The 56,864-nt window shown below is 69.8% G+C and carries 49 protein-coding genes, 2 tRNA genes, 1 pseudogene and 3 CRISPR repeat arrays (1 of these 55 running past the window's edge); of the genes and pseudogenes, 18 read left to right on the top strand and 34 right to left on the bottom strand.

Going from position 1 to position 56,864, the window contains the following annotated elements:
- From ACTWPV_RS39035 to ACTWPV_RS39010, 6 genes are all read right to left on the bottom strand, one after another.
- Positions 1–321, bottom strand: the start of a protein-coding gene (locus ACTWPV_RS39035; protein ID WP_347648433.1) for an amino acid ABC transporter ATP-binding protein. The gene continues 495 nt to the left of window position 1, outside the view; the window shows 321 of its 816 coding nt (coding positions 1–321); its start codon is at positions 319–321; the stop codon falls past the left edge of the window.
- The gene (locus tag ACTWPV_RS39030) at positions 318–1,163 is read right to left on the bottom strand and encodes an amino acid ABC transporter permease (protein ID WP_347648434.1); all 846 of its coding nucleotides are present in this window, start codon (positions 1,161–1,163) and stop codon (positions 318–320) included. Before ACTWPV_RS39030 ends, ACTWPV_RS39035 begins: the two co-directional genes overlap by 4 nt.
- Entirely contained in the window at positions 1,160–2,053 is an 894-nt protein-coding gene (locus ACTWPV_RS39025) for a transporter substrate-binding domain-containing protein (RefSeq protein ID WP_443155633.1), read from the bottom strand. Before ACTWPV_RS39025 ends, ACTWPV_RS39030 begins: the two co-directional genes overlap by 4 nt.
- Before the next feature lie 110 nt (positions 2,054–2,163).
- On the bottom strand, positions 2,164–3,087 hold the full coding sequence (locus ACTWPV_RS39020; protein WP_443155632.1) for a PaaX family transcriptional regulator: 924 nt from the start codon (positions 3,085–3,087) through the stop codon (positions 2,164–2,166).
- 86 nt (positions 3,088–3,173) lie between these two features.
- On the bottom strand, positions 3,174–4,220 hold the full coding sequence (locus tag ACTWPV_RS39015) for a PaaX family transcriptional regulator (protein ID WP_443155631.1): 1,047 nt from the start codon (positions 4,218–4,220) through the stop codon (positions 3,174–3,176).
- A gap of 146 nt (positions 4,221–4,366) precedes the next feature.
- Positions 4,367–5,755 (bottom strand): alpha/beta fold hydrolase, encoded by a 1,389-nt coding sequence (locus tag ACTWPV_RS39010; protein ID WP_443155630.1) that lies wholly within the window; start codon positions 5,753–5,755, stop codon positions 4,367–4,369.
- Positions 5,756–5,950: 195 nt separating this feature from the next.
- On the opposite strand from ACTWPV_RS39010, the gene ACTWPV_RS39005 reads away from it, so the two are divergent.
- The 6 genes from ACTWPV_RS39005 to ACTWPV_RS38980 all read left to right on the top strand — a co-directional run bounded on the left by ACTWPV_RS39005 (position 5,951) and on the right by ACTWPV_RS38980 (position 13,022).
- On the top strand, positions 5,951–6,943 hold the full coding sequence (locus tag ACTWPV_RS39005; protein WP_443155629.1) for a phosphate/phosphite/phosphonate ABC transporter substrate-binding protein: 993 nt from the start codon (positions 5,951–5,953) through the stop codon (positions 6,941–6,943).
- The gene (locus ACTWPV_RS39000) at positions 6,936–7,721 is read left to right on the top strand and encodes a phosphonate ABC transporter ATP-binding protein (RefSeq protein WP_443155628.1); all 786 of its coding nucleotides are present in this window, start codon (positions 6,936–6,938) and stop codon (positions 7,719–7,721) included. The genes ACTWPV_RS39005 and ACTWPV_RS39000 overlap by 8 nt, the downstream gene beginning before the upstream one ends.
- Positions 7,721–9,373: a phosphonate ABC transporter, permease protein PhnE gene (phnE, locus tag ACTWPV_RS38995; RefSeq protein WP_443155627.1), complete on the top strand. Its 1,653-nt coding sequence runs from the start codon at positions 7,721–7,723 to the stop codon at positions 9,371–9,373. Before ACTWPV_RS39000 ends, phnE begins: the two co-directional genes overlap by 1 nt.
- A gap of 16 nt (positions 9,374–9,389) precedes the next feature.
- Complete coding sequence (locus tag ACTWPV_RS38990; protein ID WP_443155626.1) at positions 9,390–10,595, top strand: cytochrome P450; 1,206 nt, start codon at positions 9,390–9,392, stop codon at positions 10,593–10,595.
- A 76-nt stretch (positions 10,596–10,671) separates the two neighbouring features.
- Positions 10,672–11,637: an alpha/beta hydrolase family protein gene (locus tag ACTWPV_RS38985; protein WP_443155625.1), complete on the top strand. Its 966-nt coding sequence runs from the start codon at positions 10,672–10,674 to the stop codon at positions 11,635–11,637.
- Complete coding sequence (locus ACTWPV_RS38980; RefSeq protein ID WP_443155624.1) at positions 11,634–13,022, top strand: hypothetical protein; 1,389 nt, start codon at positions 11,634–11,636, stop codon at positions 13,020–13,022. Before ACTWPV_RS38985 ends, ACTWPV_RS38980 begins: the two co-directional genes overlap by 4 nt.
- Before the next feature lie 30 nt (positions 13,023–13,052).
- On the opposite strand, the gene ACTWPV_RS38975 is transcribed toward ACTWPV_RS38980, so the two are convergent.
- Positions 13,053–14,237, bottom strand: coding sequence for a serine/threonine-protein kinase (locus tag ACTWPV_RS38975; protein WP_443155623.1), 1,185 nt, complete (start codon positions 14,235–14,237; stop codon positions 13,053–13,055).
- A 314-nt stretch (positions 14,238–14,551) separates the two neighbouring features.
- Between ACTWPV_RS38975 and ACTWPV_RS38970 the strand changes: the two genes are divergently transcribed.
- The 8 genes and pseudogenes from ACTWPV_RS38970 (at position 14,552) to ACTWPV_RS38935 (ending at position 24,253) form a co-directional block, all read left to right on the top strand.
- Complete coding sequence (locus ACTWPV_RS38970) at positions 14,552–15,499, top strand: 4Fe-4S binding protein (RefSeq protein ID WP_443155622.1); 948 nt, start codon at positions 14,552–14,554, stop codon at positions 15,497–15,499.
- Positions 15,496–16,191 (top strand): NADH-quinone oxidoreductase subunit J family protein, encoded by a 696-nt coding sequence (locus tag ACTWPV_RS38965; protein ID WP_443155621.1) that lies wholly within the window; start codon positions 15,496–15,498, stop codon positions 16,189–16,191. Before ACTWPV_RS38970 ends, ACTWPV_RS38965 begins: the two co-directional genes overlap by 4 nt.
- Positions 16,191–16,499: pseudogene (gene nuoK / locus ACTWPV_RS38960) on the top strand (NADH-quinone oxidoreductase subunit NuoK); the annotation flags it as partial. The gene ACTWPV_RS38965 and the pseudogene nuoK, both read left to right, overlap by 1 nt.
- Before the next feature lie 188 nt (positions 16,500–16,687).
- The gene (locus tag ACTWPV_RS38955; protein ID WP_443155620.1) at positions 16,688–18,598 is read left to right on the top strand and encodes an NADH-quinone oxidoreductase subunit 5 family protein; all 1,911 of its coding nucleotides are present in this window, start codon (positions 16,688–16,690) and stop codon (positions 18,596–18,598) included.
- A complete protein-coding gene (locus ACTWPV_RS38950; protein ID WP_443155738.1) occupies positions 18,598–20,253 on the top strand; it encodes a complex I subunit 4 family protein in 1,656 nt (551 codons plus the stop codon). Before ACTWPV_RS38955 ends, ACTWPV_RS38950 begins: the two co-directional genes overlap by 1 nt.
- Positions 20,250–21,791 (top strand): NADH-quinone oxidoreductase subunit N, encoded by a 1,542-nt coding sequence (locus ACTWPV_RS38945; RefSeq protein ID WP_443155619.1) that lies wholly within the window; start codon positions 20,250–20,252, stop codon positions 21,789–21,791. Before ACTWPV_RS38950 ends, ACTWPV_RS38945 begins: the two co-directional genes overlap by 4 nt.
- Positions 21,792–21,908: 117 nt before the next feature.
- Entirely contained in the window at positions 21,909–22,760 is an 852-nt protein-coding gene (gene htpX, locus ACTWPV_RS38940) for a zinc metalloprotease HtpX (protein ID WP_443155618.1), read from the top strand.
- Positions 22,761–22,762: 2 nt separating this feature from the next.
- Positions 22,763–24,253, top strand: coding sequence for a hypothetical protein (locus tag ACTWPV_RS38935; protein ID WP_347648452.1), 1,491 nt, complete (start codon positions 22,763–22,765; stop codon positions 24,251–24,253).
- Here the strand turns inward: ACTWPV_RS38935 and ACTWPV_RS38930 are convergent.
- Entirely contained in the window at positions 24,228–24,701 is a 474-nt protein-coding gene (locus ACTWPV_RS38930) for an NUDIX hydrolase (protein ID WP_347648453.1), read from the bottom strand. The genes ACTWPV_RS38935 and ACTWPV_RS38930 overlap by 26 nt on opposite strands.
- Before the next feature lie 137 nt (positions 24,702–24,838).
- A complete protein-coding gene (locus ACTWPV_RS38925; RefSeq protein ID WP_347648454.1) occupies positions 24,839–25,339 on the bottom strand; it encodes a YajQ family cyclic di-GMP-binding protein in 501 nt (166 codons plus the stop codon).
- 485 nt (positions 25,340–25,824) lie between these two features.
- Between ACTWPV_RS38925 and ACTWPV_RS38920 the strand changes: the two genes are divergently transcribed.
- Positions 25,825–25,906 (top strand) — tRNA-Tyr (locus ACTWPV_RS38920).
- A 363-nt stretch (positions 25,907–26,269) separates the two neighbouring features.
- Positions 26,270–27,517: a CRISPR direct-repeat array (repeat unit 29 nt; unit sequence CGGGTCACCCCCACGGGCGTGGGGAGGAG).
- A 93-nt stretch (positions 27,518–27,610) separates the two neighbouring features.
- Here ACTWPV_RS38920 and ACTWPV_RS38915 read toward each other — a convergent pair.
- The 10 genes from ACTWPV_RS38915 to ACTWPV_RS38870 form a co-directional block, all read right to left on the bottom strand.
- A complete protein-coding gene (locus ACTWPV_RS38915) occupies positions 27,611–28,984 on the bottom strand; it encodes a tyrosine-type recombinase/integrase (protein WP_443155617.1) in 1,374 nt (457 codons plus the stop codon).
- Complete coding sequence (locus tag ACTWPV_RS38910; protein ID WP_443155616.1) at positions 28,984–29,181, bottom strand: helix-turn-helix transcriptional regulator; 198 nt, start codon at positions 29,179–29,181, stop codon at positions 28,984–28,986. Before ACTWPV_RS38910 ends, ACTWPV_RS38915 begins: the two co-directional genes overlap by 1 nt.
- Before the next feature lie 14 nt (positions 29,182–29,195).
- Positions 29,196–30,746 (bottom strand): YfjI family protein, encoded by a 1,551-nt coding sequence (locus ACTWPV_RS38905; RefSeq protein WP_443155615.1) that lies wholly within the window; start codon positions 30,744–30,746, stop codon positions 29,196–29,198.
- Positions 30,743–31,630, bottom strand: coding sequence for a bifunctional DNA primase/polymerase (locus ACTWPV_RS38900; protein WP_443155614.1), 888 nt, complete (start codon positions 31,628–31,630; stop codon positions 30,743–30,745). The genes ACTWPV_RS38905 and ACTWPV_RS38900 overlap by 4 nt, the downstream gene beginning before the upstream one ends.
- A 375-nt stretch (positions 31,631–32,005) precedes the next feature.
- Positions 32,006–34,195 (bottom strand): cell division protein FtsK, encoded by a 2,190-nt coding sequence (locus ACTWPV_RS38895; RefSeq protein ID WP_443155613.1) that lies wholly within the window; start codon positions 34,193–34,195, stop codon positions 32,006–32,008.
- Positions 34,192–34,581, bottom strand: a complete 390-nt coding sequence (locus tag ACTWPV_RS38890; RefSeq protein WP_443155612.1) for a hypothetical protein — start codon at positions 34,579–34,581, stop codon at positions 34,192–34,194. The genes ACTWPV_RS38895 and ACTWPV_RS38890 overlap by 4 nt, the downstream gene beginning before the upstream one ends.
- Positions 34,581–35,591 carry a DUF2637 domain-containing protein gene (locus ACTWPV_RS38885; protein ID WP_443155611.1) on the bottom strand — a complete coding sequence of 337 codons (1,011 nt, stop codon included), beginning with the start codon at positions 35,589–35,591 and terminating at the stop codon, positions 34,581–34,583. Before ACTWPV_RS38885 ends, ACTWPV_RS38890 begins: the two co-directional genes overlap by 1 nt.
- Positions 35,588–35,950, bottom strand: coding sequence for an RRQRL motif-containing zinc-binding protein (locus ACTWPV_RS38880; protein ID WP_443155610.1), 363 nt, complete (start codon positions 35,948–35,950; stop codon positions 35,588–35,590). The genes ACTWPV_RS38885 and ACTWPV_RS38880 overlap by 4 nt, the downstream gene beginning before the upstream one ends.
- Before the next feature lies 1 nt (position 35,951).
- A complete protein-coding gene (locus tag ACTWPV_RS38875; protein ID WP_443155609.1) occupies positions 35,952–36,281 on the bottom strand; it encodes a WhiB family transcriptional regulator in 330 nt (109 codons plus the stop codon).
- A gap of 22 nt (positions 36,282–36,303) precedes the next feature.
- Positions 36,304–36,471, bottom strand: a complete 168-nt coding sequence (locus ACTWPV_RS38870; protein WP_193318786.1) for a hypothetical protein — start codon at positions 36,469–36,471, stop codon at positions 36,304–36,306.
- Positions 36,472–36,920: 449 nt separating this feature from the next.
- Here ACTWPV_RS38870 and ACTWPV_RS38865 point away from each other — a divergent pair, with 449 nt between their 5' ends.
- On the top strand, positions 36,921–38,168 hold the full coding sequence (locus ACTWPV_RS38865; RefSeq protein ID WP_443155608.1) for a hypothetical protein: 1,248 nt from the start codon (positions 36,921–36,923) through the stop codon (positions 38,166–38,168).
- Here the strand turns inward: ACTWPV_RS38865 and ACTWPV_RS38860 are convergent.
- The 4 genes from ACTWPV_RS38860 to ACTWPV_RS38845 form a co-directional block, all read right to left on the bottom strand.
- The gene (locus ACTWPV_RS38860; protein WP_443155607.1) at positions 38,165–39,073 is read right to left on the bottom strand and encodes a phosphotransferase; all 909 of its coding nucleotides are present in this window, start codon (positions 39,071–39,073) and stop codon (positions 38,165–38,167) included. The genes ACTWPV_RS38865 and ACTWPV_RS38860 overlap by 4 nt on opposite strands.
- Positions 39,070–39,762, bottom strand: a complete 693-nt coding sequence (locus ACTWPV_RS38855) for a GntR family transcriptional regulator (RefSeq protein WP_443155606.1) — start codon at positions 39,760–39,762, stop codon at positions 39,070–39,072. Before ACTWPV_RS38855 ends, ACTWPV_RS38860 begins: the two co-directional genes overlap by 4 nt.
- Positions 39,763–40,080: 318 nt before the next feature.
- Complete coding sequence (locus ACTWPV_RS38850) at positions 40,081–40,401, bottom strand: hypothetical protein (RefSeq protein WP_443155605.1); 321 nt, start codon at positions 40,399–40,401, stop codon at positions 40,081–40,083.
- Positions 40,385–40,657: a hypothetical protein gene (locus ACTWPV_RS38845; protein WP_443155604.1), complete on the bottom strand. Its 273-nt coding sequence runs from the start codon at positions 40,655–40,657 to the stop codon at positions 40,385–40,387. Before ACTWPV_RS38845 ends, ACTWPV_RS38850 begins: the two co-directional genes overlap by 17 nt.
- Before the next feature lie 137 nt (positions 40,658–40,794).
- Between ACTWPV_RS38845 and ACTWPV_RS38840 the strand changes: the two genes are divergently transcribed.
- Positions 40,795–41,250, top strand: a complete 456-nt coding sequence (locus tag ACTWPV_RS38840) for a GntR family transcriptional regulator (RefSeq protein WP_443155603.1) — start codon at positions 40,795–40,797, stop codon at positions 41,248–41,250.
- 740 nt (positions 41,251–41,990) lie between these two features.
- A CRISPR array of direct repeats spans positions 41,991–44,215; the repeat unit is 29 nt; unit sequence CGGTGCACCCCCACGTGCGTGGGGAGGAC.
- 18 nt (positions 44,216–44,233) lie between these two features.
- Here the strand turns inward: ACTWPV_RS38840 and cas2e are convergent.
- From cas2e to cas3, 8 genes are all read right to left on the bottom strand, one after another.
- Positions 44,234–44,566: a type I-E CRISPR-associated endoribonuclease Cas2e gene (gene cas2e, locus ACTWPV_RS38835; protein ID WP_443155602.1), complete on the bottom strand. Its 333-nt coding sequence runs from the start codon at positions 44,564–44,566 to the stop codon at positions 44,234–44,236.
- A 3-nt stretch (positions 44,567–44,569) separates the two neighbouring features.
- Positions 44,570–45,550 (bottom strand): type I-E CRISPR-associated endonuclease Cas1e, encoded by a 981-nt coding sequence (gene cas1e / locus ACTWPV_RS38830; RefSeq protein ID WP_443155601.1) that lies wholly within the window; start codon positions 45,548–45,550, stop codon positions 44,570–44,572.
- Positions 45,547–46,170, bottom strand: coding sequence for a type I-E CRISPR-associated protein Cas6/Cse3/CasE (gene cas6e / locus ACTWPV_RS38825; RefSeq protein ID WP_443155600.1), 624 nt, complete (start codon positions 46,168–46,170; stop codon positions 45,547–45,549). Before cas6e ends, cas1e begins: the two co-directional genes overlap by 4 nt.
- Positions 46,167–46,913, bottom strand: coding sequence for a type I-E CRISPR-associated protein Cas5/CasD (gene cas5e / locus ACTWPV_RS38820; protein WP_443155599.1), 747 nt, complete (start codon positions 46,911–46,913; stop codon positions 46,167–46,169). The genes cas6e and cas5e overlap by 4 nt, the downstream gene beginning before the upstream one ends.
- A complete protein-coding gene (gene cas7e, locus ACTWPV_RS38815; protein ID WP_443155598.1) occupies positions 46,910–48,031 on the bottom strand; it encodes a type I-E CRISPR-associated protein Cas7/Cse4/CasC in 1,122 nt (373 codons plus the stop codon). The genes cas5e and cas7e overlap by 4 nt, the downstream gene beginning before the upstream one ends.
- A complete protein-coding gene (gene casB / locus ACTWPV_RS38810; protein ID WP_443155597.1) occupies positions 48,028–48,684 on the bottom strand; it encodes a type I-E CRISPR-associated protein Cse2/CasB in 657 nt (218 codons plus the stop codon). The genes cas7e and casB overlap by 4 nt, the downstream gene beginning before the upstream one ends.
- 4 nt (positions 48,685–48,688) lie before the next feature.
- Positions 48,689–50,269, bottom strand: coding sequence for a type I-E CRISPR-associated protein Cse1/CasA (gene casA / locus ACTWPV_RS38805; protein WP_443155596.1), 1,581 nt, complete (start codon positions 50,267–50,269; stop codon positions 48,689–48,691).
- A 100-nt stretch (positions 50,270–50,369) separates the two neighbouring features.
- Positions 50,370–53,168 (bottom strand): CRISPR-associated helicase Cas3', encoded by a 2,799-nt coding sequence (gene cas3, locus ACTWPV_RS38800; protein ID WP_443155595.1) that lies wholly within the window; start codon positions 53,166–53,168, stop codon positions 50,370–50,372.
- A 233-nt stretch (positions 53,169–53,401) separates the two neighbouring features.
- Positions 53,402–54,466: a CRISPR direct-repeat array (repeat unit 29 nt; unit sequence GTCCTCCCCACGCACGTGGGGGTGAGCCG).
- A gap of 97 nt (positions 54,467–54,563) precedes the next feature.
- Between cas3 and ACTWPV_RS38795 the strand changes: the two genes are divergently transcribed.
- Positions 54,564–54,640 (top strand) — tRNA-Tyr (locus tag ACTWPV_RS38795).
- Between the two features lie 239 nt (positions 54,641–54,879).
- Here ACTWPV_RS38795 and ACTWPV_RS38790 read toward each other — a convergent pair.
- The 3 genes from ACTWPV_RS38790 to ACTWPV_RS38780 form a co-directional block, all read right to left on the bottom strand.
- On the bottom strand, positions 54,880–56,259 hold the full coding sequence (locus ACTWPV_RS38790; protein ID WP_443155594.1) for a tyrosine-type recombinase/integrase: 1,380 nt from the start codon (positions 56,257–56,259) through the stop codon (positions 54,880–54,882).
- Positions 56,189–56,446 (bottom strand): helix-turn-helix transcriptional regulator, encoded by a 258-nt coding sequence (locus ACTWPV_RS38785; protein WP_443155593.1) that lies wholly within the window; start codon positions 56,444–56,446, stop codon positions 56,189–56,191. Before ACTWPV_RS38785 ends, ACTWPV_RS38790 begins: the two co-directional genes overlap by 71 nt.
- Positions 56,443–56,864 (bottom strand): replication initiator (locus tag ACTWPV_RS38780; protein WP_443155592.1); only part of this gene is annotated, 422 nt, incomplete at its 5' end. The genes ACTWPV_RS38785 and ACTWPV_RS38780, both read right to left, overlap by 4 nt.

Below are 56,864 nucleotides of genomic sequence, written 5' to 3'. Positions count from 1 at the left end.
CACGCTCCAGTGCGCGAACAGGTTGAACTGCTGGAAGACCATGCCCATGCGGCCGCGCTGGGCGGCCACGCGGCGGTCCGGCAGGGGACGCAGGTGGCCCCTGTGCATCTCGTGGCCGAGCAGTTCCCCGTCGAGGTACATGGCCCCGCCGTCGATGTTCTCCAGCTGGTGGACGCAGCGGACCAGGGTGGACTTGCCCGACCCGGACGGGCCGATGACGGTGACGACCTCGCCCTCGTGCACGTCCAGGTTCACCCCGTCGAGCGCCAGGTGGTCGCCGAACCGCTTGCGCACGTCATGGACGCGCAGGACCGGTGTCACCGCTGCCCCCTTCCGAAGTGCTGCTCCAGGCGCCGCTGGCCGAGCGACAGCACGGTGACCACCGCCAGGTACCAGGCGCAGGCGACGATCAGCAGCGGCACGATCTCGTAGGTCCTGTTGTAGATCACCTGCACCGAGTACAGCAGGTCGGCCATCGCGATCACGCTGACCAGGGAGGTGCCCTTGAGCAGGCTGATGAACTGGCTGCCGGTGGGCGGGACGATCACCCGCATCGCCTGCGGAAGCACGACCTTGACGAAGCTCTGCCTGGACGTGAAGCCCATCGCGCGGGCCGCGTCACGCTGCCCGCCGTCCACGGCCAGGATGCCGGCCCTGACGATCTCGGCCATGTACGCGGCCTCGTGCAGGGTGAGCCCGATGACGGCGGCGGTCAGCGAGCTGATCACGGAGTTGGTCGGCCACGAGACGAAGGTCGGGCCGAACGGCACGCCCAGCGAGATCCGCGGCAGGAGGTAACCGAGGTTGAACCAGAAGATCAGCTGGACCAGGGGTGGTATGCCGCGGAAGACCGCGACGTAGACGCCGCAGGCCCAGGCCACCGGCCTGAAGCCGCTCAGCCTGCCCGACGCGAGAAGCACCCCGAGCACGCTGCCCAGCGCCATCCCGATGACGGTGAGCAGCAGCGACATGCCGAGACCGCGCAGGATGTTCGGGTCGAACAGGTAGGTGCCGACCACCGGCCATTCGAACCGCGGGTTGGTGACGAGGAACCAGGCGAACTGCGCGACGAGCACGAGGAGCACGGCTCCGACCACCCAGCGCAGGGGGCGGATGCGGGGACGGGCCGAGGCGACGTCCACGACCTGCGGCGCCGAGCTCACTGCGCCGCCGCTGTGTTCATCCGGGGCTCTTCCACCGCCACCTTCTGGAGCCCGTACCTGTCCATGATCTTCTTGTACTCGCCGTTCTCGAAGATCTCCTTGAACGCGTCGAGCATGACCGGGCCGAGACCGCTGGACTTGGGCACGAGCATCGCCAGCTGGTCGACGCCGGCGCCCTGCTCGTCGGTCTGCGTGACGTACGTGAAGGCGTCCTTCTGCTTCACCATCACGTCGAGGGCCGCGCTCTCGGTCATGCCCGCCGCGTCGGCGCGGCCGGACGTGGCGGCGAGGATGGTGCCGTTCGTGTCGGCGAAGCCGATGAAGTCGATCTGCGGCTTGCCCTGCTTGGCGCACCATTCGGTCAGGCGCTTGGCCTGGTCCTCCACGATGCTGCCGGCGGTGCCGGCGACCCGCTTGCCGCACAGGTCACCCGAGCTCTTGATGGCCGAGGACCCCGCCTTGGGGATCAGATAGGAGGTCCGGGTGACCATCCAGACGATCGCGTCGAACTGCTTCTCGCGCTCGGCGGTGTCCTTGACCGGCCCGTTGAAGGCGTCGTACCTGGAGGCGAGCATGCCGGAGAGCGCCGCGGGCAGGCCGCTGACGATCGAGATCTCGGTGCGGACCCCCAGCGCCTTGCCGAGGGCGTCCTGCAGATCCTTGTCGATGCCCGTGACGGTCTTGCCGTCGTTGGCGACGATCCGGTAGGGCGGGTGGGAGTCTCCGGCAAATCGGATGACGCCCGTCTCCTTGATGGCATCGGGTAGGGCGTCGTACAGCGCCGTCGCGCCGGCCGGCCGCTGCGTCTCACCGCCGCCTCCGCCGCATGCTGCGGCGGAGGCGAGAGTCAATACCGCCGCACTCGCGAGAACGGTCCTGGGCAGTCTCATGGTGGTCCTCCCGCGACCGGACTAAGGCTGCAGTTAATTGTGCGGTCGTTGGGGTAAGTGTCACACCTAAGGGTGCACGCCTGTCAAGAGCCGGTTGTGCGGGGGAGCGATCAGGTGGGCGCGAGGATGGAACCGGTCCGGTGGTGGGCGACCAGTTCGGCCAGTCCGGGCTCGAACTCCGCGACGATCTGCTTGACGCGGAACTCGGCGAGCGGCCCGAGGGTGTCGTAGATCTCCACGAAGAGGTCCCTGGCCGCGGCGCGCGGCCAGTCGGCGGGCAGCAGCTCCGCCGGCAGGTCGGGATCGTGGTTGGGGAACGTCCGCCAGGTGTCCATGATCCCCGAACGCGCCACCAGCGCCTCGGACGCGCCGACCGCGCCCTTGCGGACGCGTTCCAGGAGGGGCGCGTACCGGGCCACGAACTCCTCGTAGGTGCGCCGGAGCTGATCGAAGTCCCACGCCTCCTGCGGGGCGCGCATGCCCGTCAGGTCCAGGGCCTCGGCGCGGAAGACCGTCGCCATCGGGATCTCCAGCTCGGTGAGCACCGCCGCCGCGCTGTCGGTGTTCGCCCGCGGCGAGACCCACAGCCCGTCGTAGAGCGGGGCGAAGCCGAGCCAGCGCAACCTCGCGCGCAGCGCGTGGCGCAGGTCGCGCTGTTCCTCGGAGATGGAGAAGGCCGCCATCACCCATCTGCCGTCCCAGGCGCCCTGCTCCAGGCCGAAGGACATGATCCGCTGCCTGCCCTCCAGCATCACTGCGGCGGCCCGGTCGGTCAGCCGGTAGTAGGTGCGCCGCCCGGACTTGGACGACTCCAGCAGATCCCGTCTGGTCAGGCGGCTGAGCGCGGCCCTGGCCGCCACGGCGGAGACCCCGAACTCCTCGGCCAGCCGCACCAGGGCCGCGGACGGCAGTTGCTCGGGCCGGCTGATCCAGTAGTCACCGAGCAGCGTCGTGATCAGGTGCTGCGGGGGTGCGCCGACCTGGAAGCGCGGAAAGTCGACGTTCCCTGCCTCGGGCAGCTCACTATCATTCACAGCGAGAGTATATTGGCAACGCTTGGACGTGCGCTCGTTATGGGAATGTCATGCTTCCATGGTGGGGTGGCTCTCGATGCGGGTCGTCAGCGGGCCTCGCCGCCCTCCTCCCGCCACGCGCCGGCCAGGTCGCCACCGGCGAGGAGGTCCAGGCGGTCGCGGTCGGTCGTCGCGTCGAAGCTCGTGTGACGGTGGGCCACCGGCGACTCCAGGCCGGACACCTGCGTGAAGGTGTGGTGCGCTGCCAGCCCGGCCAGCTCGGGGTCGAATCCGGCGAGGATCTCGCGGAAGCGCTGCTCCGCCGGCTCTCCGAGCGAGTCGTAGATCTGCACGCACAGCCGCCTGGCCTCGTCGCGCGGCCAGCCGGCGGGAAGCAGCTCGGCGGGAAGGTCGGGGTCGAGCGTGGGGAACACCCGCCAGTCGGTCATGATCGCGGTCCGTAGCCGCAGCGCTTCCGCAGGGCACGGGACGGACATCGCCAGCCGCTCGGCGACCGGCCGGTGGGTGCGGATGAAGCGCAGGTAACGTTCGCGCAGCGCGGTGACGTCGAAGGCGCGGGCCGGCACCGGGTCCAGGTCGTCGTCGGCGACCTTGCGGGCCCGGAACACCACCGCCCCGCGCACGCCCAGCCTTCGCGCGAGCTCGACGACGTCGTCCGTCATGTCGTGCGGGGACACCCACACCGCGTCGAAGATCATGCCGAAATGCAGGAGACGCAGCCCGTCGCGCAGCGCGCGGCGGGTGTCCCGCTGGTCCTCGGGCACCGAGAACGTGACGACCGTCCACTTCCCGTCCCAGCGCGGGGTGGCGGCGCCGAAGGTCAGCAGCCGGCGCATGTGCGCCACGATCACGTCGTTGGCCCGAGGCGGCAGGCCGTACGCGGTGGTGCGACCGTTGCGGGAGCTGGTCAGCAGCCCTCGCGAGGTGAGCCGCCGCAGGGCGGCGCGGGCGCTGGCCGCGGTGATGCCGAACTCCTCCAGCAGCCGCACCAGCGCCGCCGACGGGATGTGCTCCTGCCGCCAGAACCAGTAGTCGCCCAGCAGCGTGGTCAGCAACCGCTGTGGCTCGGCCCCTTGCCGAGCCCTTGGCAGGGAGCCGGGCTCCGGCGACGCGGCCACCTGGCGTCGGTCCATCGTCAGACTCCTCAGCCGGTGAGGGGCCCAGCAGGCCACGCCCGATCACGGACGGGCTGACCGGGCTCGACCTGGGTGAATTTTACGGCGTCCGGGCATCCCGGCGTGGTCGGTCCGGGAGGCGACGATCGCGTGAGACGCCTCCTTCAGCGTGGCACGTGAGGGCGCAGGAAACGGCCGGGGGAGTAGCGGACGAACTCCGCGCCGCCCAGGGCCGGGTCCTCGGCGGCCAGGCGTGCGGCGAGCCGGTTGAGCTGATGAGCGTTGACGCCCGTCCAGCGGCCGGTGACGACCCGGCTCCGCAGGGTCCGCACCGCGGCGACGAACTCGGCTCCGGTGTAGCGGCAGTGGCCTGGCCGGTCGACGAACGCCTGGCGCAACATCTCCCCGTTCCCGGCGCGCCGCACCACGTCGGAGTAGGCGCGGGCCTGGGTGACGGTGGGGTAGTTGTCGCCGCGCTCGTGCACCGTCAGGACAGGGACGCCCAGCGCGCCGCGTGGGGTGAAGTTGTCCTCCATGTAGGTGACGGCGCCGGGGTCGGCGGAGACACGCGGCGCCGCGCCCAGGGCCGCGAGGTCGGCGTCGAGGTCCAGCCCCGCGCTGCCGTAGAGGGCCCGCACCTGTTCCATGCGCCCCGACTGCCGTAGTGCCCGGCGGTAGTCCACGCCCGTGTTCCAGGAGAAGTTCCCGCCCGCCCGCTGTTCCAGCGGATGGCGGGGAGAGAAGACGGTCGCCATGAACGCCGCGTACTGCTGGGCCTGCTGTGCGGCCCAGTCGCGCGCCGCCGGTTCCGGGGTGCCGGGGACCGACCAGGTGGAGACCTGGGCGAAGGACGCGGCCAGGGCGATGCGGGCCCGGCCGGCCGGAGTCTGCTGGGCGGCGTCCAGGATGGCGCGGGCGGCCGCGGTGCTCCGCGCCTCCTCCTCCGCCGAGGCCAGCCGGACGAGCTTGACCGCGTCGTCGCCGGGGGCGAGCAACGTCTTGAACGCGAAGGCCGCGTCGAACGACTGGTTGAGCATCGCCACCGGCCCGGCGACCGAGGCGCAGTAAGGCAGCGCGCCGTCGATCAGGTCGGGCCGGCGTTCGGCCAGGCCGGCCGCGATGGCGCCACCCATCGAAGCCCCCCAGGCCAGGGTGACCGTGGGTGTCCCTGCCACCTCGGCGAACGTGGCGAGCGTGGCGGCGGAATCCCGCAGGGTCTCCGCGACGGCCCAGCCGTCCCCGTAGGGCCGGGTGCCGGCCAGGGCGTAGCCGTGGGCCAGCAGCCGGCGCCGCGCGGCGGTGTCACCGCCGAGGTCGGCCGGCAGGTGCTGCGGGCCGGCTCCCTGGCCGTAGCCGGGGCTGAACGCCAGCACGGTGCCGTTCCAGCCGCGCGGGACCTCGATCGCGTAGGTGGCGCCGCTCGGGTGGACGCCCGTGACGCTGATGGGACTGGCCCGGCCGGTCGTCGCCGAGGCGTGGGGCAGGCCGGCGGCCGGTGGGAGGGCGAAGGCCGTGGCCGTGAGCACCGTCACGGCAAGGGTCGCCCGATTCATCACTGAACGGGGATTGATGTCCGCCTCCATGGGTGGGAAGCTGCTGCGACGAAACTAGGCAACAGTTAGATGGACGGTCGTCAAGATTTAGCCGCTCATAATGTTCGACAGTAATCCTACGGTCGTCACAGAACCGTTGACAATGCTCGTGGACCTGCTTACTTTGGCCCGACCACCTGCATGTGAGGAGCCTCGATGTTCCGAAAGTCAGCTCTGGGCGTCATCGCGGCGGGTGCCGCGATCGCACTCCTGCCCGCCTGTGGTGCCGGTCCAGGAAGCACCCGCAGCGCATCCGCAGACGGTGGCCGGCCCGGCGAACTGGTCTTCGCCGCCATCCCGTCGGAGCAGAGCGACAACCTCGAAGCGTCGTTCGCCCCGATCGTCTCCGCGCTGCGGAAGGACCTCGGCGTACCGGTGCGGTTCCAGGCCGTCACCAGCAACGCCGCTGTCGTCGAGGCCCAGGTCGCCAAGCGGGTGGACGTCGCCGTCTACGGAGCCTTCAGCTACTACCTGGCCCGCAGCCGCGCCGACGTCGAGCCCGTCGCCGTCCCGCTGGCCGTCCCGGACGGCGACCCCGGCGCGCACGCCTACGGGGTGACCCGCGGTGACGACAAGAGCATCGCCTCGCTCAAGGACGTCGCCGGCAAGGACGTCTGCTTCACCGACCCGGGCTCCACGACCGGCTATCTCCAGCCCCTCGCCTCGCTGCGGGAGGCCGGCGTCGATGTGGACAACGACGTCAAGACCGTGTTCACCCACGGGCACGACACGGCGGTCGCCTCGCTGCTGGCCGGCGACTGCGACATCGCCTTCGTCGGCGACGTCTTCATCGACCAGTTGCTGCCCGCCCGCGGCCAGCTCAAGCCGGGGCAGGTCACCAAGGTGTGGACCTCGCCGCTCATCCCCGGGCCGCCGATCGTGGTCGGCACGTGGCTTCCGCAGGACGTCCGCGACAAGATCTCCAAGACGGTGACCGGCCTGACCGCCACCGGCGCGGCTTCCGCCGGGCTGTGCAAGGGCAACGAGATCAAGGGGCCGAAGAACTGGGGCCGGCACGCCGACGCCACGGCCTGCACCCTCGGCACCTCCACCGCCTGGACGTTCGTCAAGGCCACCGACGCCACCTACCAGCCGATCGCGCGCATCTGCGAGATCACCAAGGCCGAGGTCTGCACGTCCGGTGGCTGAGGAACCCGCCGCGATCGGCGACCCCGTGCTACGGCTGTCGGAGGTCGGCAAGGGCTTCCACGGCGTCACCGTGCTCGACGACGTCTCGCTGGACGTCCCGCGGAGCCAGTTCGTCGCCCTGGTCGGCCCCTCAGGAGCCGGCAAGTCCACGCTGCTGCGGCTGGTCAACGGCATGCACCTGCCGGACAGCGGCACCGTGCGCACCCTGGGCGAGGACCCGGCCGCCTGCTCCCGCAACCGGCTGCGCGCCCTGCGCGCCAGGGTCGGCTTCGTCTTCCAGCAGTTCGGCCTCGTCGGGCGGCTGTCCGCGCTGGAGAACGTGTTGATGGGCGCGCTCGCCACGCTGAAACTGCCCAGGTACGGGGTGATGAGCTACCCCCGCGCGCTGCGGGTCAGCGCCGTGGAACATCTGGACCGGGTCGGGCTGGCCGACCTGCGGTTCCAGCGCTGTGACACGCTCTCCGGCGGGCAGCAGCAGCGGGTCGCGGTGGCCCGGACCCTGCTGCAGAGCCCCGAGCTGATCCTCGCCGACGAGCCGGTCGCCTCGCTGGACCCGGCGGCGAGCGTGCTGGTGCTGGAGATCCTCAAACGGATCAGCGCCGAGGACGGCATCTCCGTCGTGTGCAGCCTGCACCAGGTCGAGTACGCGCTCTCCACCGCCGACCGGGTCGTGGCGCTGCGCGGCGGCCGGCTGGTGCTGGACGAGCCCGCCGCCGGCCTCACCGCCGAGCGGCTGCGGGAGATCTACGGCCCTGCGGCTTCCTGGGGGCCAGGCTGATGACCAGCACCACCCCCGCCACGCACGCCCCCGCCGCGCCGGACCCGGGCCCGCTGCGGCCGCCGTGGAGCGCCCGCGCCCTGGTCGCGGCAGGGCTGCTCGTCGCGGCCGTGGCCGTGACCTGGCTGACGTTCTGGTGGATCGGCCTGTCCCCGGCCACGCTGGCCGCCGGTCTCGACGACACCGCGCGGCTGCTGCGCCGGATGTGGCCGCCCGCCCTGTCCGGCGCCGGCGACGTCGCCTGGATGATCATGGAGACGCTGCTCATCGCCGTGGCGGGCACCGGCCTGGCGGTGCTGGCCTCGGTGCCGCTGGCCTTCACCGCCGCGCGCACCCACCGCGGGCCCCGCTGGCTGCGCCCGGTCGCGCGGGTGACCGTCGTGCTGACCCGGGCCGTGCCGACGCTGGCCTTCGCGATCCTGTTCGTACGGATCTTCGGCCTGGGTCCGCTGGCCGGCGCGCTCGCCGTGGCCGTGCACTCGGTGGGCATGATCGCCAAGCTGCTGGCCGACGCCGTCGAGGAGGCCGACCCCGTCCCCGCCGAGGCCGCCCGCGCGTGCGGGGCCGGCGAGGCGCAGGTGGCCGTCTCCACCGTCCTGCCCCGCGTCTTCCCCGCGCTGACCGCCATCGTGCTGTACCGCCTGGACATCAACATCCGGACGTCGGCCGTGCTCGGCGTCGTCGGGGCCGGCGGCATCGGCGTGGCGTTGCAGACCGCGCTGGGCAGCCTCAATTACCACCGGGCGGCGGGCATCATCTGCGTGATCGTCGCCCTGGTGCTGCTGCTGGAGCTGCTGTCGGTGGCGGTCCGCCGCCGCGCCAGAGTCGGCCGGTCCGCCGCGGGCTCGACGGGCCCCGCCGCGCTGCCTGCCGGGCGTGCCCCGCACGACGTCGGCTGGGTCCGAGGCCGGGTGCTGCGGGTGGCCGGCACGGTCGCCACCGGGGCGGTCTTCCTCGTGTCACTGTGGTCCCTGCAACCCGACCTGGGCCGGCTGTCCGGCGCCTGGACGAACCTGCGCGGCGTCCTCACCGGCATGTGGCCGCCCGCGTTCTCCGGCGACCTGGTCATGGCGGTGCTGGAAAGCCTGCTCATGGCACTGGGCGCCGCCGCGGTGGGCGCCGCGTGCGGGCTGGTGCTGGCCCTGCTCACCGCCGTCAACACCACCCCTTGGCGGCCGCTGTCCGTGGTGGTCCGGGTGCTGCTGGTGGTGGTCCGGGGCATCCCCGACCTGGTGTACGCGCTGCTGTTCGTGGCCGCGCTGGGGCTCGGCCCGTTCGCCGGCTTCCTGGCCCTGTGGATCTCCTGCACCGCGTTGGCGGCCAAGTTCTTCGCCGACTCGCTGGAACAGCTCGACCCGCTGCCGCACGAGGCGCTGACCTCGGTCGGCGCCCGCCGGTGGCAGGCCTTCGCCGCCGGGACCTGGCCACAGTTCGTGCCGTCCTTCACCGGCAACGGCCTGTTCGTGGCCGACCTGGCGCTGCGCGAGTCGATCGTGCTCGGCATCGCCGGCGCGGGCGGCGTCGGCTACCTCATGCAGGAGTCGATCGCCACGCTGAGGTACGACACCACCGCCGCGATCGTCATCGCGATCGCCGTCGTCGTGTACGCCATCGAGACGCTCGCCCGGATCGCGCGCAGGCACCTGCTGTGAACGAAGGGAATTCACCATGACGACCACCGGCGACGGCCTCGGACGCGCCTCCGACTGGGACCCCACCGCACCGGAGACCTTCGACAGCTCCCACGAGACCTACGCCGAGCTGCGGCGGCGCTGCCCGGTGCCGTGGAGCGACGCCTTCGGCGGCTTCTGGGCCGCCACCCGCTACGCGGAGGTGGTGCGGGTGGCCAGGGACAGCCAGACGTTCAGCACCGCGGTGCAGAACGTCGTCCCGCACGTGCCGCGCGCCCAGCGCCGGCCGCCGCTGCACTTCGATCCGCCCGAGCACGAGATCTACCGCGCCCCCATGGACCGGGTGCTGCGCCGCAGCGTGGTACGGCGTCTCGAACCGGCCTTCGCGCAGGCGGCACGCGAACTGCTGGAGCCGCTGCTGGCCCGCGGCGGCGGCGACTACTCCCAGGAGTTCGCGCTGCCGTATGCGGCGCAGTGCTTCGCGATCTTCCTCGGCCTGCCGGTCGACCAGGTGCTGGAGATCCGCCGGATCGGCGTCGAGTACAGCTTCGCCATCCAGGAGATGGACCGGGCCCGAGTCATGGCGGCCAGTGACGAGTTGTACGCCATCGCCCGGGCCATCGTCGACAACCGCCGGGCCGACCCCCGCGCCCCGGACGAGGACCTGGTGAGCAGCCTGCTGCGGGCGTCCGGCGACCCGGAGCGGCCGATCCCGGACGACCTGGTGGTGGCCACCGTACGGCAGACCGTCGTGGCCGGCATCGGGGCGCCGCACGCCGTGCTGGGCAGCGCGGCCGTCCACCTGTCCCGCGACCCTGACCTCCAGGACCGGCTGCGCGCCGACCCCGGGCTGCTGCCGGCGACGATCGAGGAACTCCTGAGGCTGTACGCCCCCTACCGGGTCTTCGCCCGCACCGCCACACGGGACGTCGAACTCGGCGGCCGCACGGTGCGCGCCGGCGAGGCCATCGCGATGATCTTTCCCTCGGCGAACCGGGACGAGGCGGTGTTCGACGACGCCGACCGGCTCGACCTCGAGCGGCGGCGCAACCGGCACCTCGCGTTCGGCCGGGGCGCGCACCGCTGCCCCGGCGCGGCGATGGCCCGGCTGGAGATGACGGCCGCGCTGGGCGAGCTGCTCGCCGGCACCACCCGCGTCGAACCGGACGGCGAGGTGGAGATGTTCAACTGGCTGGAGTTCGGGCCGAGATCGGCGCCGCTCCGCCTGGTCCCCCGCGGCTGAGCCCGTCTCCCGGGCCGCCGTCCGGCCGGCCATCCACACCCCTGCTCCCGTCCATCAACCGTGGAGGAAACGCGTCATGTCAGCCCGCTTCATCACCGCGCGGACCTTGCTGGCGGTGACCGTGGGGGCAGCCGTCCTCACCGTCCCCGGCTCCGCCGCAGCATCGTCCGCAGTGGAGTCGTTCGCAGTGGCGTCGTCCGCCGCAGCGTCGTTCGCTCAGAATCCGCCACCGCAGGAGCCCTCCGCGGCCGGCGGCCCGACGCCGGCCGTGCTGCCCACGGTCCGGGAGGCCGCCGACGGGTTGCCCGGGCACACCGTCTACCGCCCGGCCGAGCTCAAGGCGCTGCGGAAGGGCAGCCTGCCCGTGATCGTGCACGGCAACGGCGCCTGCGCGACGAGCAACCTCGAAGGGATCACGTTCCTCACCGGCCTGGCCTCCCAGGGATACATCGTCGTGGCCAACGGCGGGGTGGACGAGTTCCCCGTCCCCAGCACCCCGGACAGGACGACGGCGCACCCTGAGGCGCTCCTCGCGGCCGCCCGTTGGGCCACCGAGTCGAAGCGGGCCCGCAAGCAGTTCGACGGACGGGTGGACACGACGCGGGTCGGCGTGCTCGGCCACAGCTGCGGCGGCATCGAAGCTCTCGCCGCAGGGACCGACCCCGTGATCGACGCGGTCGCCGGATTCAACACCGGATACCTCGCGGAGCCGAGCTTCGGCGGCTACGGGCGCGACCGGCTCGCCGACCTGCACACCCCCACGCTCCTGGTCAACGGCGGTCCGGACGACGTCGCCCAGCAGAACAGCGTCGAGAACTACGCCCTGCTCGACGTCCCCGCCGTCCTGGCCAGTGACGCGGCGGCCGGCCACGTCGGCCTGATCGCGGGGCTCCAGGCGACCATGGGCTGGCAGGTGGCCGCGGACTGGTTCGACTACGTCCTACGCGGGGATCGGGCCGCCGGGGCGCGCTTCGCCGGCCCCGGCTGCGGGCTCTGCACCGAGGACGGCTGGACGATCGAGTCGAAGGGACTGCCGCTGTGATCAGCCGAACGATCGTGTGCCTGGCCGCCGCCGCGGTGACGGCCGCCGGCTGGAGCGGAACCGCCGGCGCAGCCCTCGCCAGGCCCTCCGGTGGCACACCGTGCCTGCCGGACTCTCCCGCCCGCCCCAGCTGCGTCAGCGGCACCCTCGATGACGGCACGCCCTACGAGTTCGTCGTTCCGGCCCGCTGGAACGGCACCGTGGTGGTCGCCCTCGACTTCGCCGGTTCGGGCCCGAACGAGCCCCTGACCGCGCGGTTGCTGGCCGACGGCGTGGCCCGCGGCGGGACGAGCCGGGCGATCACCGGCTGGGACATCCGGTCCGCCATCGACAACCAGGCCGAAGCGCTGGCCCGCTTCGAGCAGGCCTACGGCCGGGCCCGCAAGGCGATCGCCTCCGGGACCTCGATGGGAGGTTTCGTCGCCGCAGGCGTCGCGCAGGTCCACGCCCACGCCTTCGACGCGGCCGTCCCGATGTGCGGCGGACTGGGCGGGTCCGTCGCCCAGTGGAACCAGAAGCTCGACACGCTCTTCGTGCTGGAGCGCCTGATCGCGCCGGGGTTGCCGGTCATCGACATCCCGGAGGACGTCGAGTCGGCCAGGAAGGCGTGGATCGACGCCCTCGCCGCGGCGCAGCAGACTCCCGAGGGCCGGGCCAGGATCGCACTCGCCGCCGCGATCGGCCAGCTGCCCGCCTGGGGCCGCAACCCCGACGGGTCCGCGCCGCCGCCTCCGGACGGCAGGGACGCCGGCGCGCTGGAGGAGGGCGCCTACCTGGCGCTCGCCGGTGGCCCTCTGCCCTACGTCGGGCAGGCCATGAGCAGCCGGCGCCAGATCATGGCGGTGGTCGGCGGAAACCCGTCCTGGAACACCGGCGTGGACTACGCGAGGCAGCTGCGCTTGGCCGATCCGGCACTCCGGCGTGCCGTCGGGGAACTGTACGAGGCGGCAGGCCTGGAACTCGCGGCCGACTTGAAGGACCTGGCCGCCGCGCCTCGCGTCGCGGCGGACCCGGACGCCGTCGAGCGGTTCTCCCGCGGCATCGTCCTGGACGGCGAGCTGCGGATTCCCGTGCTGACCCTGTCGGGCACCGGTGACCAGATCTCCACCGTCGCCCAGCAGCAGTCGTACGGGGAGAAGGTGCGCCGGGCCGGCGCGAGCTCCCTGCTGCGCCAGACGTACACGCAGACCGTCGGCCACTGCGACTTCTCGCCGGCGGAGCAGCAGGCAGCGCTGGCGACGGTACTCGACCGGCTGCGGAGCGGTCACTGGCCCGCGACGTCGGCCCGGGCGATGAATGCCCGCGCGGCGGCGCTGAGGGCCGACCCCGCCCCTCGGTACGCCTCGTTCAGCCCACCCCGGTTCAACCGGCCCTACCCGCGCTGAGCCGCACGGCCCGCCTGGGTGGATCGGGCGTCAGTGAACGATGGCGAGCATCACGTCGGAGGCCGAGGGGCGTTCGTCCGGGCGCTTGTTGAGGCAGGCGCCCACGATGCCTCGTAAAGCGGGCGGCAGCGGCGACAGATCAGGGTGGATCGTAAGCACCCGGTTGAACACGGCAGGCACCGTGTCCTCCCCGAACGCGGGCCGGCCCGTGGCCGCGAAGATGATCGTCGATGCCCAGCTGAACACGTCGGAGGGCGGGCCCACGGTCTCTCCTGAGAGCTGCTCGGGAGACATGTAAGGGGGAGTGCCGACCATCTTCCCCGTCGTCATGGTCACCTGGTCGAGCGCCTTGGCGATGCCGAAGTCGATCACCCGGGGGCCGTCGTGCCCGATCAGCACGTTGCTCGGCTTGAAGTCGCGATGGACGATGCCCGCCTTGTGGATGGCCGCCAGCGCCCCGGCCGTGGCCAGCGCCAGCCGGGTCAGCCCGTCCTCGTCGCGCGGGCCATGCTTCTTGACCAGCTGCTCGAGCGACGGGCCCTCGACGTATTCGCTGACGATGTAGGGGTGCTGGCCGGAGATGTTCACATCGAGCAGGCGGGCTGTGGAGAACGTCGCCACCCGCCGGGCCGCGTCCACCTCTCGCGCGAACCTCTTCCGCGCCATCTCGTCGACCAGGTCATGCAGCACCTTCACCGCCACCCGCGCCCCGTTGGGCGCGGTCGCCAGGTAGACCGCGCCCTGCCCGCCCCGCCCGAGCTCCCGGAGCACCTGGTAGTGGCCGACCCACTCCGGTTGCCCGGGACGCCGCCGATGCGGCGGGCTGGGGGAGGTGGTGCGCTTGTGCACGTCCATCGGCCGGTGCGGAGGAAGGGGCGTCGCTCTGAGGCGGGCGCGCACCATCTGGGGCACGAGGATGCCCGCATGGATGGCCCCTCCGCCCCAGCTGAGCAGCAGCCCCAGCGTGACCAGAACGGCCAGGAACTCCGGGACGTCCTCGAAGCTGGCGTAGGCGAGGGCCGAGATCGTGAACGAGCCGATGCCGACGAGGTAGACGCACGCGGCGACGAAGTGCCAGACGTTCCGCAACCAGTAAGCCGCGAACCCGATGCTGAACGGGGTCGCCAGGCCGCAGGTGAACAGGGGCAGGCAGGCCCACAAGACGGCGGCCGCCCACCTCCCGCCACTGGGACGGACTGTATGGCTGTGGTGCATGGCGGAGAGACTATCGTTCAAGTACCGGTTCATATCGGGCGAGTGCACAGGTTGTGGATAACCGCCTCTCAGCCTGTGGATAGCTGTGGAAAAACTGGGGACAATGCTCTGGCTCATTCACCTGCGAGGCCAAGTGCGTCATGATGTTGAACATGGGGCGGATACCGGGAGTCGGACTGGCAAAAGGGCTGTCCATCACCCTTCGCCACATGCTGCGTAAATCGGTCACGCAGCAGTATCCCGAGGTCAAGCCTGCTCTACCGCCGCGGAGCCGGGGCGTTATCGCCCTGGTTGAGGAAAACTGCACCTCTTGCATGCTCTGTGCCCGGGAATGCCCAGACTGGTGCATCTACATCGACTCGCACAAGGAGACCATCCCGGCCCCCGAGGGCGGCCGCGCCCGCCAGCGCAACGTCCTCGACCGCTTCGCCATCGACTTCTCCCTGTGCATGTACTGCGGCATCTGCATCGAGGTGTGCCCGTTCGACGCCCTCTTCTGGTCGCCGGAGTTCGAGTACGCCGAGGGCGACATCCGCAACCTCCTCCACGAGAAGGACAAGCTGGCCGCCTGGACCCAGACCGTACCGCCGCCGCCTGCTCACGACCCCGGCGCCGAGCCGCCGAAGGAACTCACGGCCGCCCCGCGCCGCCCGGCCGCCTCCCGCGCCACGCCGTCCGCCAGGCAGCCCACCGCGCCGAAGCCCGCGACCGCACCGGATCCCGACGGCGCGGCGGACCCCGCGCGCGGCACGTCCGAGCCCGCCGGGGAGAGGTCCACGTCCGGCACGCCGGAGCCGACCGCGGACGCGCCTACGACAGGCCCCGCGGCGCCATCACGGCCGCCCGCAGGCGGTCGGGAGCGTCCCCGCCGATCCATGGCCGACGTACGGGCCATCCGCCCCCCTGGCGCCCTTCCGCCCGGAGCTCAGGGCGACGCTCCAGCCGAAGGCCCTGACCCGGCGGACACCGGCGGACCGGCGGCTCCCCCGACCGGCCCCGAGAGCTCCGAGCCCGAATCTGCGGAGGACACCGGACGCTCCGAGGGGCAGGAAGCCCGCCCTCAGGGACCGGCTTCGTCCACAGACCGGCCGTCCCTGGACACGTTGTCCACAGCTTCGAGCCACCCGCAACCCGAGCCCGGCCCGCCGGAGCAGACTTCACCCGCGAGCCCCCGCAAGCGGAGGATGGCCGATCCACGGTCCATCCGTCCGCCAGGGCGGCTCGGTCCTGACGACACAAGGGAGTCCGAGGAGGAGTCGTGACCGAGGCGGTGCCCTCCTACCTGTCACCCACCGGGCAAGAGATCGTCTTCTTGCTGCTGGGCGCGGTAGCGGTCGGATCGGCGCTGCTCGTCGTCACGACGAGGCAACTCGTTCACGCCGCCCTCTGGCTGGTGGTCTGCTTCGGCGCGCTGGCCGGCGGCTATCTCGTCCTGACGGCGGAGTTCGTGGCATGGGTCCAGGTCCTCATCTATGTCGGCGCGGTGGTCGTGCTGATGTTGTTCGGCATCATGCTCACCCGCGCGCCCATCGGCCCCTCCGCGGATCTCGACAGCGGCAACCGGGTGGTCGCCGCCGTGGTGGCGGTGGCGACGGCGGCGGTCCTGGTCACCGTGGTGATCGACGGCTTCCGCACCGCCTACGCTCCGCTGCGCCCGGGCAAGGGTGCCGCCAAAGAGCTGGGCGCCAGCGTGTTCGCCACCTGGGTGCTGCCTTTCGAGGCGCTGTCCGTGCTGCTGCTCGCCGCGTTGATCGGCGCGATCGTGCTGTCACGCACCGACATCCCCGGCGGCTCACCCGCCGAGCCCGCGAGCGCTCCGCCCTCCGCCCGGCCGGGAAACTCCCGCTCCCCGAGCAGCCCCGAGACCGCCCAGCCGCCGGCCCGGTCCGGGAACACTTCGCCGTCCGACCAGACCATGGGCAGCACACCACCCGAGCAGACCGGGGGTCACTAGTGCACATCGTCTACCCGGCGGTCGTCTCCGCGCTCCTGTTCTCCGTGGGCGTCTACGGCGTGCTCGCCCGGCGCAACACGATCCTGGTGCTGATGTCGGTCGAGCTGATGCTCAACGCCGTCAACCTCAACCTGGTCGCGTTCGACGTGTGGCTGGGTGACCGCCTGCACAGCGGTCAGGTGCTCACCCTCTTCGTCATCGTCATCGCCGCCGCGGAGGTGGGCCTGGGCCTGGCCATCATCCTGGCGCTCTACCGCAACCGCCGCACCGTCGACATCGACCATCTGCGCGACCTCGCCGAGCCCGCCGACGACCCCGGGCGCCCGCAGACCGTGCCGAGCATGCCCGCCGGCGACGGGCTGCGGACAGCCCCGCGCACACTCACCGACCCGCCCGGCCCGCCGGCGCCTTCGGAACCACGCGCCGACGACCCCGGCCAGGAGCAGCCGGCCGCCGGTCGCGGGGGCGACAGGCCTGTCAGGCGAGGGGGCCCGCGATGACGACTTTTCCCCTGCTGGCGGTCCTGCTGCCGTTCCTCGCCGCCTTCGCGGGCCTGCTGCTCTCCCGCCTGCCCCACAGCGAAGACCCCGGGGCAGGAGCGGCGGGCGCGCGGGCGAACACCAGGGCGACCTGGATCGCCGTCCTGCCCACGGCCGCCTCCGCCGTCCTGGCCATCGGGCTGGCCTGGGGCCCCGGGTTCGCCTTCCTCAACGGGGAAGGCGCCACCACCTCGCCGCCCACCGGCCAGACCTACGGCACGATCGTCACCGGCGGCGTGCCGATCTCGCTCACCCTGCAGGCCGACAACCTGTCGGGCATCCTCGGCGTCCTGGTGACCCTCGTCGCCCTGGCCGTACAGATCTACTCGGTCGGCTACCTCAAAGACGACCCGCGCTACCCCTCCTACAGCGCGTTCATCAGCCTGTTCACCAGCGCGATGTTGCTGGTCGTCTACGCGGGCGACCTCCTGGTCCTCTACGTGGGCTGGGAGATCATGGGCCTCTGCTCCTACCTGCTCATCGGCCACTGGTGGGAAGACCGCGGCAACTCGCGCGCGGCGGTCAAGGCGTTCCTCGTCACCCGCCTGGGCGACGTCGGCTTCCTCTTCGGCATCTTCGTTCTGGGCCTGGCCGCGGGCAGCTTCCGCGTCGCCGACGTGCTGGCGAAGGTGCCGGAGATGTCGCCGGCCACCCTGGTGACGGCCACGATGTTGCTGCTGGCCGGGGTGGCGGGCAAGAGCGCCCAGGTGCCTTTGCACACCTGGCTGCCCGACGCGATGGCCGGTCCGACGCCGATCAGCGCCCTCATCCACGCCGCGACCATGGTCGCCGCCGGGATCTTCATCGTGGCCCGGCTCTTCCCCGCGTTCCTGGCCGCCCGGCCCACGCTCGACGTGCTGGCCGTCATCGCCGCGCTGGGCATGCTGGGCGCCGCGCTGGCCGCGCTGGCGCAGGACGACCTGAAACGCGTGCTCGCCTACTCCACGGTCAGCCAGCTCGCCTACATGGCCGGCGGGCTCGCCGCGGGCTCCGACACGTCGGCCGTCTTCCACCTCGTGACGCACGGGGCGTTCAAGGCGCTGCTGTTCCTCTGCGCGGGCGTGGTCATCCACCACGTCGGCTCCAACCTGATGGCGCGGATGGGCGGCCTGCGCCGGGAGATGCCGGTCACGTTCGTGGCGACCACGATCGGGTTCGCCGCGCTGATGGGCCTCCCGCCGGCCAGCGGCTTCTTCAGCAAGGACAGCCTCCTCGTGGCGATGGACGGCGCGCTCGCGACCGGGGTGCTCACCGACGCGGCCGCCCTGCTCCTGTACGCCTGCGCGCTCGCGACCGTGGCCGTCACCGGCGCGTACGCCACCAGGGCCTGGCTCCGCACGTTCTTCGGCGAGGCGACACCCGCGGCGCTTCCCGAGCCCGAGCCGGGCACCGCCCACGTCGTCGACGGCCGTGAGGCCCCGCGCTCGATGCTCGTGCCCGTCGCCCTGCTCGCCGTTCCCGCCCTGCTGCTGGGCTTCGCCGTCGAGCCGCACCTCGCGCTCGGCGTGGCGGCGACCAGCGTCGTGCTCGCCCTGCTCGGGGCGGGGGTGGTCTACGCTTTCTGGCGCATCGACCCCGCCGCCGACCCGGCCCGCCTGCTGGGGCCGTTCCGGGTGCCGTGCGAGCGGGCGTTCCACGTCGACGGCCTCTACGCCGCGCTCTTCGTACGCCCGGTCATGGTGCTGGCCAGGCTCGTGGTCAGCACCGACGACCGGGTCGTTGACGGCGCGGTGCGCGGGTCGGGCAGGTCGGCGCGTGGCCTGTCAGGAGTGCTGAGGTTCGCCCAGAACGGCAACGTGCAGCTCTACGTGAGCGGGCTGCTGGCCGGTGTCCTGCTGATCGTGGTCGGGGCGGTGGTGTTCACATGATGGGCTGGCTTCCCGTCGCGCTGCTGGCCGTGCCGCTGCTCGGCGCGCTCCTGCTGCTCCTCGCGCCGCGGGCGCTCCGTCCCCATCTGCGCGCGTACGGGCTGGTCCTGTCCGGCGTCACGCTGGCGCTGGCCGTGCTGCTGGTGGCGGCGTTCGACTACGGTCAGGCGGCGCGCCCGCAGTTCGAGATCGACCAGCCGTGGGTCCCCGGGCTGGGGCTCCGCTTCCACCTCGGCGTCGACGGGATCTCGCTGCCGCTGGTCGCGCTGACGGCCCTGCTGACGTTCCTGTGCTTCGTCTACCTCTGCTGGGGCCGCGCGCGGGCCGGCGAGCAGCTCATGACGGCGCGGCCGAGAGCGCTCCTGTTCACGCTGCTCGTGCTCGAGATCGGCATGATCGGCACGTTCCTCGCCCTCGACCTGCTGCTCTTCTTCGTGTTCTTCGAAGTCGTGCTCATCCCGATGTACTTCCTGATCGGCATCTGGGGCGGCGAGGGGCGCAGGGCGGCGTCGGTCAAGTTCATCCTGTACACCCTGCTCGGCTCGGTCGTGATGCTGCTCGGCCTGCTGCTCGTGTGGGCGCAGACCGGCACGCTCGACATCGAGGCGCTGGCCGCGGCCCACGGCGCCGGCATGGCGAGGTCCGTACAGATCCTGGCGTTCGTGGCGATCGCGGTGGGCCTGGCGGTCAAGACGCCCATGTGGCCGCTGCACACCTGGCTGCCCGACGCCCACACCGAGGCTCCCACCGTGGGCTCCGTGCTGCTCGCCGGGGTGCTGCTCAAGATGGGCACGTACGGCTTCGCCAGGATCGCCATCCCCGTCCTTCCCGAGGGGGCCGCGGCCGTGGCGCCGTGGCTCGGAGCGCTCGCCGTCGTCGGCATCGTCTACGGCGCCCTCGCCTGCCTGGCGCAGCGCGACCTCAAACGCATGATCGCCTACTCCTCGGTCGGCCACATGGGCTTCGTCCTGCTGGGCTTCGCCACGCTGACCCCCGTGGGCATCAACGGCGCCCTCTTCGCCAACGTCGCCCACGGCCTGATCACCGGCCTGCTGTTCTTCCTGGCCGGGGCGGTCAAGGACCGCTACCACACCGCCGACATGCCGTCGCTGGGCGGCGGCCTGCTGGCCACGGTGCCCCGGCTGGGTGCGGTGCTCACGTTCGCGTCGATCGCCTCGCTCGGGCTGCCGGGCCTGGCCGGGTTCTGGGGGGAGATGCTGGCGCTGTTCGGCGCCTTCCAGCCGGCGAACGCCCTGCCGCGCCCGCTGTTCCTCACCTACATGGTGATCGGCGGCCTGGGAGCGGTGCTGACGGCGGCGTACTTCCTGGTCATGCTGTCCCGCGTCACCCACGGCCGTCCCGCCCGTCCGGCGGAGCGGGTCCTCCAGGGCGCGGGCGGTCCGTCAGTGGGTGCGGGCCATCCGGACGCACCGGATGGCGACGCCCATGACGCCCCCGACGAGCGCCCGGTGGCGCCGCTCGACGCCGGCGGCGGGCCGGCCGAGATCGGGGACCGACTGGACGACGTCCGCACCCACGAGCTGCTGGCCTGGACGCCGCTCGTGGTGCTGATCCTGCTCTTCGGGCTCTGGCCGGGCCTGCTGCTGTCGCTCACCACCCCGGCCGTGCAGCTCCTGCTGGGAGGCGCCTCGTGATCCAGCAGATCGACTATCTCGTCATCGCACCCCCGCTGGTGCTCGCGCTGGCGGCCGGACTGGTGCTGCTGCTCGACGCGTTCCTCCCGGCCCGCCCGCGCACGAGGGGCGTGCTGGGGCTCGTCACGCTGGCGGGCGTGCTGGTCTCCCTGGCTTTCGTGCTCGTCCAGGCGGCCGGGGGCGGCACGCCGCGGTCGACGTTCTGCGTCCCGCCGAGCCTCGCGGACCCGGCGACGGCGCAGTGTTCGTTCGTGGCCGACCGGTTCACGCTGGTGTTCGCGGGCATGGTGCTGGTCGCGGCCGTGGTGGTCGTGCTGCTGTCGATGAGCGAGCTGGCCGGCGGCGGCATCCCGGTGGGCGAGTGGTATTTCCTGCTCCTGTGCACGTTCGTCGGCGCGGTCACCCTGCCGGCCTCCCGCGACCTGATCATGCTCGTGGTGGCGCTCGAGCTGGTGTCGCTCCCCGTCTTCGCCCTCACCGCGCTCAAACGCTACGACGGCCGCTCCTCCGAGGCCGCGGTGAAGTTGTTCGTCGTGTCGGTGGTGTCGACCGCCGTCATGCTGTTCGGGGTCTCCCTGCTGTACGGCATCGCGGGCACGGTCTTCCTGTCCCGCCTGGGGGCCGTCTTCAGCGGCCAGGCCCAGGCCCCCGGCGTGGCGCTCGTTCAGGGCGACCTGCCCGCGGTCGGCACGGTCGGCGTCGTCCTCGTCGTGGCGGGATTCGCGTTCAAGATCGCCGCAGTGCCGTTCCACTCCTGGGCGGCGGACGTCTACCAGGGCGCGCCCGTGCCCGTGGCCGCGCTGCTCTCGGTCATCTCCAAGGCGGCCGGGTTCGCGGGCCTGATCCTCGTACTGGCGGCCGCGCTGGCCGGGCAGGCCGCCACGTGGGTCCCGATCATCGCGGTTCTCGCCGCGCTGACCATGACCGCGGGCAACCTGCTGGCCCTGCGCCAGCGCTCGGCCGTACGCCTGCTGGCCTGGTCGTCGGTGGCGCAGTCCGGCTACATCCTGGCCCCGCTCGCCGTGACGGTCACCGCCGACGGCGGCACCGCGATCGGCGCGTCCATGGCCTACCTCGTGATCTACGCCGCGATGAATCTGGGCGCGTTCGCGGTCGTCATGCTCGTCTCGAAGACCACGACCCGCAACGAGCTCGACGACTACCGCGGGCTGGTGTTCCGCCGTCCCGCCGCCGGGCTGGCGCTGGCGTTCTGCCTGATCTGCCTGGCGGGGCTGCCTCCGGGGCTGGCCGGGCTCTTCGCGAAGGTGTTCGTCTTCCGCGAGCTCGTCGAGGGCGGCTCCGGCTGGCTGGCGCTGGTCATGGCGGTCAACACCGTGATCGGCCTCTACTACTACGCCGTCTGGACGGCGCGCCTGTTCGCCTCGGCCCCCCAGCCGGAGCCCACGCCGGAGCCCGCGTCGCGGCGCACGTTCCCGGCGACCCTGCCGGCCATCGGGATCGCCGTGGCGGTCGCCGTGTTGTTCTCGGTCGCGCCGCAGCTGGTTCTCGACGTGACAGCTCTGTCCGCGTTCGGTTGACGCGCGATGACATGCGGGTGAAAGGTCGCGCTCTGCCTTCAGCTGAGCACGCCGGGGAACGAAGAACCGGGTCATCATCGTTGGACTGAGGTGAACCCAGGCACGAAAGGGGGAGCCTTGCACCACAACGGTCTGCGCACCGCCGTTCTGCTCGGCGGATTGTCGGCGTTCATTGTGGCGGTGGGCGCGTGGTTGGGCGGCGGCACCGGTGTGCAGATGGCGCTGGTGCTCGCCCTGGCGACCAACGGCGTCGCCTACTTCTTCTCCGACCGCATCGCCCTGTCGGCCATGCGTGCCCGGCCCGTCGGCGAGGTCGAGCACCCCACCCTTTACCGGATCGTGCGCGAGCTGTCGACGCAGGCCAGGCAGCCGATGCCGCGCCTGTACATCTCGCCGACCGTGCAGCCCAACGCGTTCGCGACGGGACGCAGCCCGCGCAAGGCCGCGGTGTGCGTGACGTACGGGCTGACCCAGCTGCTCGACGAGGCGGAGCTGCGCGGTGTGATCGGGCACGAGCTGTCACACGTGTACAACCGCGACATCCTCGTCTCCTCGGTGGCCGGTGCGCTGGCCACGATGATCACCTGGCTCAGCTATGTGGCCGTGTTCTTCGGCGGGTCGGATGACGACGAGGGGCCGGGTTTCCTCGGCGCGCTGCTGATGATGGTGCTCGGGCCGGTCGCGGCCGGAATGGTGCAGATGGCGATCTCGCGCGCGAGGGAGTTCCAGGCCGACGAGTCGGGCGCCCGGCTCACGGGCGACCCGCTCGCGCTGGCCTCGGCGCTCCGCAAGATCGAGCTGGGCGCCCGCCGCCTCCCGCTTCCGGAGAACAGCCGCCTCACCTCTGCCTCCCACATGATGATCGCCAACCCGTTCAGCGGCTCCGGCTTCGGCCGCCTGTTCTCCACCCACCCGCCCACCTCCGAGCGAGTTGCCCGACTTGAGCGCATGGCCGGATATCGTCGTTGACGATGGGCCGATTTCCACGATTAACCAAAGCGGAGCGCAAGCTCTGGGACGCCTTCCCCACGGGCCGGCTCGTCGAGCTGAGCCCCTTGGAGATCAGCGCCGGCCGCCCGGCTGGGTCGAACGCACCCACCGACGGCCACACCTGGGGCCCCGACCGTACGATCAGGGCCGAGGTGATCACCCGGCTGCTGCTCGGCGCCCGTGACGACGGCGGGGGCGCCGCGCCGGCCCTGCGCCTGCGCGGCGCCAGGATCACCGGCCGGCTGTCGATCGTCGGCGGCACGATCCCGTACGAACTCGTCCTGAGCGGCTGCCACCTGGACGAACCCATCCAGCTCACCGGCTCCGCCACCCGCACCATCCGCCTGACCGACTGCCACTTCCCGGGCCTCAGCGGCGGCGGCATGCGGGTCGCAGGCCACCTCAGCCTCTCGGGCTCCCACAGCACCGGCACCGTCCGCGTGAGCCGGGCCCAGTTCGAGAGCGGCCTGTGGCTGGGCGGCACCAAGGTGGTGTCCGACGACGGGAAGTGGGCGCTCTACGCGAACTCCATCGTCGTCGACTCCGGCATGTACATGCGCAACGCCGACCTCACCGGAGGCGTCAGCCTGGTCGGTTCCCGCCTGAACGGGGGGTTCTTCCTCGACGGCGCCACTCTCCGTAATCCCGGCAAGGACGCCCTGACCGCCGACAACATGGTCGTCGAAGACAGCATGCGCTGCACCGGTGGATTCCAGGCATCCGGCTGCGTACGGTTGCGCGGCGCCCGCGTCAACGGCACGCTCGCGTTCGCCGGCGTCCTCAGCAGCCCCGACACCCGCTACGCACTCCACGCGAGCCACATGGAGGTTCGCGAGCTGTCACTCACGCCGTCGGAGCCCATCGACGGCGTTGTCACCCTCGCCCACACCACGGTCGGCACCCTGCACGACAGCCCCGACACCTGGCCGGACAAGCTCCGCCTCAACGGCCTCACGTACGACCGTCTGCGCGGTTCCGGCGTGGCCCGGCGCATCGAGTGGGTGACGCGCGACCCGGAGGGGTTCCGGCCGCAGCCGTACGAGCAACTGGCCGCCTGGTACCTCAGCGACGGCAACGACGCGCTCGCCCGCCGCGCCCAGCTCGCCAAGCTGCGCGCCAGGCGGCAGACACAGGGGCTGGGCGGCCGGATGTGGGGGCGGCTGCTCGACGCCGCCGTCGGGTACGGCTACCGGCCATGGCTGGCCGGCATGTGGTTCACGCTCCTGCTGGCCGTCGGAACGGTCGTCTTCGCACTCAACCCACCCAGGGCCCTCAAACCCGATGAGAGCCCCGATTTCAACTCGTTCGCCTACAGCTTCGACCTCTTGCTCCCGATCCCGGCGTTCGGGCAACGGGAGATGTTCGACCCGGCGGGCTGGACGCAGTGGCTCGCGTACGGGCTGATCGTCTGCGGGTGGATCCTGGCGACGGCGCTGATCGCGGGCGCTACGCGAGTCCTCCGCCCGCAGTGATCTTCCGCAGGATCTCCGCGAGATTCACGGGGAAGAAGACCTCGCGCGTGCTCTCGAGCTCCGCCACGCTCCACCACCGGTAGGCGGTCGTCGTGTCCTTCTCGATCTGCTCCATGTGCTCGAACGACACCGCCGCTTCGGATCCGACCCTGACCGCGAAGAACGTCTGATCCTGCGTGATGGCGTAGTCGGACCACTCGAACTCGATCACGCTGGATCCGTACGGACCGGTGAACTGGCTCACATCCGCCCGGATCCCGACCTCCTCGAACAACTCCCGCGCCGCCGCCTCCTGCAACGTCTCGCCGCCCTCGGCGGCCCCGCCGATCGTGAACCAGAACGGCTGATCAGGGCGAGCAGGATCAAAACCGTGAAGCAGCAGAACGCGATCCTGATCATCAAGGGGCAGGGCACGTGCCGTGAAGCGGCGCAGGGGGATCTTCGTCACGACAACTGAGCATAGGCGGGCCGGACCCGAGGCACAGGCGGGGTCACGCCGCCCTCGTACGAGAACGCCGCGCCCGGCCATGTGCCCCGTATGCCCCTCAGCCACCTCCGGAGCCGTCGCGGTTCCACGCCCGCGAACTAGCGGTAGTTCACGAACTGCAGGGCGATGTCGAGGTCCTTGCCCTTGAGCAGCGCGATGACGTCCTGGAGGTCATCCTTCTTCTTCGAACTGACCCGAAGCTCCTCGCCCTGAATCTGCGCCTTGACCCCCTTCGGCCCTTCATCGCGGATCATCTTGGAAATCTTCTTGGCGTTCTCCTGGTCGATGCCCTCCTTCAGGCTGACCAGCAGGCGGTATTCCTTGCCCGACAGCTTGGGCTCGCCCGCATCGAGAATCTTCAGCGACAGGCCCCGCTTGACCACCTTGTCCTTGAACACGTCGAGTGCGGCGTTGGCCCGCTCCTCGCTGTTCGCCTTGACCTCGATGTTCTCCTGCCCGGACCAGCTGATGGCCGCCCCGGTGCCCTTGAAGTCGAAACGGTGCCCGAGCTCCTTGACCGTCTGGTTCAGAGCGTTGTCGACCTCCTGTCGGTCGATCTTGCTGACGATGTCGAACGACGAATCAGCCAAAACACCCATCCTCTCAGCTGCGAAAGCACTCTCCGGATCCCGCCGGCACGGCGTACGCGGCGCGGACCCAGCGCACGAGCCTAGCCAGCATCGGCCCACCATGCAGGCCCCCAACCCGTCGCGCCCCCCACCACACCGTTCACCCGCTCCCACCGACGCCCCATCCGGCCCGTTTCCGCGGAGATCCACGCGCCGCCACCCCTGGAACTCGTCACCCATAGAGGTCCGTACGGCGTTCCCACCGCGTCGCGTCACCGATGGAGGTCTGAACGGCGCTCCACGTCGTGTCACGCGCCCTCACGCCCGTGACACCTTCCCGGCCCTCCCGGGGCGTTCCACACGACACGGCCGCGCACGGAGGATGTTGCGTGCGCCGAAGGACCGGCCAGCGCCGGTGTGGCACGCGACCGCGATCCGGCCCGGGACAAACCGGTGTCACGTACACCTCGGAAGTCCGCTATCCTTCTGTCTGTCGCCGCGAGAGCGGAAGACACGGCAGGTTGCCCGAGTGGCCAAAGGGAGCGGTCTGTAAAACCGTCGGCTCAGCCTACGCAAGTTCGAACCTTGCACCTGCCACACCAGCGGGAAGAGGCCCGTCACCAGCGAAAACGCGGTGACGGGCCTCTTTCGTTGTGTCCGGCTGTCCACGGCCGACACCGGCCGACTACGGCTGATCGTTCCCAATGCGTTCCCAAACGATCAACGTCTCGCTGGCTGGATTCGGTCCTCAGCGGCAAGCGTCGAGCGAACTTCCCCATCGGATCACCCCCACGGGCGTGGGGAGGAGGCCTGGCGGTGCCGCGCCCGGTGCCACATGCCCGGGTCACCCCCACCGGCGTGGGGAGGAGTCGTGGGGCAAGGGGCTCGGGCAGAGCTCTGGCGGGTCACCCCCACGGCGTGGGGAGGAGGGCTCGGCGGCGGCCCGCTGCCGCAGATGCGACGGGTCACCCCCACGGGCGTGGGGAGGAGGTGGTTCGGAGCTGCCCCGTGAAGGGGTGCGGCGGGTCACCCCCACGGGCGTGGGGAGGAGCAGCTCCGCACTCTCACGGTCCAGGGCCGTGTTTCGTCACCCCCACGGGCGTGGGGAGGAGCAGCAGGACCGTGCGCCGCCGGGTTGCCCAGCCGGGTCACCCCCACGGGCGTGGGGAGGAGGTGCAGCGCGCCCAACCGGAGCGGCTGGCGCGCGGGTCACCCCCACGGGCGTGGGGAGGAGCGCGACAGCGGGAAGAGGCAGACGTTCAGCGACGGGTCACCCTCACGGGCGTGGGGAGGAGGCGGCCTTGGTCTGGAGGGCGGTGTTCAGCTCCGGATCACCCCCACGGGCGTGGGGAGGAGCTGTTCAGCGTGGGGTCCATCGACGTGCCCGGCGGGTCACCCCCACGGGCGTGGGGAGGAGGCGTCACGCTGCGCGATCAGCACCGCTCCGACCGGGTCACCCCCACGGGCGTGGGGAGGAGCTGCCTGGCACCACCGAGGGCATCCACCCGATCGGGTCACCCCCACGGGCGTGGGGAGGAGGCAACTCCGCGTCCGCTCAGGCCTCCGCGACGGGTCACCCCCACGGGTGTGGGGAGGAGCTACGGTCGAAGCCTGTGCGGATCACGGTGGACGGGTCACCCCCACGGGCGTGGGGAGGAGATGTAGTTGGGCCGGCCGACGAGCCCGAGCGACGGGTCACCCCCACGGGCGTGGGGAGGAGGAACACGTTCTCTCGCAGGTAGGCGCCGAAAGCGGGTCACCCCCACGGGCGTGGGGAGGAGGATCGTGAGGGCCGCGGGAGTCCAGACGAGATCGGGTCACCCCCACGGGCGTGGGGAGGAGGATCGTGAGGGCCGCGGGAGTCCAGACGAGATCGGGTCACCCCCACGGGCGTGGGGAGGAGGCCAACCGGCTGGCGGAACTCGTCGAGGAGGGCGGGTCACCCCCACGGGCGTGGGGAGGAGCACCGCTCGCGCCGGCGTTCTGGGTCATATCGCGGGTCACCCCCACGGGCGTGGGGAGGAGACACTCAGCCACGCGATCAGCCGCACGAGCTGCGGGTCACCCCCACGGGCGTGGGGAGGAGTACTTCCGGATCGGGCCACTCTCTCGGACCGCCGGGTCACCCCCACGGGCGTGGGGAGGAGGGCCGGCGCGAACTGGGCGTATTCCGCTTGTAGGGGTCACCCCCACGGGCGTGGGGAGGAGACTTACTGAGCTGGGAAACTGCCAGCGACCTGCCTGTGCGGATGTCGGTGTTTGTCGTTGTTCGGTGAGGAGCTTGAAGCGAAGGTGCTGGCGTCATCGCGTCGCTTCCCAGATCCGGTCCATGGCGTCCCTTTGCTGACCGTAGATGCACTTGGCATAGACCCGCAACAGGACGTCAACGCTGTGTCCCGCCCACTCGGCCACCTGGGGAGCGGGGACTCCGGCGTTAAGCCATGTGGAGACGCATGCGTGCCGGAGAGAGTAGGGGACGTCCATGAGCGGGGACTTGGCCTCTACGGGCGTGAATGCCTCTGCTCTGGATTCGTGGAAGACCTTGAGGTAGGCGCGGTCGGTCATCTGGCCGCCGCGCGGGCCGACAAAGATGCGTCCATCGGGGCCGGTGCCGAACTGCTTGAAGTGTTCCCGGAGCATCGCGCCAAGTTCCGGATGTATGGGAACGGGCCTGACTTCGCCTTTCGCTCGGTGCTTGAGTTCGCGGCGCTCGCGGACCTTGCCACTGTTGGTCCAGCGGCTGCCGGCGCGCGGTTCGGCGTTGGTGAGCCGCATTTCTCCCCAGTCGCTTTCGGGGAGGCTGACCAGGTGCTCCTCGCGTAGGTCCACGACTTCTTCCGGGCGCAGGGCGGCGAAGTACATGCAGCCGAAGAAAGCCTTCATCCGTCTGCCTCGTTCGCTGTGCGTCTCGACGGCGTTGAGGAAGCGGCGTGCCTGGTGGATGTTGATGACCACCCGCGGGTCGACGGTGGTTAGGGTTCGAGGCTTGGGCCATTTCACCGCCTTGAGCGGGTTGGCGGGAAGGGCCCCGATCTCGACGGCGTACTCCATGGCGTTGTTGAGGACCATGCGCTTCCGGTTCGTGGTGTTGGCGGCGGCTGCCTTGCCGTCCTTGGTCTGGCTGATGCGCGCCAGGAGCCCCCGTGTGAGCACGGCCCCGGAGCCTGGCTCGGTGAGGGCGGTAATTGGCGTGGTGTGCGTATGCAGCCAGCGGACGGCATCAGCCAAGCCGGGAGGAGGCTGCTCAGCGTCTCGGATCCTGCCGCTGTAGGACCAGCGCAGGGCCGCGCGAAGGCTCTCGCGCGGATGTTCGTCGTTGGTCAGTAGTGCTTCGGTCGCGTCGGTGAGTGCCTCAGCAATTCCGCGCCGGTGATTCGGAGCTGCGTAAGGCCACTTCGCATCCACGTACGCCAGGGTGAAGGCGTACCAGGTCATCACCGGCAGGTCCCGTTTCCAGGAGATCGGTTGGCCCGTCCGACACGAGAAGGGCTCGCCGCGCCGGGCGGCTGTCATGAGTTCGGACCGGAAAGCGTCGGCCTGGGCTGCGGTGGAGAACCGTTCCTTCCACGTCTCGCGGCTGACCTTCCATGAGACGCGGTACGAGGTGACGACGCCATCGGCGTTCTTGCGCTTCTCAATGCCGTGGATGCGCACGTCGTAGGTGGTGTCCTGCATCAGGCAGCGTCCTCTCGTGCGGTGAGCCAGCGGTCGAGTTCGGAGCGGCGGATGCGGAGTTCGCGGTTCGCGAGGGTGATGCAGCGTGGGCCCTGCTTCTTGGCGCGCCAGTCGTAGAAGGTGGAACGGGCGATCTTTAGTTCGGCGCAGACCTCGGCGACGGTGAGCTTCTCGTCGGTACGGGTGTTCGTCTTCAAGGGCGGTTCCTCGGTCAGGCGGAGTGCTGGTGCAGGGTCGGGTGGACGGCGTAAGCCGGGGACGGGCGGCGGCCGGGGCCGGTGCGGGGTGGTTCGGGTTCGCGGCGGATCCAGCCGAGTTGTTCGAGCAGGTCGAGGGCGGGTTCCAGCTCGGTGACCTTGCGAAAGCGGTTGCGGGGTAGAGCGGTGAAGGCTTCGCGGACGGTGAAGCGAGCCGTGGCCGTGCGGTGCAGCCAGGCGTGTACGACGCGGGCGGCTTCGAGGTCGGGGTCGGCGCCCATGGCGTCGAAGGTGGCTAGGGCGTGGGCGACGAAGTACTGGCCGATGGTGATGGCGGCGGTGACCGTCTCGGCGATGATCGGGTGGCGCCAGCCGTCTTCGACGCGGCCGGCCAGGTGGATGAGGCCGGCGATGCGCATGACCGCGCCGTCGAACTTGCCGGCCCAGTCGGTGATGTGGCCGAGGTCGCCGGAGTCCTGGCGCAGGCGGCGTTCGGTCGTGCGGCGGTGTTCGGTGAAGAGGCCGGCGGCGTCGGGCGCGAGGACGAGGCGGGCGGGGTCGTGCCAGTCGTGCATGTCGATGGTGAGGCGTTGCAGGTTGGCGTCGTAGCGGCTCGCGATGTGGTCCGGGACGGTGGGTGCGTCGACGTTGCGGTAGCCGACGTTGGATTGCGGCAGGCTGTAGAGGATGCGGCCGAGCAGGCCCTTGCCGCGGAAGCCGGGCATGGTGGCGATGTCGGAGACGATTTCGGGCTGGACCGCGAGGCCCATGGTCAGGACGGCTTGGTCGACGCGTTCGCTGCGGCCTCGGCGGTCGATGATGAGCGGGTCTCCGGCGTGGCCCTTGAGGAACAGGTCCAGGTTGGGCGTGCCGGAGTAGCGGCCGGCGAGGGTGGCGAAGATGCCGCCCTCGGCCGACAGGACGGCCAGGCGTCCGCCCTGTTCCACGAGGATGGTTGAGGCGGTTTCCGGTGTGACGTCGTCGGCCAGGAGCCGGGGCTTGACCGGGATCTTGATGTCCTCGACGGCCAGGGCCGCGCTCTGGGCCTCGGCGATGGCTTCGGCGGCGGCTTCGCCGTGTGCCGAACTGGCGGTACGGGCGGCCTTCTCGGCGAGATCCTCGGCCAGGCGGCGGGCCACTTCGGCTTCCGTGATCTGCGGGCCTATGCGGTTGAGCAGGACGCTCTCGGCGTGCAGGAGCGGTGTGGTCATGGCGCGGAAGACGGCGGACTTGCGGGAGCCGGGTGGCATGGCGACCAAGACGAACAGGTTGACCGGTTCGATCCAGGAGCCGCGCACGTTGACGACGGCGCGTCCGCCGGCGGCGGTGGACAGGGCGGCCAGGGCGACGCAGCCGGCCAGATCGGTCGGGGTCTGCGTCTCCTCGGCGACGGCGCTGATGTGGTCGGCGACCCAGGACGGGAGTGCGTGCACCGGGAAGGGCGGCAGGTCGCCGCGCTGTCCGAGCGGGGCCGGTGTCTCCCAGGGCGTGGGTGGGTGGTGCAGGTCGGTGAGCTGTTGGGTGGCGTTGCAGGTGTTCAGGATGGCCTCTGCGGTGGTGGTCAAGCGGCTGTCCTCCGGGGTCGGCGTAGTCCGCTGTCGAGTCCGGAGCGGATGGTGGTGAAGGCTTCGCGGAAGTCGAGGCCGGTGGCCTCGGCGGCGTTCAGCAGGCACGCCTCGGCGAGGGCGCGCGGGAGCAGGCCTGGCGCGATGAGCTGGCCTAGAGCGAAGGCGGCCAGGTTCAACGTGTCGTTGCGGGTGCCGGGGACGGCGTCCAGGACGCGTTGGATCTCGCCGCGCAGCGCGGCCAAGGCGTAGCCGGCGGCTCGGTCTCCGCCGCAGGCGTTCAGCACCGCGCCCGCCGAACTCACCGACGGCTGGGTGGTGAGGTGGTCGGCCAGCCAGGGCGGAAGCGGGGCCGGCGGCGGTTCGTACAGGACGTCGTACGTGCCGGTGCCGTCCGGCAGCGTGACGGTGCTGCCGGGGGCGACGACGTAGCCGCCGCGGGCTCGGGTGTCGATCTTCCATCCGAGCTTGCCGGCGGTGTTGCGCAGGTCGAGCCCGGCGGGTGCGGTGAAGTACAGGTGGGTGCCGCCGCGCCGGGTGCGGACCATGAACGTCTCCAGCGGCAGCGGCTGCCCGGCCTGCTCGCAGAGCGCGGCCAGGACATCGGAGCCGTCGTTCACGCCGGGCCGGGCCCAGGCGGCGGGCGGGTGCTCGCCGGGCTTGGGCACGTCCAGGTCGAGGACGACCAGGCTGGACGGGCCGCAGGCGATGCCGATGTTGAACGGGCCCCGCGCCCACATGTGGCGGATGAGCGCGGTGTCGGTGGTGGCGTGGGTCTCCCAGGCGGTGAAGCCAGGCAGCGGGCGCTTGTCGTGCGGGGCGAGCGGGAAGACGTGCCAGCCGCGGGCTGCGGCGGCCAGGGCGTAGCGGGTGAGGTCGCGCATGCGGGTCTCCTGAGCGGTCATCAGCGGTCGCGGTACAGGCGGCGGGCGTGGACGTAGAGCTGCCAGCCGAGACGTGGCCGTTTGCCGGTGCCGTCGCAGGCGCGGCAGGTGCGGCTCCTACGGCCGTCGCGGCAGCGGGTGCAGCGGCCCCAGGGCGACGCGAGACACACGACGATGTAACTGAAAGTGACGAACGGTAGGCAGGTGGCTAGAAGGGCGATGGCATGGGCCATGAGGGCCTCCAGGGGCCGTTTCCAGGGTTTGCGCAGGTCGTGCTCTAGGCGCTAGAGCCCAGGTAGAACGGAGATTCGGGCTCTAGGGGAGCCTCTAGACCTAGAGGGGTGCGCCTCTAGGTCTAGAGGCGATCGGCGAGGGCTAGGACGCCTTGCCCTTGTCGCGCTGAGTGATGGCGGTGGTGATGTCGTCGCGGGCGATGCCGATGCGGTTGGCGCCCTTGCCGCCGCTCTCCGGCGTGCCCCAGACCTGCATCGTGCGCACCCCGTACGGCTTGAGCGCGGTGGTGAGCTGGGCCGTCTTCGCGCCGCCCTCCAGCGCCGCCCATGCGCCGTAGGCGTCGGGCCGCAGCTCGGCCAGGCGATCCACGACGGTCTCGTTCCAGACCTTGGCCTCGGACGGCGGGACCACGGCGAGGATGTCGGCCAGCAGGTCGAAGCTCGGCGCGGCCTGCTCGGGCGTCTCGCCGAGCGCGTGGCCGCTGAGCGTTCCGCGCGCCTTGCGCAGCGCGTACGCCCGGTCGGCGATGAGCTGCGTCTCCGGCGTGTTGAGGTAGGCGGCCTTGACCACCTTCGGCATCGGCGTCGCACCGACCAGGTAGCCGGTGCCGGCGTCCTTCTCCGGGACGAACACCGTGGCGCGGATGCCGTTCTTGTACGCCGAGGTGCCGAGGATCATGTCGTTCTCCAACTGGCCGGCCACCCGCAGGCAGAAGCGGATGGAGACGTTCGCGGAGATGCCGGTGGGCAGGCTGTCGCGGTCCGGGCGCTGGGTGGCCAGGATGAGGACGACGCCCAGGGCGCGGCCCAGCTTGATGATGAACTCGGCGTCATCGCCTGCCTTGTCGCCGTACTCGGCGTGGGCGAACAGGTTCTGGCACTCGTCGATGATGCAGACCAGCGGATGCAGGCCCAGCGAGCGCTTGTCGGCGATGGCGCGGGTGACGCGCTTGTCCGGGCACAGGTCCGGCGGCAGCGACTTCAGCGCGGCCGATCGGCGCATGACCTCCTTGCGCAGCAGGGTGAGCGAGTCGGCGGCGTAGGCGATGGCCTCGTCCTCGATGCCGGAGACATAGCGGTGGCAGACCTTGTCGTACGGGTCCAGGTCGCCGGTGCCCTTGAGCTCGTGGAACCACGTCTCCACCGTGGGATCGAGCACGACGCCGGCGGCCAGCTCGCGGATGGACGAGGTCTTGCCCTGCCCTGGCTGGGAGCCGATCAGCACGTTGTGCTGGATCAGCGGCACCGTGACCAGGCGTCCCCGCGGGTCGTTGCCGAACGGAACGCCCTTGAACACGTCGTGCGAACCGGCCCGCTTGAGCGGAGATCGCACGACCGTCTTGGACAGGTCCTTGTCACCCACCCACAGGATCAGCCGTCCCTCGTGTACGGAGGGGTCGCCCTCGGGCCAGATGCAGCCCAGCGGGCGGCGCAGCGCACCGGAGAGCTGCTTGCGCCTGTCCAGCACGTCGGCCACGGTGACGCCGTACGGCAGGTCGATGTCCGCGCGCCAGCCGGGGCCGTCGCGGGTGATCGGGGCGACGAACCGGATGGCGTCCTTCGGGTTCTTGGACAGGGCCTGCGTGATGCCGGCGATGCCGAGCACGCTCAGTGCGCGGATCACGATGTCGCTGGTGAGCTTCTCCACCTCCGACGCCATCACCGCGCGATTGATCAGCGGCCGGTCGGCGGGTTTGCCGAGAACGCCCAGCAGGGCCATGGCCACGGCGAGCATCCCCCATTGGGCGGCGGTGGGCTGGTTGACCGTGACGATGGCCAGGACCAGCAGCGTGACCAGGATCGTTCCGGTGATCCAGGCACGCGCCCGGACACGAATGTCGCGTTGCCTGCTCAACTTGAGGTACCCGTCGTAGTCGGATTTGCGGACGGCGGCCATGCGCGCGGGCTCGCCCTCCAGGTCGAACGTCCACCGCACCAGGCCGCTCACCAGGCGGACCAGGCCGCGCGGGGCGCGGGCGACGATCCGCCCGGCGTAGAGCGGTGTGCGGAGGAGCTGGTAGCCGGCCACATGCGCGTAGTGGAGGCCGGCCCACCTGAGCGTCTCGATGGCCTCGGCGCGGGAGCGTAGCCACAGCGGGATGATCGGCTGGCGAGTGGTCGCCTTGCGCTCCAGGCCGGCCCGCCAGTCCGTACGGGCGGGGCCGGGCTGGTCCACCCTGAGCACCTCGCCCTCAAGGACGGGCGGCTCCGGCTCGGACCGGCGGCCGGACCGCGCGGCGTTGAGGTCGACGATGTCCGCACCCTTGTCGTCCTGCTGCTCGGTCCGGTCCGGTTGGTCGTCGTGGTTGGGGTCGTCCGGTGGCTGCGTCATGATGAAGGAACCTCTGCTGCCAGGTGGGCGGTGGAGTCCTGGGGCGCGGTCGTTGTCTTGGCGGATGAGGCCGCGTCCCAGTCAGTGGTCAGGGTCGAGGTGCGGTCGGACCGCGTCTCGCCCGGTCGGTCGTCGGCGGTCGGAGCGTGCGGTCCGTCCGCCTCGGTGATGTCGAGTTCGGTCCGCCAGCAGGTGGCGAGGAGCGCGTCGCGTCCGGCGGGCAGGGTCAGGGCCAGCAGCTCGGCGAGCAGCATGGCGGTGATGGCCTGGTTGCGGTCGAACAGCCGTCCGGGATAGCCGGTGACCGTCCATCCGCCGGCGCGGAGTTCGGCCACGTTCGGGCAGCCGTCCGAGGTCATCTGGGTGTCGGTGATGGTGAGGCTCATCAGGCGGCTTCTCCTTCCGGTACGGCTGCCGGGCCTTCCGCCTTGAGCCGGGCCAGGAGCGCGCCCGCGCGGTCGGTCGAGATGCTGCGGCCGGTGTTGCGGATGGCGTCGCGGAGGCGGTCACGGGTCAGGGGCTCGCCCTGTGCGGTCAGGTTGGCGGCGATGTGCCGTCCCAAGGGCATGAGGTCTCCCACGTTCGGCGTCGGTGTCGATCGAGCCCGCTGCTTGCGCGTGCGGCGCTTCGGCGGCGCGGGTGGTAGGGCGGCCTTCAGCGGTTCGGCCGGCGACATCTCCACGTGCTTGGGCGAGAGTTCGCCGAGGCGGTACAGGGCCCGCTCCCGCCTGGTGGCCTTCCAGCGCCACAGCCGGCCGTACCGGTCCTGCAGCTCCGTCTTGGCCAGGATGCGTTCGCGTTCCTGCCCGAGCGCCTCGGGATAGCTGCGGATCTCCCAGAGCACCATCCGGCGCCACAGGCACACCGTGGCCAGCGGGGCGAGCAACCAGCGGGAGCGGCGGATGCCGTCCATGTGGTCCGGTCTAGAGAGGTCGGCGTGCCTGCGTACGACGTGCGCGCCCACCTCGACGGCGATCACCCACAGCAGCGGCAGCAGGGCATGGGCGACGACGGCGAACCAGTCGGTCTGCCCGGGTGCGCTGAGGTAGGCGGCCACGTTGAGGTAGACCGTCGCGGCGGTCAGCGCCCACGGGATGAACCGCAGCCAGCCCAGCCGCATGCCGAGCCGGGCCAGGACGATGTCCAGCGCGGAGAACACGGCGATGCCGAGATCGATGCCGAGTGGAACAGTCCAGGCGAACCATCCGAACGACGGTTCCGCTGCAGTGGCGACGCGCTCGAAGCTGTTGACGAACCCCAGCAGTCCGAGCGCTCCTGTGACGACTGCGGTGGCGGTTATCGCGGTGCGCTCGCCTTCGGTCAGCGGGCGCGGGGTGGACGCGGTCATCGCGTGTCCTTCCATGGTCGGTACGCGGTCAGCGGTGGGGCCGGTCATGCTGCCGCCTCCTCCGCGCAGTCCGGGCACACGCCGAAACGGCGGTCGATGGTCTCGGTCAGGCACTCGGGGCACGTCCGGGTCTGTGTCTCCGTCGTCCTGGTGCGCCGGCCAGGTGTGCGCTTCGGCAGGGCGAGGCGCACGTCGTACAGGTAGGCGGTGCGAACTCGGGGCGGGCCGGGAACGCGTGAGCACCACAGAGCCTGTGCCTGCGGTCCCTGGCCGCCTGGCCGGAGCCCCTCGGCGGCGAGCTGGCGCAGCGTGCGCAGGTGCGGCGGGATCTTCTTCCTCGGGTAGGTGGGGATGCCGTACCGGTGGCCGGACGGGTCCCAGAAGCGGGTACGGGTGCGGCGTGCCATGTCAGGCCACCTCCATGTCTTCCAGTGCGCTCGTGCGGGTGGTCAGCTCGGCGGGCGTGTGGCCGGCCCAGATGCCCGACGTCGGGCGGGCCTGCCTCGCGTACAGCTCGCAGAGCTGCCGGGCCGGGCAGGTGAAGCACACGTCGCGCGCCACGGCCTCGCGGGCGGCTCGCTCTTCGGTGCTCTCGATTGTGAGTCGCGGCCCGGTGTGCAGCTCCGGGTCGTAGGTGCATTCGGGAAGCGGTGTCTCGCCGCCGCCTTGCCAGACGGTTTCGAGGTCGGCGAGCGACATGCGCGCCGGGTGGAGCGGGCGGTTCGGGTTGTAGGCCACTGTCGGGTCTCTTTCCTGGTGATCAGTTGCTGACGGTCTGGATGAACCGGGCGAGCGACTCGGAAGCGCTCATGACCAGGTGCGCCGCCGCCTTGACGACGGTGGCCGCGCCCTCCGGGTCCTTCAGGGCGTAGAGGGCGAGGCAGATCGTGATGACGGTCGGGAGCACCTTGCGTGGACGGACGAGCATGGGTGAGCCTCTCGGTTCTGACCTGCAAAGCAGGTACTAACAGACATAGAACATGTACAGCTACGGAGAGTCAAGCCCTAGGGACGGGTCGTGTCGGAGTCCTGCGGTGCTCGGCTCGGCCGCTCTTGCTGACTTAAGACTTCCGCGTCAGGCCCTGCGGCAACACCGTGCTCATGACCGGGACTGAATGCACAGGGGGTGATTTTTGGGGGTGATTCAAGCCTTGACCAGCAGTAATGCGGGCTCGATTTTCTTGTTATAACGCGGGCGCTCGGGGCCGTGTTCGCGTCATGATTGTTGGGCGTGCACGTGCGGAGGTGAAGATGTCCCGAATGCCTAATGTGGGGCTTGCTGACGCGATGCGGCGTGCTGATTGCTCTAATTCGGGACTTGCTTCACGAGTGCGGCAGATTGCTGAAGAAAACGGCATAACGCTGAGCTGTACGCACGTGGACGTCAAGCGCTGGCTCAGCGGGGTGAAACCTCGACCGGCCACCGCACGGTTCATCGCCGAGGCGCTCAGCAGGAAAGCGGGCGTCACGTTCACGCTGGACGACGTCGGGTTCGCCAGCGTCGTGACTCCGGAGACGCTGGAACGCACGCTGGCCCACGGCGGAGGCGTCTCCGACGTGGGAAGCCGGCTGCTTGGCCTGACGCGGCGCGACCTCGCCGACGATCCGGTGGCGATCCAGTCGGTAGTCGTTCCCGACGCCTGGAACGAGTCCCTCATCGCGTGGCTGCTTTCGCGGCCCGAGCCCGTACCGGTGCGGGAGCACGCGCGGCCCTCTGTCGGCCCGTGGGACGTGCAGACCATCCGCGCCACCACCGAGCTTTTCGCCAACATGGGCTTTCAATTCGGGGGCGGACACGCGCGCTCCGCGCTCGTCCAGTATTACAACCGGGAAGTCGTTCCCATGCTCGACGGGAAGTTCGAGGAGTCGGTGGGGCGGGCTTTGTACGCGGCGGCGGCCGAAATCACGGAGCTGGTCGCGTGGACGGCGTACGACCTCGGCCGGCACGGGCTCGCGCAGCGCTATTTCCTGCAAGGACTGCGCCTCGCCCAGGTGTCCGGAGATCGCATGCTGGGCGGCCTGATTCTTGCCGACATGAGCCACCAGGCCAACTACCTGGGCCGCTACGACCAGGCCATCCAACTCGCGCGTGCGGCACAGGAAGGCTGCCGTAACGCGTCCACCGCGACGCCCATGGCCCTGTTCTTCGCCATGGAAGCCCGTGCGCACGCCGGGAACGGCGACGAGGCCGCATGCGCGCGAGCTCTGCTTGAGGCGGAGAAATGGTTCGCCAAGCGCAACGTGGACGATGACCCCTCGTGGGTTGGTTACTTCGACGCCGCCGAGCTGGCCAGCGAAGGCGCGCATTGTTACCGCGACCTCCAGAAGCCGTCCCAGGCGATGGAGTTCGTCGGCCAGGCGGTCGGGCTCTGCGATCCGAAGTACGTGCGGACCCTGGCCTTCGACCGGCTGGTCCAGGCGGCGAGCTACGTGCACATGGGCGAGCCGTCACAGGCCGCGGCCGTCGCGTTGGAGGCCGTCGACCTTGCTGGATCGCTGAAGTCGGAGCGCTATCTCCGGTACATCCGGGACCTGCAAGCGAACCTGAACGCGTACGCGGACGATGGCCGCGTCGCGGAGTTCAACGCCGTCGTCGCCAGGAAGTATTCGCCGGAGAGAGATTAGAAAGCGCGCCAGCGCCGGGGTTCGTCGGGATTGCGCAGAGAGTGCATGCGGTTGCGGAACTCCTGCGCTATTGCCGCGTCCTCGTTGACGTTCTGCATGAGCCAGGTCGTCATCTTCAGCTCGTTGATGTCTCTGAGCACGGGGTAACCCTCCCAGGCCAGGACATCGAATCCGTACCGCTCCGCGAACCGGTCGTAGTCGGCTCTCGTCCCCCATCCGACGGAGTGCTCGATGGCGGTGACGGCGAGGTCTGTTTCCGGCGGGCCGAACGCGAAGCGTTCGAAGTCGATGAGCAGGATGTTCCCGTCGACGGTTCTGATGAGGTTCTCGTTGTGCGCGTCGCCGTGGACAGCGCACGGTGTGAGGGGGAAGGCCAGCGCGTCGTAGGCGCTTTGCAGCTCGTGTCGCCGTGTCAGCAGGAAGTCTCGGTCGTCGTCGGTAAGGACGGATGCCGCCTCGATGCGTTCGGAGACGCGGCTGAGGATGTTCATCGACGGCAGCCCCAGGTCGGCGGGGACGTCCAGGCTGTGGAGTTCGCGCAGGACGCGGGCCAGGTCGTCGAGAGTGGCCGGCGAACCGCTGTCGGGGATGAGGTGCCAGAGCGTTACCGGGCGGCCCTTCACGATGAGCGGTTGTTTGTGCGCCGTCGTTCTCGCCGCCGGCAGCCCGGCGTCGTTGAGCCAGGCTGAAACGGCCACTTCCTTGCGTACGTCGTTCAGCACCTCGACGCTGCGCGCGATCCTTACGACCACGTGCTCGGCGGGAAGCACGAACAGGGCGTTCTCGCCGAGGCGGATGAGGCGGGCGTCCTGATCGGACAGTCCCGCTGTCTCGCAGGTCTCCTGTAAGGTCGCCAGCGCCTCAGCGGAGGTGAAGGGGATCGAGGGCGTCTGAGATACGGTCACGTGTCACCTTTAGCTCGTGCTTTGACGACGCGGCCCCGGCCGGGCCTCTTCTCGATGACTCCTTCAGCTTCCAGGAGCGCGAAGGCGCGGCGGATGGTGACGCGGGCGACGCCGCGCTCCTGGGCGAGCGTGTTCTCTCCGGGCAGGACGGAGCCCACGGCGAGCTTGCCCGTGGCGATGTCCTGCCGGAACTCGGCGGCCACCGCGTCGGCGCGGGTCCGCGCGTGCTCGGGGCCGCCGACGAACCAGCCCTTGCCGTGGACGGCTGCGATGAGCTGTTCGCCGGCCAGGAGTTGCAGCGCCTGGCGGGCCGTGCCCTTCGACACCCCGAACTCCACGGCGATGGCGGCTTCACCGGGCAGTTGCTGGCCGGCGACGAGGTCGCCGCTGTCGATGCGCTTGCGGAGTGTCTCCGCGATCGTCTCGTACTGGGTGGCCGCCGCGCGGGTGGCCGTCGCCGGGTCGCTGCCCATCACGCGCCGGCCCCGGCCGGCCTCGCTGGCCACCAGCCCCGAGCGCTCCAGCTCGGCCACCGCCTGGCGGACTGTTCCTCGCGCGACGCCGTACGTGCGGGCAAGTGCGGCCTCGGAGGGCAGCATGGCGCCGACAGGGGGATCGCCTTGAAGGATGCGGGTGCGGATGTCCTGGGCTATCCGAACGTAGGTAGGGGCATCCGTCGCCTTGCTCATCGCGCTCCCTCGCCGAGGCACAGTGTCTCCAGGGTAGGGCTGGCGCGTGACCGGCGGGGTTTACCGGCCTCACGTCCCCCTATCCCTTTCCCGTCATGAGGGGGCGGACGCGGGGTGACACCAGGTTGTTGCCGGGTGGCGACGAGCTGCGATCTTGTCGGTACGGCCGCGGAATCCGCACAACTTGCTGAAGCACTCCAGGGCAGCCCACGGGATGGCTCGGAAGCGCGATCTCAGGGCCTCGCGCTATGCCGCAGAAATCCGCAGATTGTGATCAGAAATGGGTGGGGCTGCGCGTCGCATGAACGCTGACGTGACTCAGGCGGCTCGCTCGTCGTGGGACCCACGAGCATGGTGTTGTCTCTTGGCGGCGGCGCGAGCAGCTTCTTCGTGCTGGTGCCGGAGCGCATGAAAGGTCAGGTGTGCCGCCCAGACCTCGCGTGCCTGCCGGTACAGGCCCCTGGCCGTCTCCTCGTAGCGGCCCGGTTTGCTGGTGGGGCGCAGGACGAGGAAGTGCCCGCCCTGGGCGGCCCATTCGTAGGCCCCGCAACACGAGGTTTCCGTGATCCGGGCCTTGCCGCGGGACGGACCCTGGTACGGCTCCCATCGCACCTGCGGCGGCTCAGGGGGTTGACTCAAGGGCCGCGCTCCTCTGGGCATACTTCTGCAGGTAGCGATGGACTTTGCGGCGGCTCCGCTGCCACGTGCACTTGTAGGCGAGCTGGATGGGGGAGTCGGCGACCAGCTCCGGCAGGATCCGGTAGGCGATCTCTTCGCTGGTCAGCTTGGGGAGCGGCCTGGCGTGCCATACGCCGTCGGAGTCGCGCCAGACGTAGAACCGCCTGAACGCGCCACGAAGACCAGGGTCAGACAGTGCCTCGCGAGCCGTAGTCATGTGGTTTGCGTCTTTCGTCCTGATTTCGGATAAGCTGTTCCTTGAAAATGCTTGCCAATGGCCGTTTGCCCACGTTAACGCTGGGGGCTCATGGCCACAAGGCTCATGGCAATATGGCCCTGTGACACTTGTCTGCCGTGATCGACTACAGCTCTGGGGTGCCGGTCTACCGGCAGGTCGCGGCTGCGATCCGCGACGACATCACGGCCGGCCGCTACCGGCCCGGAGCGTGGTTGCCCTCGGAGGCTCAGCTCTCACAGATGTACGAGGTGGGCCGCGACACCGTACGCGAGGCTCTGGCCCATCTGCGTGCCGAGGGGCAGATCACTACGGTGCGTAAGCGGGGGTCGATGGTGGCCGTTGAGCCGACCCGCGAGCCGTACCCGGTGCCGGCCGGGGCGCGGGTGATCACACGCATGCCGACGCCGGACGAGCGGCGGGAACTGGCCACGTCCGCTGAGCTGCGGGAGTTCGGTGGGATGCCGGAGGGCGTGCCGGTGTTCGAGGTCGTGCCGGGGCCGCGGAAGCATCGCAAGATTCTGCGCGGGGACCAGGTGGAACTGGTCGCCGAAGACGCGTCGGCGGGGGAGTGACGCTCGGCGGGCGGCGGTTCTGCGGAATACTGCGGCGATCTGCTGACTGGTCGGGCGCATTGTGCGGTAGCCGGCGACGAGCCGGTTGACCTGGAGTAGACGCCTCGAAGCGTCCATTGTGCGGATTCCGCGGAACAGGGCTGCGGTCAGCGCCCGAAGAAGAACGCCTTGCACACGCGTGCCTCGACGCCCTTGGTGTGGGCGCAGGGGCGAGGGTGCTTGGTGTGTGGTCGAACTCGGGTGCGCGGCCTGGCCGGCTCGGCCACGCGGGGCTTGCTGTCCCTTCTGGAGATCGGCACTGTCTGCTTGTCTGGCGAAGGTCGTTTGGAACGCGTGGGCTTGGCCGTGGGTGTTGCCGCAGCCTGCGTAGGCGGAGCGGGCGAGGGTTGTGTCACGGCGATGTGGACGGCGACCGGCGGGGGCACGGGAGGTGCTTGCTGCGTGCTCCGCCCGAGTGCGAAGCCACTCGCGGCGCCCACGGCGAGTGCGAGCCCGACCCAGATCAGGCCGTAGCCGTGCCTCGGGTCGGATGGTGACCTGCGTAGGAACGCGGACGGTGGAAGGTTGCTCATGGTCGCCCTCACGGTCGTCGACGTGGCTGCCCGACGCTAGGTAGGACTTCGGGGCAGGGGCGCTCGTTGCCGCCTTGACCAAGGCATGGAAGAAAGATCCGCAGTCGATGACCCGGTTTGAACGTGCGTGTGGAGGACGACTCTGCGGCGCGCCGCCACCTGCCGCGCCGGATCACCCCCACGTGCGTGGGGAGGACTCGCGCAGGATCCACCGCTCCATCTGGATGCTCGGTGCACCCCCACGTGCGTGGGGAGGACTCGGGCTCGCCAGTCGGAACGGAAAGCAGGGCCGGTGCACCCCCACGTGCGTGGGGAGGACAACGACGCCAGCAGCGACCGCGCCGCCGCCACCGGTGCACCCCCACGTGCGTGGGGAGGACCCTCGCGCGAACCGGCCGGCCAGGATGCGCGTCGGTGCACCCCCACGTGCGTGGGGAGGACGCCTGCGACACCTGCGCCGCCCGCTCGCTCACCGGTGCACCCCCACGTGCGTGGGGAGGACGTCGACTGGGACAGGCCCGACGAATTCGGCATCGGTGCACCCCCACGTGCGTGGGGAGGACAAGCCGGGCGCAGCCCGAATATCGTCGATCCCCGGTGCACCCCCACGTGCGTGGGGAGGACGTGGCCCTGTCCACGTCATGGCTCCCCGCGGCCGGTGCACCCCCACGTGCGTGGGGAGGACGATCGTGCGCAGGCCCGGCGACAGAAGACCTGCGGTGCACCCCCACGTGCGTGGGGAGGACCGCCGCGATACTGGGTCCGCCCACGTCGAGTCCGGTGCACCCCCACGTGCGTGGGGAGGACGAAGACGGGCTCTGCCCATACTGCTCCCACGAGGGTGCACCCCCACGTGCGTGGGGAGGACGGCCTGAAGTCGAACGACAACTACGCCTACATCGGTGCACCCCCACGTGCGTGGGGAGGACCAGTACTGCGGACGCCACCGCTCCACGTGCTGCGGTGCACCCCCACGTGCGTGGGGAGGACTACGTCCCAAGCGTCGTAGAACCACTGTTGGGCGGTGCACCCCCACGTGCGTGGGGAGGACGAAGAGGTCGAGAAGCGGATCGGGCGGCTGAGCTGGTGCACCCCCACGTGCGTGGGGAGGACATGGGCGCGTCACCTACGGCTATGCCCGACTGCGGTGCACCCCCACGTGCGTGGGGAGGACCCGACCAGCACGGTCGGCGCGAACCTGGCTTCCGGTGCACCCCCACGTGCGTGGGGAGGACCGACCCCGACCTGCAATGACCTGGACTGGATCCGGTGCACCCCCACGTGCGTGGGGAGGACGCCAACTCGGCCAATATGACCAAGCGGATCGACGGTGCACCCCCACGTGCGTGGGGAGGACGGTGGTGCGCCGTACAACGGCAGCATGGACATCGGTGCACCCCCACGTGCGTGGGGAGGACTCAACGTAACTCGGCCCCACCAGATAACGAAACGGTGCACCCCCACGTGCGTGGGGAGGACGGCACCTGCTTTCGTTGAGCTCGGTGAGTGATGGTGCACCCCCACGTGCGTGGGGAGGACCGGGCCCCGGGCTGTCTCCTCGACGGTGCCGTCGGTGCACCCCCACGTGCGTGGGGAGGACGCGCCGCTGCGCTGGCGCGAGCCGCGCGTGGTCGGTGCACCCCCACGTGCGTGGGGAGGAGCACAGCACGCTGACCTTCAGCACACCCTTGAACGGTGCACCCCCACGTGCGTGGGGAGGACGGCAATCGCGCGATCGCAGGCAGCGCGAGGAACTGGTGCACCCCCACGTGCGTGGGGAGGACAACTGCCGCTCAACAGCGACGACTCCACGATCCGGTGCACCCCCACGTGCGTGGGGAGGACCTCGAGCGGACCGGCGCCGTGCGCAGCAACCCCGGTGCACCCCCACGTGCGTGGGGAGGACCGGGGTCAGGCGGCGTCAGCCCAGACGATCACAGGTGCACCCCCACGTGCGTGGGGAGGACGCGCCCATCGTGTCGCAGATGTATTGGATGGCCGGTGCACCCCCACGTGCGTGGGGAGGACGCGCGCTGCGGCGGCGGGAGCTCAGCCAGGGACGGTGCACCCCCACGTGCGTGGGGAGGACGGCAACGGCAACAAGGGCCCGTGGAAGGCATTCGGTGCACCCCCACGTGCGTGGGGAGGACAGCGAGCGCGTCAGGCCGCTCGATCGGTCCTGGGTGCACCCCCACGTGCGTGGGGAGGACAGCCGCAGCGGGGCCTTCCCCTCCCCCAGCGACGGTGCACCCCCACGTGCGTGGGGAGGACTCCCCCGCGCGGACGATCTATCGAGAGGGCTTCGGTGCACCCCCACGTGCGTGGGGAGGACCCTGGCCTCTGTGCCCACTGCTCGGGATGCGGCGGTGCACCCCCACGTGCGTGGGGAGGACACTTCGCGACCTGCGGTTTCACAAGTTCACTTGCGCTTCTTCTTGATCGCTTCCGGTGCCGCGAGTGTCGGCGGCGAACTTGATGAGTTGGAGTCCGTCGAAGTCGACGACGTGACGCCGTCGCTGTCCTGATGTCCGCATGGTGAACCCTTGCTCGTTGTCAGCCGGATGGATCAGGACGGCCATGCCGTCACCGAGGCTCGCGCTGACCGCTGCCCACAGTTCGTCGCGGACCCGTGCGGAAACTGTGCCGACGAAGAGACCGGGGCAGGGTTCGATGAGCCAGCGCGACAGCGCTCCACCGACATGGTCGGGGATGGCGGTGGTGGATATGACGATCATTGATGCCATCAGTCACTCCAGCGGGACATCGATGAACTCGTACCCGTAGTTGACTCCTGCGGGCAGAGCGCCGACATCGGGATCCCAAAGATGGACCAGGTCCGCCGTTCGGTCGCTGGACTTGGCATCGACGTTGTCAGGGTCCAGCAGCGTCTGGATATCCGCGACGATCTGCGGCATGAGCTTGAGCGCTCGGAACTCCTCGCGCAACCGCCGACGTGCCTCTCGTTCGGGATCCGGCGACGTGTGCAGCGAGAAGGCCATGGGGATAGTCACCCGCGCCTTATACAGGTCAGCTACGTCGTAGACGAACGCCATCTGGGTGCCGTTGTGGATGAAACCAAGTGCAGGGGAGCAGCCCAGCGCCAGGACAGCCGCGTGAACAACGCCGTACATGCAGGAATTGGCTCCAGACAGCGCCTTGTTCACCGGGTCCTGGTCGTCCCAGGAGTCCGGATCGTAGTCGCGTTTGAAGCGCTTGATCCGGTACTTGGTGGCCATCATCCGGTACAGCGCCTTAATCCGCTGTCCTTCTAGACCGCGTAGCTGGGCGAGCGTCGCGCCTGCGGGAGCTGACGACTGCCCGAACCGCATCTCGTACATGCGTACTGCCACTTGCAGGCGCAGGTCGTCGCTGGCCCAGGCGCGGACCTGCTTCTCCAACCAGGTAGTGGTCAGTGAGGACGGCACGATGCCCGCATAGCTACGCACCCCGCCGGCGCCGACGCACACGAGTGAAGTGCCGTGCCGGGCGATCGTGGCCATGGCGGGTTGCGTGATGGACGTTCCTGGGCCCAGCAGGATGCACGCCAGGGAAGCCGTCGGAAGATAGACGCGATCGGTCCCGTCGTGAGAGGCGACCTGAGCACAGACCCCGGTGTCGTCCTGCACGATGCGCACCGCTTCGGCGTACAGGAATGACAGAGAGTCGGCCACTCGTGGCAGCATGGCCAGCGTGGGCGAGGCCAGTTTGCGGCGCGCGTTGGCGCTCACCGGGCGACGGCCAGACTGAGCAGGCCGCATCCGTAGCTCTTGCCGCGGCCGATGCCGGTCAGCATCGCCTCTCGGAGGGCGGTTGGGTCGGTGACCACGCCGCTGCCGTCGAAGCGGACCACCGCGTGGCGGATGCCGCCCTTGGCGCGGATGTCGCGCTCCGACAGCGCCTGAACCGTCGCGACGGCTAAACCGTGGCCAGCGGCCTTGGCTACCCACCACTCCTCGGCGTCCGCTCCGCGCAGCGCCTTGATCTTCCCGGCGTTCTCGCCGGCGGATTTGCCGAGCCGCTTGGAGGGGTTGGCGGCGATGCGGTAGTGCACCCGTACGCCGGCTCGAAGATTGCCGATCAGCGTGTCGAGTTCTTTCACGCTAATCTCGCCGTAGCCATCTGGCAGCCGCTCCAGCTCGGGTTTCATGAGGGTCTGGACCAGCAGGTGAGTGCCCTGGCGAGTCTCATCGACGCGGAACAGCACTCCGGCGGTGGCCCGTGCCTGCTTGCCTATGTCGTCGGGTACGAGCGACATCAGCCGCTTGTGCAACAGGTCGGGGTCGCGCAGGTCGCGGCCGACGTCCCGACGCTTGAGATCGGGGAGGATCCGCATCAGCCAGGCCGTCATCGTGCTTCCTCCTCGTGGATGTAGGTGGTGAGGAGGCTCCAGTACTTCTCGTTGCCGACGAACAGCTCCTTGGAGATGGGCTGGGTGATGATGCTGACCGTTCGGGACCGGTAGCGCCGGTCGTAACGGCTGAAGCTCTCCGGTACGTCGGCCAACTCGGTGACGGCGTCGGCGGCCTCTTCGGTGGTCTCCGTGACGAACTCCGCCTCCGGTGGTTCGTTCGGGCGCAGTGCTCGGGCTACGGGCACCCGGGTACGCAGGTCAGTCACCGGGTCGGTGGCCGTGCTGCTCAGCAGCAGCGGCTGGTCGGGCGGGCAGGAGCGTCTACCCAGGTACGGCTGCCAGCGTGGTTGACGCAGTGCCTGGGCGATCTCGGCCAGCCGGTCCTCCGGGCCCTCGACAGCGACCGTGAACGCGGCGTCGGACAGGTACTGACGCCGGGTCACCATCGTGGCCGTTCCCTGAGGTCGCTGGCTTCCGTCAGGTCGCGGCACCCCACGACGCATGCCGCCGCCGATCGTGTGGAAGTCCAGCATGCGCACGCCGGGACGGTCGATCCGTACCGTGAAGCGCAGGTGCTCGTAGCCGGCCAGGGACCGGCCGCGCTCCAGGCCCTCGGCGGCGGCCATAAGGCCGATGAGGCCGGACCGGGTGGGGAAACGCAGTGTGTCCCGCTGGGCGAAGACGCTGTGCTCGCCCCAGGACTGCAGCGGCCCGGCGAGCCGCAGCACGAGACTGCTCATGCCGCGGCTCCGCTGTGGGCGGCGGTCACCGCCCGCTCGATGAGCTGGAGGTAGGAGTCCACCTGGTCTCCGAGCCCGGCCAGCGGCTTCTCATCGATGCAGGCGTACGCGTGGTCGATGATCCCCGTGGTGTTCCAGAGCCTCTGCAGGCGGCCGGCGTGGCGGCTGAGCTGGTCACGTGAGGGAGCGGCGAGGCCCTGCTCGGGACGTACCGGTGCCTCGAAGGCGGCGGCGAAGGAGATCGGCCGGTCAGCACGTACGGCGACGTGCACCAGGTCGGGCAGGGTGTTGGCGGCCGACGCCGTCTGCTTCCCGGTGGGGAGAGAGGAGATGAACGCGGTCAGGAACGCCTTGGTCAGCTCCTCGGCCATGGTCGTGTCCCCGCCCAGGTTGTCGCGCAGGCCGGCGAGGTCCAGGCTGGCGTAGCGGTAGAAGACTCCCGCGCTGAATTCGGCGCTGTTCATGTGTCCGCTGCCTACCTCGTCCGCGGGCAGGCAGTCGTCCACTGCGGTGAAGAAGTCGATCTCGGGGGCCACCTCGTGCGTGGTGAAGGCGTGCGCGACCTGGACGGCCCCCGCGACGCCGGCGCCGGGAAGCTCGGCCAGCATCCTGCCGAACATGTTGATCACGCCGTTGCGCTCCGACAGCAACTCGCCGACCTTGTCCACGGGCAACACGGCCTTAGGCTTCTTGACCCCCACGGTCTGCTCGATGGTCTCCCGGTGCTCGTCGGCGAGGTCCGCCAGCGCGTCCAGGGTAACTTTGGGCAGGTACAGCAGCACCGACGTGCCGCCATTGTCTTCGAGCTTGAAACCCTCCTTCTTGTTGGCCGACAGCACGATCTGGGCGCCGGCCGCGTTGGCGGCGTCCTCCGACCAGCCTCGGGTCTTGAGCCGGTCGGCGACCTCGGTCGGAACGCGCCGTGTCCGGACGGCGGGATCGCCGATGACTCGTTGTACGTCAAGGCGGACGGCGCGCTTCCAGCACTGGCTGGAGACGCGGGTACGGGTTGCGCCGCCGTAGACCAGGCTCTTGGGAGATCCGAGGTCGTCGCGGTTGAGGTTCGCGAACGGCACGGTCTGGAGGATGTGCGCGTCGAGGTATCGGGGGATGGTCACTGGTCCTCGCTCTCGGATCGGTCGTCGGTGTCATTCGGTTGGCTGTGGCTTGGTTCGGAGGCGACCGTGATGCGGTAGAAGTCCTGAAGCCATCTCTTGGTCACCAGGTCGCGGTCGCGCTCCCATCGGCTGAGGTCGCGGAGCAGCCGCCCCCAGTCCGGTTCGATCTCCTTGGCGGCCAGCTGGCCCACCACGCCGGGCAGCTTGCGGTGCAGGCCGGCGACGTCCTGGCGGCACAGCAGGTGGAGCCGGGCCTCCACCGTGTCGTGCTTGAGCTTCTTGTCGATGACGGCCCTGCCGAGGGCGGCTCCCAGGCTGGTGGACGGCCGCTCGTAGTCTTTGCGCGCTGCTTCCGGCTCGTTCGCTGATTCGTCCTGGATGGAGGAAGGAACCTCCTCGGCGTCCTCCTGCTCACCACGTCGGCGGGGCTGAGCCGCGATCATGGCTGCGACTCCGTAGTAGGCGTTCTCGACGGCCGGCCGCGTCCGCCCGGACGGCAGCCACGCGGCTACCACGGAATGAGCCTTGCGGGTCGCGGCGTCGTCTACCGGCCGTCCCACGCTCCGGCGCAGTGCGGCGCGACTGCTGGGAGCCGTGATCTTCTTGCGGATGTAGGTGACGTACTTGTCCGCTGTCTCCAGCGAGACCGCCATCACCTCACCTCCTTCCGTTGTTGTGCTTCAGTGCCAGGCGGATGAGGCTGCGCTTGAGTTCGACAGCGCGCCGGACACGGGGAAGAACAGAAGCCTGATCGGTCACCTCGTCGTAGACCGCCAGGGCCAGCTTGAGGAACTGCTGCGCGGCGCCGTCGAAGTTCCGCGTGCGTACCCGCTCCCAGAAGAGGCGTTCCGCTCGGGGCCAGTAGCGGAAGGAACCGTCAGTCGGCCAGGGGCCCTCGGAGATGTCCTTACGCGCCGGCTTGCCGTTGCCATTGGACGGATCGTTGATGGCTATCCATACCTGACGCAGCGCGTATCGAAGCTGCGACTCCAGCCTCTCGGCTGCCTGCCGCATGGTGCTGATCGCCGCCGGCACGCCGTCTTCGTTCGCCAGGGTGAGCAGGGCCGGCGTGGAGCCGACCGTCCATTCCTTGTCCCGCGTCTGGCCATCCTGGTCGAACCCGAAGGCACGGGCTCTGAGGCTCGGCAGCAGGAACAGCCGCAGGTCCTCGACATTCGCCAGGACCAGCGGGCGGCGCGCATGGTTGTCTCCGGTGTCCTCCATGATCAGCGCGTCGAAGTCTCGCCACAGCGCGCGGTTGCCATCGGCCTGGCGGGCGTAGCGGTTGCCGTCCTTGTTCTGCTGATAGACCAAGTAGGGGTCCTCCGCCGGGAAGTCCGCATCGCGCCAGGCCCAGGTAATCCAGGCGTCGGTGACGTACGCGCCGTCAGGGGAACCTTGCAGCAGCACCGCGTGCTGGAAACGCCCCGTCAGCACTCCGCCGACCCCACTGGGGCGGGGCACCGCACGGGTGGGATCGGGCAATTCATCTGCTTCCCACGGAGCTTGATCGACACCACCCGTTGCGTAGTGATGCGAGGGCGGGATGCTCGCCACCAGGGATTCGAAGACGTTGGTCCCCACAGGGTGGAACGAGATCGTTCGGCGTAGAGGGCCCGCTTTGCTGTTACCGCCCGACAGCGTGCGGGCCGTGCGAGGAGTGCATTGCCCGGAGGGACCGTAATAGAGCTGCGTCAGCAGGTGGAGGATCGCTTCCTCAGTGGGCAACGGAGGAGGATCCAGCGCCGTCGCATGGTTGAACCACACCTGGTTGTTGCCTGCTGGCCTCGACATGACGAGCTTGTTCACACCGGAGCTCGTCTTGCACTGGGTCCGCAGCCGTGGATCCTGCAACCACGGTCGGCTCAGGTCGAAGAGGTCGAAGCGGTTGGCGTACCAGTCGAAGTACTCGTTCACCCTGTCCAGGTCGAAACGACCCCGCGCCAGCACGTCGGCCTGGTACTGGCTCCACCGCTGGCTCCCCGCGGTCATGTCGTCCAGCCCTGTGATGCGAGCGGCGATCACCGTGAGGACTCGCCACAGCCCTGCGGCCCCGGGAGGAGGCGATGTCTCGACGTCCGTCAACTCGTGCGCTGTACTGAACAGCTCCCGTAGCCCGATCTTGCGCCGCTGCCCGCCTACTCGAATGGGCAGCCAGGAACGCTCCAATAGATCGTAGTGAGTGGCCGCGGGGGGAACATGAGACCGCTGTGGTTCAGCGACCGAGTGAGATGGCACGTGCGGACCGCCTTTCGATCGACGGGATAAGGATGTGGCTCTGGGTGATGCTCATGCGGCGTAGGGCGGCGCTATGGTTTCGATCGTCAGTGCTGCTTCGTTACGGTTCGTCGTCACGGGTGGAGAGGGCGTGCGCAGCCACCTCACGGTGGTCGCCGCTGAACTCTGACAGCCCCAGTTCCCGGGACAGCCATAGCTCTCGGTCGCCGAGCATCCCGGACGACTGCGGGCCGGCTAGGCGCACGACGACGAGGTCGCGCAAGTGCGGGCTGTTATCCCAGTCAGGGGGAGTGTCGTCCGGATCGGAGCGTTCACGGAGCCAGTTGCCGGGGACCGGCACGGCATGCATGAGGACCTGCCGGACCTGCTGCTTCGTGAACCATGTACGGTCACCCTTCTTGCCGTTCGGCTTCACCGGCAGGGGTTGATCTCCGAGCATGGGCTGTCCGCCAGAGTCGGCCGTGCAGCACACGACACGGCCAGAGTCCGCGCCCAGCCGGGTCGAGTACTCGGTCACGAAGTCGTCGCCGGTGAGCTGGCTCAAGTCGTCCACGGCACTGGGCACCGGAATTGCGGCCATCTTGGCGTACAGGTCCTTGGTCTGCTCGTCCGCGAGCCTGGCGAGGTCCTCCTCGGTGGGGCGTGACGCTTCGTCCCCGAAAGCCTCGTCGTACACCTGGTCGACGAGTTGCTGCACGTCGCCTGGGATGGCCACCCGCCCTTGGGGCAGGCCTTTGAGGGCCTGCCAGGTGCGGCGCAGCAGCGCTGCTGGATAGACGAAAGGCCATGATCGTGGAATCCGCAGCCCGCCCGACTCATCGACGGGTGTGAGTACGGTCAGCCTCATCGTCGGTCGCGGCTGCGTCTTTGCGCAGGCGTTCGCCTCGTCAATGGCCCAAGCTGGCCGCCATTTGTCGTGCTGCATATGCCGCTGGCACCGGCCGGCTCGCTGGAGCAGCATGGCCATCGGTGCCAGGTCACTGATTACGAGATCGAAGTCGAGATCCAGAGACTGCTCGATCACTTGCGTTGCGACCAGGATCGCCGCGTTCGGCCGGGCGCCTTCGTCCTTGCCGAACCAGCGCACAGCCTCTTCGGTGATCTCCGCTCGTCGGTACGCAGGGAAGCGCGAGTGCAGCAGGCGCAGTGCCGGGACCTCACCGGCGCCTACCTGCTCGCCCAGCCACGCCTTCAACTCCAGGTACGTCCGTTGGGCTTCGGCCACTGTGTTGCAGATTACGGCCGCACACCCGCCCTGCTGGACAAGCGGGCGTAGCGCTTGGCGGAGCGCCGTCGTACGCATCGGACGCTGCTCCCCATCGAGCGGAACCCCGTGCAGCTCGATGTGAAGCGTCCGTTCACGGCTCCTGACAGGCATGGACGTAGCCGCAGTCGGGCTGACGTACAGCCAGCCTGGATACGTCAGCTCGGGCACCTTGCTGGTCGCACAGCCAGCACCGGCCAGGTATGCCTCCGCCAGGCGCCGTCCCGTGGCCACCGGCAGCGTCGCTGACAGCAGGACAACGGGCACCTTCAACGACCCTAGCCACTCCAGGAGGACCTTCAGCAGACCCTGCATGTAGGCGTCGTAGGCGTGCGCCTCATCGATGACCAGCACCTTGCTGGCCAGGCCGAGCATCCGGAGCACGTTGTGTCGTCCTCGCAGCACGGCCATGAGCGCCTGATCAATGGTCCCGACCGAGAGGTTCGACAGCAGCCCTCTCTTGCTCCCACGCAGCCAGGGCGTCGCCATCGGGTCGCCTGTCACCACGCCGGCTTCGTCGCCTTCGGCGGTGTAGGCGCTGTTCAGCCAGGCCATCCCGTGCAACAGCGTCAGAGAGTCCGCTCCCTGGACACGGCGGCGTCGGAAGTCGTCCACCCGCCCGAGCATCTGATCCGAGGTCGCCATCGTCGGCAGGCCGATGAAGTAGCCCGGCGTCTGTGCCGCTTCACCCATCAACCGTCCCGCGTGCAAGGCGGTCTCTGTTTTGCCTTCACCCATCGGTGCCGTGATCAGCAACAGACCGGGGTCAGTGTCGAGTAGGTCCGGCAGTCGCTCACTGACCGACTGTTGCAGGTCGTTCGGTGCGAAGGGGAAGTCGTCGCGGAAATCACCCGCGGTGAAGGCCAACTGTCCCAGGCCGGCAAGCCGCAGAAGGTCCGGTGCCATCGTGCGGCTCTGCTGCAGGTGCGCTCGCAGCGCGGTGGCGTCTCCGCGAGTAGGAATCCCTGCGTTCAGCCTCTGCGCCAGGAAGTTGTCCTGACTGGCAAGCCAGTCGGCCAAGATGACCACAGCGCAGGCCAGCGCTCCACCGGCGGCGGACACCGTTGCGGGTGGCGGTGGGCCGCCCAGGAGCGTCCGCATCAGCGTCGCGAGCGCCTGCCGTTGCTCCTCCCATTTCCCTCGTCCCAGCGCGGGGAGCGCGTCCAGGGGCTGGGTGAATTCCCGGTGGTTGAACGGAGCGAACGTGCCGTGATGGCCACCCAGCAACTGGGCCACTCGGAAAGCTGGAGAGTTCTTCCTGACCATTGCGTAACCGTCGGCCAGGAGGAAGCGCCCCAGCCAGACGTGAGCAGCGAAGTCGTGCCGTGCATAGGGTGCGGAGACGCTCTCGTATCCAGACAATCCACTGCAGGCCGTTTTATCTTGGTCCTGAAAACAGGGCATGCATTTGCAGACATCGTGCAGGGCCGCCCAGTACGCCAGCAGGTTCCTCGCCTGCTCGCTGCTACAGCCGAGTTCTGCCGCGAGTGTTGTCCGGAGGCCGGGCGACAGGTAGCCGTCCCACAAAGCCTCCACTGTCGCCGCAGCGTCGAGCAAGTGGCAGGCCAGAGGGTAGGGGGACGGCAGTCCCCGCGACTTGCCCCATAGAGCGAGATCGACGTCTGTTTCGCTCATGCGAGCCCCTCAACTCGGCGACACGTGTATGACGATTAGTGCGCGCTGCACCGATCGCTAATCAGGATCCACACTGTAGAGTCGGGCCCCGACAATTTGACGAAGGTCGGAAAACATGAGGGGAATTCGTCTTAGGATGGGTTGAGAGGTGGGTGTTTCAACCGTCGATCGCAACGCCGTCAAAGGCCGACATCAAGTTGCGGAGCTCCTGACATATCCGCAGGTCGGCAAGTGTCCTCTCCACGCACGTGGGGGTGAGCCGCCTGAGAACGCGCGGCCCGGCCGGGGGCAGCTGTCCTCTCCACGCACGTGGGGGTGAGCCTGGGACGAGATCGCTCGCCTCGCGGGCTGGAAGTCCTCTCCACGCACGTGGGGGTGAGCCGGGAGGGGCGCGACCATGGCGCTCCGCATCAACGTCCTCTCCACGCACGTGGGGGTGAGCCGCCCCCAGCTCACCCGTGCGACGATGCGTTCACGTCCTCTCCACGCACGTGGGGGTGAGCCGCCGACATGTCGGTCTGGGATCACATCACCGGAGTCCTCTCCACGCACGTGGGGGTGAGCCGCTGGCCGACCCGGAGCAGGTACGCCGGTCGCGGTCCTCTCCACGCACGTGGGGGTGAGCCGCCCCTGTGCACCCTCAACGAGCGGCAGGCAGCGTCCTCCCCACGCACGTGGGGGTGAGCCGTCGTCGGTCGTGGCTCTGCACCGGGTGACCTTGTCCTCCCCACGCACGTGGGGGTGAGCCGGCGACGGTGGCGTTGGACGCGGGGACGATCGCGTCCTCCCCACGCACGTGGGGGTGAGCCGCCGTACAAGCATCTGGGCGTCGAGTGATCATCGTCCTCCCCACGCACGTGGGGGTGAGCCGGACGCGTTCATGCTCGGGTGCGCCGAGTGGTCGTCCTCCCCACGCACGTGGGGGTGAGCCAGAGGGGGAGCCCGTTACCGTCGGGCTCCCCCTGTCCTCCCCACGCACGTGGGGGTGAGCCGGCACAGCGGCCGGCCACCTGCTCATCAGCGGCGTCCTCCCCACGCACGTGGGGGTGAGCCGAGGACATCCTCCCCCGTCTCGAACCGTCCGAGGTCCTCCCCACGCACGTGGGGGTGAGCCGGATGCCCTGGATCAGGTACGGCTCATCGGGCCGTCCTCCCCACGCACGTGGGGGTGAGCCGGTCGTTTGAGGCGCTCTACCGGTCGGCAGTTGGTCCTCCCCACGCACGTGGGGGTGAACCGGGCGCACTAAACAGAGCTGCTCGCTCAGGTATGTCCTCCCCACGTACGTGGGGGTAGCCGGACGACCCCCTGAGCACCGCTGAGGGCTGCAGCCCTCCTCGTTGTGCTGATGATCGTTCCCAATGCGTTCCCAGTAGGGCCGTGGAAAGCACAGAGGTGCAGGTAGAGGGGCGTTTGCGACGGGTCTGTAAAACCGTCGGCTCAGCCTACGCAAGTTCGAACCTTGCACCTGCCACACGCAGTAAGCGCAGCTCAGAGGCCCTACGGGGCCTCTTCTGCATTTCAGGGGTATGCAGCCGGATGCCGCTGTGAGCGGCCGTTTGTCGGTGGTCACGGGATATACGCGGGATGGATCCGGGGACGTTTCCCCAGGTCGAGGCCCATGATCCGGAGTATGCGCGGGATGACGTGGCCCCAGCAACGCCGAAAGGCCCCGGGGAAACCGGAGCCCTTCGAGTGGTGCCGTCCGTGATCTCATGCAGTGAGTACGTCCGCGATCCGCTGGTTGACGATCTCCTCCTGGCCGTCGATGCACTTGGCATAGACCCTGAGCAGGACGTCCACCCCGTGGCCGGCACGGGCGGCTACCTCTGGAGCGGGTACGCCGCCGTTGAGCCAGAGCGAGACGGCCGCGTGCCGCAGGTCGTACGGCCTCCTGGCGAGTGGTGAGGCGACCTGGGCAGGTGTGAGGGCGAGGGTGCGGGCTTCCTGCCAGACCTCGGTGTAGGCCGTCGAGGCGACCACGCCGCCGCGCTCGCTGCGGAACAGTCGCCCGTCAGGGGCGACGCCGAACTCTTCGATGTGTTGCCGAAGGATCTTGACCAGTTCCGGAGGGATCGGGATTCGACGGACGTCATCCTCCCCTCGATGCTTGAGCCCGCGCCGTTCGTGAGCGTCACCCGTGTCGGTCCACCGGCGGTTTACCTCAGGGCGGGAGCCGTCGAGGGTGAGCCGTCCCCAGCCCTCGGGCGGGAGGTAGCAGTCCTGCTCACGGAGACTGACCGCCTCGCCGGGCCGGAGAGCCGCGAAGTACATACAGGCGAACATGGCCATCAAGCGCCGGCCACGTCCTTTCCCGTCGCGCTGGCGCTTGCCGACGTAGGTGAGCGCCACGAGCAGTTCCCTGGCCTGACGGGGATTGACCACCACGCGCGGGTCCACGGTCTCGGTCGTCTTCGGTAGCTTCCACTTGATCCGGTGCAGCGGGTTGGACGGCAGCTCTTCCAGCTCCACCGCGTACTCGAAGACGTGGTGGAGGACGGCGCGCTTCCGTCTGATCGTGTTGGCACCGGCCTGCTTGCCGTCGAGGCGAAGTGCGAGGGCGTCGAGAGCCGGGCGTACGGCCTTGGTCTCGTTGAGGTCTTCCATGTTGAGCGATGCCGCCTCCAGCCAGCGGACGGCCCGCGCGATGTCGGCAGGCATAGCGCGCCGCTTGCCTTCAGGCATCAGGATGTACTGGCGCAGGGCAGTACGGAGAAGGGCAGCTTCCGGCCGCCCTGCCTTGTCTGTCGTCAGCGCCGGGAGAGCTGTCGCGAGGGCGTCGGACATGCTGTCACGGCTCTTGGCCGCCGCGTACGGCCAACGTGCTTCGACGTACGCCTTCACGAAGTCGAGAACGGTCCTGGCGTCCTTGGCTTTGATCATCGACTCCGGAAGACCGGTCTCCAGGTCGAACGCTTCGCCCCATCGTGCGGCCTGCCGTAGGTCGGTCAGAAAGTTCTCGCCGAGGGCCTTGGTCTTGTAGGTCTTGGACTTCTCCCGGCCGCCGACTTTCCAGCGCACCTCATAGGAGGGCGACTTGCTGGACTTGTTCCGGCGGATCTCCCAGAACTTCACGTCGTACGAGGTGGTCATGCGGCGCTCCTGAGGGATTCGAGCCAGCGTCAAAGTCGCTGCGGTAGATGCGCAGTTCGCCGTTGGGCAGGCGGATGCCATCCGGTGCCTTGCCGATCTCGCGCCAGCGGTAGAAGGTGCGGCGGGAAACTCCGCCGAGTTCGTCGAGGACCTGGGCGACGGTGAGGAGTTCGTCTCGCCTACTCACGCGACCCTCCCCATGTCCTCGGTTGCCGAAAGATCTTGTCCGGCTGCTCTGGCTTCCAGCTCTCTGAGGTGGGCTCGCCAGCGCCGCCGTTCGTGGACGGAGCGGAGTAGTCGTACGGCCAGCGGTGGCACGTTGGCGTCTCCGGCCGGGACGGGTCGCCAGATGTAGCGGTGTGGGTCGGTGGATTCGTCGGTCTGGCCGAGGGCTTCCATGACCCAGGTGCGGCGGTCTTGCTTGTGCTCGGCCAGGGTCTTGTTGGACCACTTGCGGGAGACCAGGACGCGGCGTCCGGCGTAGCCGAGGTGTTCGGGCTTGTGCGCCTTGGAGCGGCACCGGCCGGGAGCCATCCCGGGTTTGGCGTTCTTGGGCTGGATGCCGTAGCGCAGCCAGTTCGGGCAGGTGGGGGAGCAGGGCTCGT

Source organism: Nonomuraea sp. KM88, assembly GCF_052245635.1.
Taxonomy (GTDB): Bacteria; Actinomycetota; Actinomycetes; order Streptosporangiales; family Streptosporangiaceae; genus Nonomuraea.
This window is presented reverse-complemented; position numbering and strand designations above follow the sequence as displayed.

Bases quoted from the DNA above. Each gene is read 5' to 3' on its own strand.
- ACTWPV_RS39015 (WP_443155631.1), bottom strand. From the start codon at position 4,220: ATGGACCGACGCCAGGTGGCCGCGTCGCCGGAGCCCGGCTCCCTGCCA.
- ACTWPV_RS38885 (WP_443155611.1), bottom strand. From the start codon at position 35,591: ATGACCGGCCCCACCGCTGACCGCGTACCGACCATGGAAGGACACGCG.
- ACTWPV_RS38925 (WP_347648454.1), bottom strand. From the start codon at position 25,339: ATGGGTGTTTTGGCTGATTCGTCGTTCGACATCGTCAGCAAGATCGAC.
- ACTWPV_RS38855 (WP_443155606.1), bottom strand. From the start codon at position 39,762: ATGAGCAAGGCGACGGATGCCCCTACCTACGTTCGGATAGCCCAGGAC.
- cas6e (WP_443155600.1), bottom strand. From the start codon at position 46,170: ATGACGGCCTGGCTGATGCGGATCCTCCCCGATCTCAAGCGTCGGGAC.
- ACTWPV_RS38845 (WP_443155604.1), bottom strand. From the start codon at position 40,657: ATGACTACGGCTCGCGAGGCACTGTCTGACCCTGGTCTTCGTGGCGCG.
- ACTWPV_RS38890 (WP_443155612.1), bottom strand. From the start codon at position 34,581: ATGAGCCTCACCATCACCGACACCCAGATGACCTCGGACGGCTGCCCG.
- ACTWPV_RS39010 (WP_443155630.1), bottom strand. From the start codon at position 5,755: ATGAATCGGGCGACCCTTGCCGTGACGGTGCTCACGGCCACGGCCTTC.
- ACTWPV_RS38955 (WP_443155620.1), top strand. From the start codon at position 16,688: ATGACGACTTTTCCCCTGCTGGCGGTCCTGCTGCCGTTCCTCGCCGCC.
- ACTWPV_RS38935 (WP_347648452.1), top strand. From the start codon at position 22,763: ATGGGCCGATTTCCACGATTAACCAAAGCGGAGCGCAAGCTCTGGGAC.
- ACTWPV_RS38985 (WP_443155625.1), top strand. From the start codon at position 10,672: ATGTCAGCCCGCTTCATCACCGCGCGGACCTTGCTGGCGGTGACCGTG.
- ACTWPV_RS38790 (WP_443155594.1), bottom strand. From the start codon at position 56,259: ATGACCACCTCGTACGACGTGAAGTTCTGGGAGATCCGCCGGAACAAG.
- cas5e (WP_443155599.1), bottom strand. From the start codon at position 46,913: ATGAGCAGTCTCGTGCTGCGGCTCGCCGGGCCGCTGCAGTCCTGGGGC.
- ACTWPV_RS38970 (WP_443155622.1), top strand. From the start codon at position 14,552: ATGCTCTGTGCCCGGGAATGCCCAGACTGGTGCATCTACATCGACTCG.
- phnE (WP_443155627.1), top strand. From the start codon at position 7,721: ATGACCAGCACCACCCCCGCCACGCACGCCCCCGCCGCGCCGGACCCG.
- ACTWPV_RS38900 (WP_443155614.1), bottom strand. From the start codon at position 31,630: ATGCGCGACCTCACCCGCTACGCCCTGGCCGCCGCAGCCCGCGGCTGG.
- casB (WP_443155597.1), bottom strand. From the start codon at position 48,684: ATGGCGGTCTCGCTGGAGACAGCGGACAAGTACGTCACCTACATCCGC.
- ACTWPV_RS39005 (WP_443155629.1), top strand. From the start codon at position 5,951: ATGTTCCGAAAGTCAGCTCTGGGCGTCATCGCGGCGGGTGCCGCGATC.
- cas2e (WP_443155602.1), bottom strand. From the start codon at position 44,566: ATGGCATCAATGATCGTCATATCCACCACCGCCATCCCCGACCATGTC.
- ACTWPV_RS38950 (WP_443155738.1), top strand. From the start codon at position 18,598: ATGGGCTGGCTTCCCGTCGCGCTGCTGGCCGTGCCGCTGCTCGGCGCG.
- ACTWPV_RS38975 (WP_443155623.1), bottom strand. From the start codon at position 14,237: ATGCACCACAGCCATACAGTCCGTCCCAGTGGCGGGAGGTGGGCGGCC.
- ACTWPV_RS39025 (WP_443155633.1), bottom strand. From the start codon at position 2,053: ATGAGACTGCCCAGGACCGTTCTCGCGAGTGCGGCGGTATTGACTCTC.
- ACTWPV_RS38880 (WP_443155610.1), bottom strand. From the start codon at position 35,950: ATGGCACGCCGCACCCGTACCCGCTTCTGGGACCCGTCCGGCCACCGG.
- ACTWPV_RS38895 (WP_443155613.1), bottom strand. From the start codon at position 34,195: ATGACGCAGCCACCGGACGACCCCAACCACGACGACCAACCGGACCGG.
- ACTWPV_RS38915 (WP_443155617.1), bottom strand. From the start codon at position 28,984: ATGCAGGACACCACCTACGACGTGCGCATCCACGGCATTGAGAAGCGC.
- cas3 (WP_443155595.1), bottom strand. From the start codon at position 53,168: ATGAGCGAAACAGACGTCGATCTCGCTCTATGGGGCAAGTCGCGGGGA.
- ACTWPV_RS38990 (WP_443155626.1), top strand. From the start codon at position 9,390: ATGACGACCACCGGCGACGGCCTCGGACGCGCCTCCGACTGGGACCCC.
- ACTWPV_RS38870 (WP_193318786.1), bottom strand. From the start codon at position 36,471: ATGCTCGTCCGTCCACGCAAGGTGCTCCCGACCGTCATCACGATCTGC.